The organism is Streptomyces sp. P3 (genome assembly GCF_003032475.1).
GTDB lineage: Bacteria > Actinomycetota > Actinomycetes > Streptomycetales > Streptomycetaceae > Streptomyces.
The window spans coordinates 9,734,700-9,789,172 of record NZ_CP028369.1 but is presented as its reverse complement, the minus strand read 5'-3'; the positions used below and the strand labels follow the sequence as shown (position 1 = coordinate 9,789,172).

57 protein-coding genes and 6 pseudogenes (2 of these 63 cut by a window edge) are annotated in these 54,473 nt (G+C 70.2%); 30 read left to right on the top strand and 33 right to left on the bottom strand.

What is annotated here, in order from left to right:
- Positions 1-312, top strand: the 3' portion of a protein-coding gene (locus tag C6376_RS43380; protein WP_107448653.1) for a hypothetical protein. 117 nt of this gene lie to the left of the window's left edge; only the last 312 of its 429 coding nucleotides appear in the window; its start codon lies off the left edge, out of view; its stop codon occupies positions 310-312.
- Positions 313-508: 196 nt separating this feature from the next.
- Here the strand turns inward: C6376_RS43380 and C6376_RS43375 are convergent, their stop codons facing one another.
- Both C6376_RS43375 and C6376_RS43370 read right to left on the bottom strand, forming a co-directional pair.
- Entirely contained in the window at positions 509-1,486 is a 978-nt protein-coding gene (locus C6376_RS43375; protein WP_107448652.1) for a polysaccharide deacetylase family protein, read from the bottom strand.
- A 65-nt stretch (positions 1,487-1,551) separates the two neighbouring features.
- On the bottom strand, positions 1,552-2,520 hold the full coding sequence (locus C6376_RS43370; protein WP_107448651.1) for a glycoside hydrolase family 11 protein: 969 nt from the start codon (positions 2,518-2,520) through the stop codon (positions 1,552-1,554).
- A 365-nt stretch (positions 2,521-2,885) separates the two neighbouring features.
- Between C6376_RS43370 and pip the strand changes: the two genes are divergently transcribed.
- Complete coding sequence (pip, locus tag C6376_RS43365) at positions 2,886-3,845, top strand: prolyl aminopeptidase (RefSeq protein WP_173985844.1); 960 nt, start codon at positions 2,886-2,888, stop codon at positions 3,843-3,845.
- Between the two features lie 214 nt (positions 3,846-4,059).
- Here pip and C6376_RS43360 read toward each other — a convergent pair whose 3' ends face one another.
- On the bottom strand, positions 4,060-4,428 hold the full coding sequence (locus C6376_RS43360) for a hypothetical protein (RefSeq protein WP_107448650.1): 369 nt from the start codon (positions 4,426-4,428) through the stop codon (positions 4,060-4,062).
- Between the two features lie 42 nt (positions 4,429-4,470).
- Complete coding sequence (locus C6376_RS43355) at positions 4,471-4,965, bottom strand: hypothetical protein (RefSeq protein ID WP_159083469.1); 495 nt, start codon at positions 4,963-4,965, stop codon at positions 4,471-4,473.
- A 232-nt stretch (positions 4,966-5,197) separates the two neighbouring features.
- Between C6376_RS43355 and C6376_RS43350 the strand changes: the two genes are divergently transcribed.
- Complete coding sequence (locus C6376_RS43350) at positions 5,198-6,040, top strand: hypothetical protein (RefSeq protein WP_107448648.1); 843 nt, start codon at positions 5,198-5,200, stop codon at positions 6,038-6,040.
- A gap of 350 nt (positions 6,041-6,390) precedes the next feature.
- Positions 6,391-7,323, top strand: a complete 933-nt coding sequence (locus C6376_RS43345; protein WP_254076462.1) for a GDSL-type esterase/lipase family protein — start codon at positions 6,391-6,393, stop codon at positions 7,321-7,323.
- A gap of 157 nt (positions 7,324-7,480) precedes the next feature.
- On the opposite strand, the gene C6376_RS43340 is transcribed toward C6376_RS43345, so the two are convergent.
- Complete coding sequence (locus tag C6376_RS43340; protein WP_107448646.1) at positions 7,481-8,845, bottom strand: glutamate decarboxylase; 1,365 nt, start codon at positions 8,843-8,845, stop codon at positions 7,481-7,483.
- Between the two features lie 325 nt (positions 8,846-9,170).
- Positions 9,171-9,890, bottom strand: coding sequence for a flavodoxin family protein (locus C6376_RS43335; RefSeq protein ID WP_107448645.1), 720 nt, complete (start codon positions 9,888-9,890; stop codon positions 9,171-9,173).
- Positions 9,891-10,422: 532 nt separating this feature from the next.
- Between C6376_RS43335 and C6376_RS46670 the strand changes: the two genes are divergently transcribed.
- From C6376_RS46670 to C6376_RS43320, 3 genes and pseudogenes are all read left to right on the top strand, one after another.
- Positions 10,423-10,560, top strand: coding sequence for a LysR family transcriptional regulator (locus C6376_RS46670; protein ID WP_107448644.1), 138 nt, complete (start codon positions 10,423-10,425; stop codon positions 10,558-10,560).
- Between the two features lie 391 nt (positions 10,561-10,951).
- Positions 10,952-11,086 (top strand): hypothetical protein, encoded by a 135-nt coding sequence (locus C6376_RS46300; protein ID WP_301554737.1) that lies wholly within the window; start codon positions 10,952-10,954, stop codon positions 11,084-11,086.
- Between the two features lie 36 nt (positions 11,087-11,122).
- A pseudogene (locus tag C6376_RS43320) lies at positions 11,123-12,001 on the top strand (DMT family transporter); the annotation flags it as partial.
- 400 nt (positions 12,002-12,401) lie between these two features.
- On the opposite strand, the gene C6376_RS43315 reads toward C6376_RS43320, so the two are convergent.
- Complete coding sequence (locus tag C6376_RS43315; RefSeq protein ID WP_107448642.1) at positions 12,402-13,388, bottom strand: helix-turn-helix transcriptional regulator; 987 nt, start codon at positions 13,386-13,388, stop codon at positions 12,402-12,404.
- 348 nt (positions 13,389-13,736) lie between these two features.
- Between C6376_RS43315 and C6376_RS43310 the strand changes: the two genes are divergently transcribed.
- Entirely contained in the window at positions 13,737-14,417 is a 681-nt protein-coding gene (locus tag C6376_RS43310) for a ScbR family autoregulator-binding transcription factor (RefSeq protein WP_254076317.1), read from the top strand.
- Positions 14,418-14,548: 131 nt separating this feature from the next.
- On the opposite strand, the gene gdhA is transcribed toward C6376_RS43310, so the two are convergent.
- Positions 14,549-15,895 carry an NADP-specific glutamate dehydrogenase gene (gdhA, locus tag C6376_RS43305; RefSeq protein ID WP_107448641.1) on the bottom strand — a complete coding sequence of 449 codons (1,347 nt, stop codon included), beginning with the start codon at positions 15,893-15,895 and terminating at the stop codon, positions 14,549-14,551.
- Between the two features lie 402 nt (positions 15,896-16,297).
- Between gdhA and C6376_RS43300 the strand changes: the two genes are divergently transcribed.
- The 5 genes from C6376_RS43300 to C6376_RS43280 all read left to right on the top strand — a co-directional run bounded on the left by C6376_RS43300 (position 16,298) and on the right by C6376_RS43280 (position 19,802).
- Positions 16,298-16,687, top strand: a complete 390-nt coding sequence (locus C6376_RS43300; protein ID WP_254076316.1) for a hypothetical protein — start codon at positions 16,298-16,300, stop codon at positions 16,685-16,687.
- Between the two features lie 165 nt (positions 16,688-16,852).
- On the top strand, positions 16,853-17,473 hold the full coding sequence (locus C6376_RS43295) for an RNA polymerase sigma factor (protein WP_107448640.1): 621 nt from the start codon (positions 16,853-16,855) through the stop codon (positions 17,471-17,473).
- Positions 17,466-18,356, top strand: coding sequence for a hypothetical protein (locus C6376_RS43290; protein WP_254076315.1), 891 nt, complete (start codon positions 17,466-17,468; stop codon positions 18,354-18,356). Before C6376_RS43295 ends, C6376_RS43290 begins: the two co-directional genes overlap by 8 nt.
- Positions 18,357-18,456: 100 nt before the next feature.
- Positions 18,457-19,203 carry a hypothetical protein gene (locus C6376_RS43285; RefSeq protein WP_107448639.1) on the top strand — a complete coding sequence of 249 codons (747 nt, stop codon included), beginning with the start codon at positions 18,457-18,459 and terminating at the stop codon, positions 19,201-19,203.
- A 116-nt stretch (positions 19,204-19,319) separates the two neighbouring features.
- A complete protein-coding gene (locus tag C6376_RS43280) occupies positions 19,320-19,802 on the top strand; it encodes a glyoxalase/bleomycin resistance/extradiol dioxygenase family protein (RefSeq protein WP_107448638.1) in 483 nt (160 codons plus the stop codon).
- Between the two features lie 99 nt (positions 19,803-19,901).
- Here C6376_RS43280 and C6376_RS43275 read toward each other — a convergent pair whose 3' ends face one another.
- From C6376_RS43275 to C6376_RS43260, 4 genes are all read right to left on the bottom strand, one after another.
- Complete coding sequence (locus tag C6376_RS43275) at positions 19,902-20,852, bottom strand: RimK family alpha-L-glutamate ligase (RefSeq protein WP_107448637.1); 951 nt, start codon at positions 20,850-20,852, stop codon at positions 19,902-19,904.
- Entirely contained in the window at positions 20,852-21,118 is a 267-nt protein-coding gene (locus C6376_RS43270) for a hypothetical protein (protein WP_107448636.1), read from the bottom strand. The genes C6376_RS43275 and C6376_RS43270 overlap by 1 nt, the downstream gene beginning before the upstream one ends.
- Before the next feature lie 45 nt (positions 21,119-21,163).
- Positions 21,164-22,285: an IS630 family transposase gene (locus tag C6376_RS43265; RefSeq protein ID WP_107441906.1), complete on the bottom strand. Its 1,122-nt coding sequence runs from the start codon at positions 22,283-22,285 to the stop codon at positions 21,164-21,166.
- A 355-nt stretch (positions 22,286-22,640) separates the two neighbouring features.
- On the bottom strand, positions 22,641-23,060 hold the full coding sequence (locus C6376_RS43260) for a hypothetical protein (protein ID WP_107448635.1): 420 nt from the start codon (positions 23,058-23,060) through the stop codon (positions 22,641-22,643).
- Between the two features lie 311 nt (positions 23,061-23,371).
- On the opposite strand from C6376_RS43260, the gene C6376_RS43255 reads away from it, so the two are divergent.
- Positions 23,372-23,542 carry a hypothetical protein gene (locus C6376_RS43255; RefSeq protein WP_057577173.1) on the top strand — a complete coding sequence of 57 codons (171 nt, stop codon included), beginning with the start codon at positions 23,372-23,374 and terminating at the stop codon, positions 23,540-23,542.
- Positions 23,543-23,677: 135 nt separating this feature from the next.
- On the opposite strand, the gene C6376_RS43250 is transcribed toward C6376_RS43255, so the two are convergent.
- Positions 23,678-24,646 carry a YafY family protein gene (locus C6376_RS43250; RefSeq protein WP_107448634.1) on the bottom strand — a complete coding sequence of 323 codons (969 nt, stop codon included), beginning with the start codon at positions 24,644-24,646 and terminating at the stop codon, positions 23,678-23,680.
- A gap of 62 nt (positions 24,647-24,708) precedes the next feature.
- Between C6376_RS43250 and C6376_RS43245 the strand changes: the two genes are divergently transcribed.
- Positions 24,709-25,146: a RidA family protein gene (locus tag C6376_RS43245; RefSeq protein ID WP_107448633.1), complete on the top strand. Its 438-nt coding sequence runs from the start codon at positions 24,709-24,711 to the stop codon at positions 25,144-25,146.
- A 194-nt stretch (positions 25,147-25,340) separates the two neighbouring features.
- Here C6376_RS43245 and C6376_RS43240 read toward each other — a convergent pair whose 3' ends face one another.
- The 5 genes from C6376_RS43240 to C6376_RS43220 all read right to left on the bottom strand — a co-directional run bounded on the left by C6376_RS43240 (position 25,341) and on the right by C6376_RS43220 (position 30,329).
- Positions 25,341-26,132, bottom strand: coding sequence for an ABC transporter permease (locus C6376_RS43240; RefSeq protein WP_107448632.1), 792 nt, complete (start codon positions 26,130-26,132; stop codon positions 25,341-25,343).
- The gene (locus C6376_RS43235; RefSeq protein ID WP_107448631.1) at positions 26,129-27,115 is read right to left on the bottom strand and encodes an ATP-binding cassette domain-containing protein; all 987 of its coding nucleotides are present in this window, start codon (positions 27,113-27,115) and stop codon (positions 26,129-26,131) included. The genes C6376_RS43240 and C6376_RS43235 overlap by 4 nt, the downstream gene beginning before the upstream one ends.
- A gap of 83 nt (positions 27,116-27,198) precedes the next feature.
- Positions 27,199-28,041, bottom strand: a complete 843-nt coding sequence (locus C6376_RS43230; RefSeq protein WP_107448630.1) for a DUF4097 family beta strand repeat-containing protein — start codon at positions 28,039-28,041, stop codon at positions 27,199-27,201.
- Between the two features lie 111 nt (positions 28,042-28,152).
- Positions 28,153-28,671 carry a toxin-antitoxin system HicB family antitoxin gene (locus C6376_RS43225; protein ID WP_107448629.1) on the bottom strand — a complete coding sequence of 173 codons (519 nt, stop codon included), beginning with the start codon at positions 28,669-28,671 and terminating at the stop codon, positions 28,153-28,155.
- Positions 28,672-29,339: 668 nt separating this feature from the next.
- Positions 29,340-30,329, bottom strand: a complete 990-nt coding sequence (locus C6376_RS43220) for an aldo/keto reductase (protein ID WP_107448628.1) — start codon at positions 30,327-30,329, stop codon at positions 29,340-29,342.
- Positions 30,330-30,650: 321 nt separating this feature from the next.
- On the opposite strand from C6376_RS43220, the gene C6376_RS43215 reads away from it, so the two are divergent.
- Together C6376_RS43215 and C6376_RS43210 are read left to right on the top strand one after the other, a co-directional pair.
- Entirely contained in the window at positions 30,651-31,136 is a 486-nt protein-coding gene (locus C6376_RS43215; RefSeq protein ID WP_107448627.1) for a DUF2975 domain-containing protein, read from the top strand.
- Positions 31,136-31,354 (top strand): annotated as a pseudogene (locus C6376_RS43210) (helix-turn-helix domain-containing protein); the annotation flags it as partial. The gene C6376_RS43215 and the pseudogene C6376_RS43210, both read left to right, overlap by 1 nt.
- A gap of 577 nt (positions 31,355-31,931) precedes the next feature.
- Here C6376_RS43210 and C6376_RS43195 read toward each other — a convergent pair.
- The gene (locus C6376_RS43195) at positions 31,932-32,222 is read right to left on the bottom strand and encodes a hypothetical protein (RefSeq protein WP_254076314.1); all 291 of its coding nucleotides are present in this window, start codon (positions 32,220-32,222) and stop codon (positions 31,932-31,934) included.
- A gap of 265 nt (positions 32,223-32,487) precedes the next feature.
- Between C6376_RS43195 and C6376_RS46085 the strand changes: the two are divergent.
- Positions 32,488-32,640: pseudogene (locus C6376_RS46085) on the top strand (LysR family transcriptional regulator); the annotation flags it as partial.
- 72 nt (positions 32,641-32,712) lie between these two features.
- Here C6376_RS46085 and C6376_RS43190 read toward each other — a convergent pair.
- On the bottom strand, positions 32,713-33,279 hold the full coding sequence (locus C6376_RS43190) for a GtrA family protein (RefSeq protein WP_107448623.1): 567 nt from the start codon (positions 33,277-33,279) through the stop codon (positions 32,713-32,715).
- A gap of 622 nt (positions 33,280-33,901) precedes the next feature.
- On the opposite strand from C6376_RS43190, the gene C6376_RS43185 reads away from it, so the two are divergent.
- Entirely contained in the window at positions 33,902-35,224 is a 1,323-nt protein-coding gene (locus tag C6376_RS43185; RefSeq protein WP_107448622.1) for an NlpC/P60 family protein, read from the top strand.
- 119 nt (positions 35,225-35,343) lie between these two features.
- Complete coding sequence (locus C6376_RS43180) at positions 35,344-35,748, top strand: hypothetical protein (protein ID WP_107448621.1); 405 nt, start codon at positions 35,344-35,346, stop codon at positions 35,746-35,748.
- Positions 35,749-35,817: 69 nt separating this feature from the next.
- On the opposite strand, the pseudogene C6376_RS46080 reads toward C6376_RS43180, so the two are convergent.
- Positions 35,818-35,984, bottom strand: a pseudogene (locus C6376_RS46080) (FAD-dependent oxidoreductase); the annotation flags it as partial.
- Between the two features lie 234 nt (positions 35,985-36,218).
- On the opposite strand from C6376_RS46080, the gene C6376_RS43170 reads away from it, so the two are divergent.
- The gene (locus C6376_RS43170) at positions 36,219-36,536 is read left to right on the top strand and encodes a hypothetical protein (protein WP_107448620.1); all 318 of its coding nucleotides are present in this window, start codon (positions 36,219-36,221) and stop codon (positions 36,534-36,536) included.
- Positions 36,537-36,691: 155 nt separating this feature from the next.
- Here the strand turns inward: C6376_RS43170 and C6376_RS43165 are convergent, their stop codons facing one another.
- The 4 genes from C6376_RS43165 to C6376_RS43150 all read right to left on the bottom strand — a co-directional run bounded on the left by C6376_RS43165 (position 36,692) and on the right by C6376_RS43150 (position 39,653).
- Positions 36,692-37,603 (bottom strand): SGNH/GDSL hydrolase family protein, encoded by a 912-nt coding sequence (locus C6376_RS43165; RefSeq protein WP_107448619.1) that lies wholly within the window; start codon positions 37,601-37,603, stop codon positions 36,692-36,694.
- Positions 37,604-37,843: 240 nt separating this feature from the next.
- A complete protein-coding gene (locus C6376_RS43160; protein ID WP_254076313.1) occupies positions 37,844-38,338 on the bottom strand; it encodes a hypothetical protein in 495 nt (164 codons plus the stop codon).
- Positions 38,339-38,640: 302 nt separating this feature from the next.
- The gene (gene infA, locus C6376_RS43155; protein ID WP_107448618.1) at positions 38,641-38,865 is read right to left on the bottom strand and encodes a translation initiation factor IF-1; all 225 of its coding nucleotides are present in this window, start codon (positions 38,863-38,865) and stop codon (positions 38,641-38,643) included.
- Positions 38,862-39,653 (bottom strand): N-acetyltransferase, encoded by a 792-nt coding sequence (locus C6376_RS43150; protein WP_107448617.1) that lies wholly within the window; start codon positions 39,651-39,653, stop codon positions 38,862-38,864. The genes infA and C6376_RS43150 overlap by 4 nt, the downstream gene beginning before the upstream one ends.
- Positions 39,654-39,987: 334 nt before the next feature.
- On the opposite strand from C6376_RS43150, the gene C6376_RS43145 reads away from it, so the two are divergent.
- On the top strand, positions 39,988-41,025 hold the full coding sequence (locus C6376_RS43145) for an Ig-like domain-containing protein (RefSeq protein WP_254076312.1): 1,038 nt from the start codon (positions 39,988-39,990) through the stop codon (positions 41,023-41,025).
- Between the two features lie 9 nt (positions 41,026-41,034).
- Here the strand turns inward: C6376_RS43145 and C6376_RS43140 are convergent, their stop codons facing one another.
- Complete coding sequence (locus C6376_RS43140) at positions 41,035-41,661, bottom strand: bifunctional 2-polyprenyl-6-hydroxyphenol methylase/3-demethylubiquinol 3-O-methyltransferase UbiG (protein WP_107448616.1); 627 nt, start codon at positions 41,659-41,661, stop codon at positions 41,035-41,037.
- 395 nt (positions 41,662-42,056) lie between these two features.
- On the opposite strand from C6376_RS43140, the gene C6376_RS46075 reads away from it, so the two are divergent.
- Complete coding sequence (locus C6376_RS46075) at positions 42,057-42,212, top strand: hypothetical protein (RefSeq protein WP_254076311.1); 156 nt, start codon at positions 42,057-42,059, stop codon at positions 42,210-42,212.
- Positions 42,160-42,660 (top strand): GNAT family N-acetyltransferase, encoded by a 501-nt coding sequence (locus tag C6376_RS43135; protein WP_254076310.1) that lies wholly within the window; start codon positions 42,160-42,162, stop codon positions 42,658-42,660. The genes C6376_RS46075 and C6376_RS43135 overlap by 53 nt, the downstream gene beginning before the upstream one ends.
- Positions 42,661-42,776: 116 nt before the next feature.
- Here C6376_RS43135 and C6376_RS43130 read toward each other — a convergent pair whose 3' ends face one another.
- Positions 42,777-43,226, bottom strand: coding sequence for a DUF6223 family protein (locus C6376_RS43130; RefSeq protein WP_254076309.1), 450 nt, complete (start codon positions 43,224-43,226; stop codon positions 42,777-42,779).
- 229 nt (positions 43,227-43,455) lie between these two features.
- Between C6376_RS43130 and C6376_RS43125 the strand changes: the two genes are divergently transcribed.
- The 3 genes from C6376_RS43125 to C6376_RS43115 all read left to right on the top strand — a co-directional run bounded on the left by C6376_RS43125 (position 43,456) and on the right by C6376_RS43115 (position 46,028).
- On the top strand, positions 43,456-44,583 hold the full coding sequence (locus tag C6376_RS43125; RefSeq protein ID WP_107448615.1) for a sensor histidine kinase: 1,128 nt from the start codon (positions 43,456-43,458) through the stop codon (positions 44,581-44,583).
- On the top strand, positions 44,580-45,242 hold the full coding sequence (locus C6376_RS43120) for a response regulator transcription factor (RefSeq protein ID WP_107448614.1): 663 nt from the start codon (positions 44,580-44,582) through the stop codon (positions 45,240-45,242). Before C6376_RS43125 ends, C6376_RS43120 begins: the two co-directional genes overlap by 4 nt.
- Positions 45,243-45,578: 336 nt before the next feature.
- Positions 45,579-46,028 (top strand): spore-associated protein, encoded by a 450-nt coding sequence (locus tag C6376_RS43115; RefSeq protein WP_107448613.1) that lies wholly within the window; start codon positions 45,579-45,581, stop codon positions 46,026-46,028.
- Between the two features lie 286 nt (positions 46,029-46,314).
- Here the strand turns inward: C6376_RS43115 and C6376_RS43110 are convergent, their stop codons facing one another.
- Complete coding sequence (locus C6376_RS43110; protein WP_107448612.1) at positions 46,315-46,587, bottom strand: DUF3253 domain-containing protein; 273 nt, start codon at positions 46,585-46,587, stop codon at positions 46,315-46,317.
- 324 nt (positions 46,588-46,911) lie between these two features.
- On the opposite strand from C6376_RS43110, the gene C6376_RS43105 reads away from it, so the two are divergent.
- Positions 46,912-47,907, top strand: coding sequence for a hypothetical protein (locus C6376_RS43105; RefSeq protein ID WP_159083467.1), 996 nt, complete (start codon positions 46,912-46,914; stop codon positions 47,905-47,907).
- A 39-nt stretch (positions 47,908-47,946) separates the two neighbouring features.
- Positions 47,947-48,062: pseudogene (locus tag C6376_RS46070) on the top strand (gamma-glutamylcyclotransferase); the annotation flags it as partial.
- 92 nt (positions 48,063-48,154) lie between these two features.
- Here the strand turns inward: C6376_RS46070 and C6376_RS43100 are convergent.
- The 5 genes and pseudogenes from C6376_RS43100 to C6376_RS43090 form a co-directional block, all read right to left on the bottom strand.
- On the bottom strand, positions 48,155-48,778 hold the full coding sequence (locus C6376_RS43100; RefSeq protein ID WP_107448610.1) for a class E sortase: 624 nt from the start codon (positions 48,776-48,778) through the stop codon (positions 48,155-48,157).
- 7 nt (positions 48,779-48,785) lie between these two features.
- Positions 48,786-48,959 (bottom strand): hypothetical protein, encoded by a 174-nt coding sequence (locus C6376_RS44325; RefSeq protein WP_159083466.1) that lies wholly within the window; start codon positions 48,957-48,959, stop codon positions 48,786-48,788.
- A 49-nt stretch (positions 48,960-49,008) separates the two neighbouring features.
- Positions 49,009-50,076: a glycosyltransferase family 2 protein gene (locus C6376_RS43095; protein WP_107448609.1), complete on the bottom strand. Its 1,068-nt coding sequence runs from the start codon at positions 50,074-50,076 to the stop codon at positions 49,009-49,011.
- Positions 50,077-50,298: 222 nt separating this feature from the next.
- A pseudogene (locus C6376_RS46065) lies at positions 50,299-50,602 on the bottom strand (molybdopterin dinucleotide binding domain-containing protein); the annotation flags it as partial.
- 21 nt (positions 50,603-50,623) lie between these two features.
- Complete coding sequence (locus C6376_RS43090) at positions 50,624-53,752, bottom strand: tetratricopeptide repeat protein (RefSeq protein WP_254076308.1); 3,129 nt, start codon at positions 53,750-53,752, stop codon at positions 50,624-50,626.
- A 396-nt stretch (positions 53,753-54,148) separates the two neighbouring features.
- Here C6376_RS43090 and C6376_RS43085 point away from each other — a divergent pair, with 396 nt between their 5' ends.
- Positions 54,149-54,473 carry the 5' portion of a hypothetical protein gene (locus C6376_RS43085; protein ID WP_254076307.1) on the top strand. It continues 308 nt past the right edge of the window, so only the first 325 of its 633 coding nucleotides appear in the window; the start codon lies at positions 54,149-54,151; its stop codon lies off the right edge, out of view.

Here is a 54,473-nt window from a genome sequence, read left to right as displayed (position 1 = left end):
ATCGAGAAGGTGTCACTGCGCACCCCCGGCGTGCAGGTGAAGGTCACTTACTCCTGCGACGTCGGCATGGACCACGAACTCGTCGCCAACGCGAGGACGCTCAACCACAGCTCCCACGACCAGTCCATCGCTGCGGGTACCGTCAAGAAGGACCAGCTGGTCTGCGACTACAAGGACCATGTCGCGCTGGTGACCATGCGCCCGGCCGCAGGCTCGCACTTCGACAAGGGGGACAAGGTCGAGGTCACCGTCTTCTACTTCGACAACGACGGGTTCCGGTACGGCGACGACGAGGCGACCGCTGTCCTCTAGCGACGGGGTTCGCGTAGGCGGGCCGTGCCCGCAACGGTGAACCGCCGAAGGACGACGAACCGATGTCGGGTCATCCACGGGTGGAGACACGGGTGGAGACCCGACATCGACTACGACCTGACGTCGCGCAGACCGACAGACCGGCTTCGGCCCGCCGCGGCGCACCGCCACAAAGCTCCGCTCGCGGCCCGGCAGGTCAGCCTGCGGCGCAGGAGACGCTGGGCCAGGTCCGGTTGCCGTTGTGCTGAATGGTGACGCCGAAGGTGTCACCGCTGCCGTTGGGTCTGGCGGTCAGTATCTGTGCGCTCGGGTAGGTGGCGCTGACGTTCCAGGTGGAGAGAACTCTGGCGGGTGAAGCGATGTTCATGGTGACGATCCAGTTGGCGGCTCCGGTGACGGACACGTTGAGGTTGTACCGGTCACTCCACTGCTGACCGGCGGAGAGAGTTGCCACGCATCTGCCGCCCCCACCGGAGCCGCCACCGTCGGGGGCCACGGCTCGGCCGGTCTGCGGGGAGATCATTCCGGCGCACAGGCCACGAGCGGCCAGCCCCTGTGCGATCCGTGGAACCGCGGCCCGCGTGTTCGCCGGCCAGTCGTGCATCAGGATGACCTGGCCGCTGGTGAGCCGGGCGGCGGCCTGCACGATCGCGTCGGTACTCGCGCCGTTCCAGTCCTGCGAGTCGACGTCCCAGATGATCTCGGTCAGACCGTACCTGGCTTCGACCGCCCTGACCGTCGAGTTGGTCTCGCCGTAGGGTGGCCGGAACAGTTTCGGCGTCCCGCCGCCCGCGTTGGCGACGGCCTGCTGGGTACGGGAGACCTCCGAGTCGACCTGCGCCTGGCCCTGCTGGGTGAGGTGCGGGTGGGTGTAGCTGTGGTTGCCGACCCACATACCGGCGTCGACCTGGGCCCGCACCAGGGACGGGTTGGCCGCGGCGTACTGACCCTCGTTGAACATCGTGGCCCTCAGTCCGCTCTGCCTGAGGGCGTTGAGCAGGGCGGAGGTGTTGCCGGACGGGCCGTCGTCGAAGGTGAGCCCGACATACCCGTTGCAGGTCGCGGCCTGCGCCGGGGCGGTGGACTGGAGGGTGAGAGTGCCTGCGGCGGCCATGGCGACGACGACCAGCCTGACGGCCAGTGCGCGTAACGAGCGGGTTGGTCTGGTGCTCATGAGAAGTGGTCCTCCAACCGGGGGGGCAGGGGTGGGGACGGGCGGGGTTGTCGTGACCAGCCGGTTCAGCCTGTGGCGCAGGACACCGTCGGCCACGTCCAGTTGCCGTTGGGCTGTACGGTCACGCCGAAGGTGTTGCCGCTGCCGTTGGGTTTGGCGGTCAGCACCTGTGCGCTGGGGTGACTGACGCTGGTGTTCCAGGTGGAGAGGACCTTCGCGGGCGAGGGCACGTTCATGGTGACCGTCCAGTTGGTGGATCCGGTGACCGATACGTCGAGGTTGTACCGGTCGCCCCATTGCTGGCCGGCGGACAGCGTCGCGGTGCACCCGCCGCCGCCTCCGCCGCCGCCTCCCGAACCGGTGCCGCCCACCGTGATGTTGGAACTGCCGCTGCTCTGGTAACCCTCGGTGGCGAGGATCATGTAGTAGTTGAAGCTGCCGAGCGGCATCCCGGCCCGCGCCCAGGCGTCGAAGTGGTTGCCGGTGGTGATGGTGCCGCCGGTCCGCTTCGACTGCCGGACGCTCCAGTACTGGTCGAAGGTCCGATTCCCCTCGACGGAGGGGGCGTTGTACCGCGTCGTCCGGTAGATGTCGTACGTGCCGCCGTCGCTGGTCACGGTGCCCTTGTAGGTGCCCGTGGGCCGGTACGTACCCCAGTTGTCGACTATGTAGTACTCCACGAGCGGATTGGCCGTCCATCCGTAGAGGGCCAGGTAGGCGTTGCCGGAGGGATTGAAGGTGCCCGAGTAGGACACACTCCGCCGTCCACCGTTGCTCCACCCCTTGCCGGCGACGAAGTTCCCGGTGTTGCGCCAGGAGGTGCCGTAGTTGCCTCCGGAGCCCAGGTTCATGGATACCGAGCCGGGCGAGTCGGTCCAGAACGAGTAGTAGTAACCGTTGTTGCTGCCGGTCTGGTTGGTGGTGACGACGGTGTCGGCGTGGGCGGTGCCGGGCGACGTCAACGCGGCGACGGCGACCAGGACCGTGGTGCAGACACCGCTCATGAACAGTCTGAGACGTGCGGGTGCGTTCATGTCGCGCTTCCTCCTCGTCCTCGTGAGGTCGACGGGGGCCCACGGGCGCAGCAGACCCTCGGATTGACCGACAGTTTTAGTATGGGCATGCCAACTGTCAATCCTTTCGGCAACGGTTCCGAAACATTCGCTAACGAGACAGTCGCGGCAACAGCAAATATTCCCTGCTCACAACCCTCAGAGAAAGGAGTGAACAGCGAATGGAAAAGTGGATGGAAACCTGGGCGCCCGAGTTTCACGATCTCGCCTGTCAGGAAATTTCGAATGTTTCGAATGGCTTCCGGTCCGTGCGCCGAGACCACCGACTGGTGGATCATGACGGTTTACCCGACTCCACGGATCCGGACTGCCGAGGTGCGCCCCACATGGCCGAGCTGTACCCACCGATCGAGCCCTACGAGCACGGCACTCTCGACGTCGGCGACGGCAACCGACTGTACTGGGAAGCCTGCGGGAACCCCGCGGGCAAGCCCGCCCTCGTCCTGCACGGTGGGCCGGGCTCCGGCGCAGGGGCTTTCTGGCGCAGGCTGTTCGACCCCGCGACCTACCGGATCATCCTCTTCGACCAGCGTGGATGCGGACGGAGCACCCCGGATGCCGCTGATCCTCAGACCTCACTCGCCGCAAACACCACACCACACCTGATCGCCGACATCGAACTGCTGCGGGAGCGCGTCGGCGTCGACAGGTGGCTGATCGTCGGCGGCTCCTGGGGGGTGACCCTCGCACTGGCCTACGCCGAGCAGCAACCCTCACGGGTATCGGAGTTGGTGCTCTTCAGCGTCACCAACACCACCAGACGCGAGGTGGAGTGGACCACCCGGCACATGGGGCGGATCTTCCCCGAAGAATGGGCACGCTTTCGTGGCGCCGTCCCGGAGGGAGAGCGTGACGGCAACCTCGCGGAGGCGTACGCCCGGATGCTCGCCGACTCCGATCCGTCCGTACGGGAGCGGGCAGCCCGGGAGTGGTGCCGCTGGGAGGACGTGCACGTGTCCACGCACCCCGGGTCAAAGCCCGACGCCCGTTACGAAGACCCGCGCTTCCGGCTGCGCTTCGCCCGCCTCGTCACGCACTACTGGCGGCACTCCGGCTTCCTGGAGGACGGCGTGCTGCTGCGCGACGCCGGAAAGCTCGCCGGTATCCCCGGCGTGCTGGTCCACGGGCGCCTGGACATCAGCAGTCCCCCGGACGTCGCGTGGCGGCTTGCCCAGGTGTGGCCGGACGCGGAACTCGTGCTGATCGGCGAGGAAGGACACGGACTGTCCGGAGGAGACTCGACGGAGGCAGTCCTGGCGGCCACAGACCGCTTCCGGCCGGTCTGAGGCCCGTCGTTCGAGACCGCCGAGGCGTGCCGCCCCGTGCTGCGGGTGCCGGAACAGCACCACGATCGGACCGCGTACACCTCGACGGCACCACAGGGCGCGGACCGTGACGGCGTCACCCCTCCCCCGGCCGCCCGGCTCAGGGTTGTCCTGCACCCCCGTGACGGGGCAACCCCGAAGCCGGACAGGCGGCCGAGGAAACCGGGCGTGCGGGTCAGAGCCTGACGGCGGCGGAGCAGTTCCCGATCCCCGTCCGGCAGATCCGGACGGACCACAGCGAGCGGGCTCCCGTGACGTACTGGTCGGCGGAGGAACAGACCATGTCGCCGTACCACCGCCAACCTGTGTCGTCCGTGTCCTTCACCTGAAAACGGGCACAGTGGCCGTCGGTGAGCGGGTCACGGGCATGGAGTGACCAGTCGCCGTTCCCGACATGGGTGGCCGTCCCCACGGCGCCTGTCGTACTCATGTTGTAGGTCAACGCCTGGGCGGGACCCGCCGAGAACCCGACCAGGGCGGCGGCTGCCGACACGGCGACCACGGCCAGCCGTTTCGGCACCGATGCCTGCGTTCTGAATCTCATGTATGTCTCCTTCCGCCTACCACGAGGTGATGGTGCGTCAGATCAGGGGCAGGACGCCGTTCCCTGGTCGATGACGTGGGCGTCGGCGTTGTCCCCGACCTTCACCCACAGCGCTGACGTGCCCCGCCGGTCGTAGGTGCGGGTGAAGTCGGACTGCCCGGTGCGGACGAACTTGACCTTGTAGCACCAGCCGGCGTCCACGCGGAAGGCGTCCCAGTCCTGGTTGTACTGCGTGTGGCCGCCCCGGGCCGTGAGGTTCTGGGACTTCTGCCTCGCCCCGTCGGAGGCACACTTCGGTTCGGTGGCGGTCGAGTCGCCCGTGCTGTCGCCGCCCCGGCACCAGTTGAAGTAGGCGGTGACCCCGTAGGCGCTGTCGTTCACGGTCGTCGAGCACAGGCCGAGCGTGCAGCCCGTGCCCGCCTGGGCGTTCGGCGCCACGCCCACGACGGCGGCGGCGCCCAGCGCGGCGACGACGAGGACCGAGCGGACCCGCCCGGTGCCGAACCGCTTGGCAGGCCCTCGCATGTGCATGTCCACGCACCCTCCTTGTCCGGCGGCACCACCCGAGGCGCGACCGTCCCTGTGTTTCGTGACGTCAACGCTGGAGCACCGACCTTGCGAAAAGCTTGCGGCAGCCGGCCGACCGCCCGGCTCGGGACCGCGTCGGTGTCACCGTGCCCCTTGAGTCGAGGAAGGCGTCGGCCGCCGAGGTTCGTCCCGACGGCGTTTCGCTCGTCCGCGGTCCCTCCCACCGTTCTAGGCTCGGACCGTGCGGCAATCCGAGCAGCGCGCCCAAGGCGCTGGACCGTTCACCACCCGGCTCACCTGGCGCCTTTCCGACGGCGGCACCGCCGTCTGGGAGTCCCGGCTCGCGCGACGGCGCGGGGTGCTCGCCGTTCGCCCCCAGCCGGGCGCGGCCACTCGTCACGTCCGCGCCGACGCCGTCTCCCGCACTCGGCTGCGCCGGCTCAACGCCGTCGCCGCGATCGCGTTCGTCGTCGGGGGCGCCCTCTTCACGGCCGGTGCGGCCGTCGCGCAGTTCGGCGTCGCCGACGCCACCGAGTGCGCCTCGATCTACTTCGCGGGCGGCCTCTTCTTCACCACCGGCGGGTATGCCTCGCTGCTCCAGGCGATCAACGCACCCCGTCACGTTCCCGGCGGTGAGGGACAGTTGGTCACCCGTCCCTGGCGGTGGTGGAGCTATGAGCCGGCGCGGGTGGACTGGCTGAGCACGTTCGTCCTCTTCTCGGGCACGCTCGTCTTCGCCGTCGATCTGCTGGACTCCTTCCTGCAAGGCCTGAGCGCCCAGCAGGTCAACCGGCTGATCTGGGCACCCGACGTGATCGGCTGCGTCCTCTTCCTGCTCTCCGGTCACCTGGCCTTCGTCGAGATCTGCCACGGACGGCTCCGCGTCCGGCCGCACGAACTCGGCTGGTGGATCGTCACCGTCAACCAGCTCGGGTCCGTCCTGTTCATGGTCTCGGCGGTAGCCGCCTACACCCGGCCGGCCACCGGCAGTCTCGTCAACGCCGACATCGCCAACTGGGGCACGCTCACCGGCGCCCTGTGCTTCTCCCTCGCAGGCGTCCTCCAGCTCGGCGAACACCCGTAGAGCCCGACCACCGGCCATCGACGACGAGAGCACCGACGCCGGGAACAAGGGGACACAGGCGCGGTTTCACCTCCCGAACGGCTCCGGGCAGCCTCCTTGCAGTTGGCCCGTCCGGGATATTGACGCGCTCGCGCAACGGTGGCTTGATGAACGGTACGCAGGCGTGGGAGCGCTCCCACTTCTGGCCGCACCGCGCTCTCACTCCCGCCCCACTTCGGGAAGGACATCCCGTGCGCAGCAGCAGACGCCCCTCGCTCCTCGCCACGTTCCTGGCCGCCCTGCTCGTCGTCGCCGCCGGGCTCGGCCTGGCCGGCGCCCCACCCGCCGCCGCCGCCACCCCGGTACGGATCATGCCGCTCGGCGACTCCATCACCGGCTCCCCCGGCTGCTGGCGCTCCCTGCTCTGGAACCAGTTGCAGACCGCCGGTTACACCGACATCGACTTCGTCGGCACCCTGAACGCCCAGAGCTGCGCCCTCGCGCACGACGCCGACAACGAAGGCCACGGCGGATTCCAGGCCACCGCCACCGCCGACCAGAACCTGCTGCCCGGATGGCTGGCGGCAACCCGACCGGACATCGTTGTCATGCATTTCGGCACCAACGACGTCTGGAGCAGCATCGCGCCGGACACCGTCCTCGCCGCGTTCACCAAACTGGTCGGCCAGATGCGGGCCGCCAACCCGTCGATGAAGGTGCTGGTGGCCCAGCTCATCCCGATCGATCCGAGCGACTGCGCCGGGTGCGCCGCCCGTACCGTGGCGTTCAACCAGCGCATTCCGGCCTGGGCCCGGGGCATCAGCACCGCGCAGTCTCCGGTGACCGTCGTCGACCAGTGGACGGGTTTCGACAGCGCCACCGACACCTACGACGGCGTCCACCCCAACGCCTCCGGCGACGCCAAGATGGCGGCCCGCTGGTACCCCGCGTTGTCGGCCCTGCTCGCCCCGGGCGACCCCGGAGACCCCGGAGACCCCGGGAGCGGCGGCTGCTCGGCGGCCTTCCGGGCCGTGTCGGTGTGGCAGGGCGGCTACCAGGGCGAGATCACGGTCACCAACACCTCGTCCACGGCGGTGATCTCCTCCTGGTCGGTGAACCTGACGCTCCCGGCGGGCAGTCGGCTCACCCAGGTCTGGAACGGCGCGCCGACCGGGACGACGGTGCGCAACGCCGGCTGGAACGGCACGGTGACGGCGGGGGCGAGCACCACGTTCGGCTTCCTCGCGAGTACGCCACCGGCGGCGGACACGCCATCGGTGACGGCCACGTGCTCGGCGTCCTGAATCCTGCGCGACGAGACGGCCGGGACGCCCGTGGCCCTCGCCGCGCAGCCCCGGTGAGTCAGCGAGACGGGTGATCGAAGGCGGCGCCGACACACGCTCAGGGCTGAGGGTCCGAGCCCCGGCATGGACGAGTCGGCACCGCTTCGGCCGCGAGTCGTCAGTAGCCGGTGCCGCGCTTGATCTGGCCGCGCTCCGTCCCGTGGGTCGCGCCCTTCTCGTCCAGGGTGCGGCACGCGTCGGCGATGTCCTGGCTCAGGCGATCGACCTGCTCGCGGCTCAGCGTCTCCTTGACCAGAGCGCGCAGGACCTTCACCTGCTCCGCGTCGGGCGGGAGGGTGTACGCCGGCACCATCCATCCGCGCTCGGCCGCGAGTTGCCAGGCGATGTCGGACTCGTCGTAGGAGTTTCGGCCCGTGAGTCGGAAAGCGACCAGCGGCAGTTGCTCCAGGTCGCTGCCGATCACCTCGAAGCGGCCGCTGTCGCGCAGGTTGTCCGCCAGCGCCCGGGCGTTGTCCTGCATCATCTTCATGACGTACGTGTAGCCTTGGCGGCCCAGTCGCACGAAGTTGTAGTACTGCGCGAGCACCATCGAGGCGCCTGTGGAGAAGTTCAGCGTGAACGTCGCGTCGGTCTTGCCCAGGTAGTTCTCGTAGAACACCAGGTCCTCGGCCAGGTCGGACTCCTCGCGGAAGACCAGCCATCCGATGCCCGGGTAGACCAGGCCGTACTTGTGGCCGGAGGCGTTGATCGAACGGACCTGCTCGAGCCGGAAGTCCCATTTCGAGTCGGGGTAGAGGAAGGGCCACACGAATGCCCCGCTGGCGCCGTCGACGTGGATCGGGATGTCGAGGTCGCGCTTGGTGCGCACGTCCCTCAGGAGTGCGTCGATACCGACGACGTCGTCCTTGTGGCCGGTGAACGTGGTGCCGAGGACGGCGACGACGCCGATCGTGTTCTCGTCGATGCGGGGCTCCACGTCCTCCGGACCGATCGTGTACTTGCCCTCGGCGAGCGGCACGATCCGCGGCTCGACGTCGAAGTAGCGGCAGAACTTCTCCCACACGACGTGGACGTCGCCCCCGAAGACCAGGTTGGGCCGGTCGGTCGGCAGACCGGCTGCCTGGCGGCGCTGACGCCACTTCCACTTCAGCGACAGCGCGCCGAGCATGATTGCCTCGGAAGAGCCCTGGGTCCGGCAGCCGGTCGTCCTGCCCGGCGCGTGGAAGAGATCGGCGAGCATGCGCACGCATCGCTGCTCGATGTCCGCGGAGATGGGGTACTCCGCGTGGTCGATGAAGTTGCGGTGCAGGTTCTCGGCGATCAGCCGCTGTGCCTCCGGCTCCATCCACGTGGTGACGAACGTGGCGAGGTTGCGCTGCGGGTCGCCCTCCATGGCGAGATCCACGTCCACGAGCCGCATCGCGTCGGTCGCGGTCATGCCTTCCTCGGGGAAGGTCTCCGAGGGCGAGGGCATCGTCAGGAACCGGTTACCGAAAAGAACCGAATCATCACTCTTGGCCATACGAGGATTCAAACAGCGTGGGGCCCTGTTGCGGGCGAGGGACACACCGAACACCCGCACGCACCGCCCGGGGCCGCGCAGTGTCCCGGCCGCCGCCGATGTCTGGCGCGGGCGTGAAAGGCGACGGTCTTCCGTCCCGACCGGGTGGGGCGCTGCCGCGCCGGCGATGTCCGGCCCGCTGTGCCGTCGGAGGGTTGCTGGGACGGCCCACCTCTTCTGCGCCCATGCCGTCCGTCCGGCCGGCCGGTGCCCGTCCCGGGCGGTCGTGCCCGGCGTCCCTGCTGCTCGACGGCCCGCCGTGAACCCGTGAAGTGCTGAACCGGCTTCAGCGGTGTTCGGGGTTGTCGGCACCCGCGTGACAGTCCGCGTCCCATTGCGAACGTTGGTTGCCCTTTGCGGGGATGCCTCCGGCGCGTTTGAGCAGGGCGGCCATGTGCATGAGGTTCCAGGTCATGAAGGAGGTGTTGCGGTTGGTGAAGTCGTTCTCGGGGCCGCCCGAGCCGGGATCGAGGTACGACGGGCCGGGGCCGGCCGCACCGATCCAGCCCGCGTCCGCCTGGGGCGGGATCGTGTAACCGAGGTGCTGCAGGCTGTAGAGGAGGTTCATCGCACAGTGTTTGACGCCGTCCTCGTTGCCGGTGATCAGACAGCCGCCGACCCGGCCGTAGTAGGCGTACTGGCCTTGGGAGTTGAGCAGCGAGGAACAGGCGTAGAGGCGCTCGACGACCTTCTTGGTCACCGAACTGTTGTCGCCCAGCCAGATGGGGCCTGCCAGGACCAGGATGTCGGCGGCCATCACACGCTCGTAGAGCGCGGGCCACTCGTCGGCGGCGAAGCAGTGCTCGGTCATGTCGGGATACACGCCGGTGGCGATGTCGTGGTCGACGGCCCTGATCTCGTCCGTCGCCACTCCCTGCGCGTCCATGATCGCGCGGCTCCTGTCCACGAGCCCCTGGGTGTGACTGAGCTGGGGGGACGGTTTGAGGGTGCAGTTGACGTAGAGCGCGGTGAGGTCGTCGAACCGGTGGGGAGGCGGTGTGTTCATGACGGGCAGCGTCTCGCGTGTGCGCGGTTTCGTCCCGGTTCGACGCGCCCATGAGGTCTTCGAAGTTGTGACATGTCCGGCGGATTCCCGAATCCGGTCGGCGGCCGGCCTGGCGCGGCCGTGCGCACAGGTGGACCGGGCCCGCGCCGGCCACGCACCGAGTCCAGAACCCTCGTGCGGCCGGTGATGAAGCAGCGAATTCGAACCCCGTGCGAAAGGACGAGGCACACGTTCACCATTTCACCGACAGGGCGGACCTCCATCGCCGGATCGCACACTCGTCCGTCCTGAACGGGTGAACGGAATCGACCGGCGCGACAGCCGGGAGAACCGACCGGCGGAGCACTTTCCGGTGAGACCTCTCCCCGTACCCAGGTCGTCTCCGCAACCCGGGTGCCCCGGTCCGGCACATGGGTGTCGTGGGCACTGTGTGCCAGGTGGAGGCTCTTCCAGGGGAAGGGGGCAGTCGGCAGGCTCGGGATGTCGACCACTGCGGGTCGCCTCCGTCGAGTCCCCTCCGGGAGAGACCAAAATGGACATCCGGCAACTCCGAGCCTTTCACCGCGTGGCCGCACCGGGGAACTCCACCCGGGCCGCGGCCGAACTGAGCCACGCGCAGTCCCCGGTGGCCGCACAGATCCAGAGTCCCGAAGTATCCCTGGGGGGCTAGCTGTTCGAGCGGTTCGGGGGCAAGGTGAAGCTGACCCCGGCGGGGACGCGACTGCTGCCCTCGCGGGACAGATGCCGGCCCCGGCGGACGAGGTACCAGGCGCCGCGTCCCCGGACGCGCAGCCCGAGGGCCTGCTGTCGCCCGGGCCGTGGCCGCTGCCTCGGTGGGCGGCGGCGAGGCGGTCGAGTGGGTTCCGTCCGACCCCGAGGCCCGGTTGACGCGGCTCGTCGAGGGCGCGGCGGAACCGACCGTCTCCAATCCTGCAACTGCCGGTCTCCGCCGAACAGCGCGCCGTCGAAGTGGGCGAGCGGGACAAGGCGCCGGCCCCGGTCGCCGAGACGGCGGGCGTCCATGGGCCGGCCGTCGGCCTCGACCACGACTGGGCGCCCGTGTGCTGACCGCCGTCGGCACCTACGCGGAGGTGCACGACCGCAACCTCGGGCCGGCCACGGCTCTGGACGTGCCGCGAGGGCTCAACGAACTGTTCACGCGAGGTGGTCTGCAGTACGCCGTCCCCCTCCACTGACCCGTACTCCCCTCCCCCTTGGAAAGGAATCTCACCATGAGTACTGACACCCGGCCGGCGAACCCGGAGACGAAGGGAGCTCTCGAGCTGACCCTCGCCATGGTGCTCTCCGGCACCCTCGGCGTCTTCGTCATCGAGTCCGGCGCGTCGCCCTTCAACGTGGTCTTCTTCCGCTGCCTGTTCGGCACGGCCACGCTCGGCCTCTACTGCCTGGCGCGGGGCTTCTTCAAGAACCACGGCTTCACCCCGAAGAAGCTGGGCCTGGCCGCGCTGGGCGGTGTCTTCATCGTCTTCAACTGGGCGTTCCTCTTCGAGTCCTACGAGGACACCTCCATCTCGGTGGCGACCGTCGTCTACCACACCCAGCCGTTCTACGTGATGCTGCTGGGCGCCGTGCTGTTCCGGGACAAGCTCACGGCGGCGAAGTTCGGCTGGCTGGGTGTCGCGTTCGTCGGTCTGGTCCTGGTGGCAGGGGTGTCCGCGGCCGACCTGACCGGCAGCGGGGACAGCGCCTATCTGGCGGGCCTCGGGTACGCGCTGCTGGCCGCGGTGTTCTACGGGATCTCGACGGTCATCACCAAACGGGTCACCGGGGTGCGGCCGCATCTGGTCGCGCTGGTGCAGCTGGTGCTGGGCATCTTCCTGCTGCTGCCGTTCACCCGGCTGGGCGAGATGAAGGGGCTCGGCGGCGACTGGGGCTGGCTGGTGGGCCTCGGAGTGATCCACACCTGCGTGATGTACGTCCTGATGTACTCCGCGTACCAGAAGCTGCCGACCCCGAAGATCGCCGTCCTGGCGTTCGTCTACCCGGCGGTGGCCATGCTCATGGACTGGGCGGTGTACGGGCACGGCGTGAGTCTGCTGCAGGCGCTGGGCATCCCGCTGATCGTGGCGGCGAGCCTGGGCATCAACCTCGGCTGGTCGTTCGCCGGACGCCGGGCGTCCGTCGCGCTCAGGTGGAGGCGCGACCGGACAGGGGCGGACCCGGTGGAGGGGGCCTCCTCCGCCGGCCGATGTGCGACGGCGGGGCAACGGCGAGGCTCTCGCGTCTCGGTATGCACTGCCCCGAGGGCGAGTTCGTCCACACCGGGTTCGTCGACGGGTGACTCGCCCGCGCATCCGACGGACGAGGATCAACAGCAGCTCAGGACGGCGCAGTTCGTCACGCCGTACGACGTGTTCTCGCGGGACAGCAACAAGGAGCTGACTGTCTGCGAAGTCCACCCGATCCTGGACAATTGTCACAGCCTCCGCTGCCTGGACACGTGCAGGGCGACCGCGTCGGCGACCTGTTCGTCTTCGCCAACCAGGAAGGCTAGTCGAGAAGTCCTGTCCGGGCGGCCCTGACTCCTGCCTGGAAGCGGCTTTCCACGCCGAGCTGTGCCATCAGGTCGGCCATCACGCGGCGCAACGTCCGTACGGACACGCCGATTTCGCGGGCGATGGATTCGTCCTTGCGTCCGGTGGACATCAGCCGCAGCACGCCCAACTGCTGGGAGGTGAGCCCGGACTCCTCACCGGCGCCGCTTTCGTCCAGAGGCACCGAAGAAGCCCAGCACATCTCGAAGACCCTGACCAGCAGGGCGGTGACGGCCTCGCCGCGCAGCACCATCATGGCGTTGGCCGCGTCGGTGTGGAGCGCGGGCACCAGGGCCTGCACCCGGTCGACCAGGATGAAGCGGAACGGCACGATGTCGGCGATCCTGACCTGGGCACCCGCGGAGCGCAGTTCCTGCAGATGCTTCATCGAGTGGACGATGCGGGTCATCGGCCGCAGGTGGATGCTGCGCATGGTCACGCCGCGCTCCAGGACCTGCACGTCGCGCCGCAGTCCCTCGGCGAGCACCTCCGGCGGCCGCACGGGCCCCGGGTGCATGCTGAGGATCTCCGAGGTCGCGATGTCGGCGATGTCTCCGAGCACACGTGCGATCCGGTCGGCGCCGGTGATCACTTCGTCGCCGAGCGTGCCGCTGCGGGCGACGTGCAGCGGCAGGAACACCTCGCGCATGGCGTCGATCCGCTCGCGGGTGCGACGGATCCGGTCGGCCAGGCGGACGGTGGCCTCCTCCTCGGCGGTGAGCAGCCGCAGCAGCGCGGCCTCGGGGGCGGTGGCCTTGGCGGTCGGTCCGTCGTCGGCCGACTCGACGAGGAGGCCCAGGTCGATCAGCTGCCCGCGGGCGTGCTCGATCTCGTCGACGGTCGTGTCGAGTTGCTCGCAGGCGCTGCGGACGGACCAGTCGCCGCGAGCCGATGCGTACCGGAAGAGTCTCAGGGCCTGGGGCCCGATGCTCGGTGCGCTCATGTCCGTCTGCTGCCTTCCCACAGGGAACGTATTGAGGCCGGGGACGGTGATGGCGGGTCGTCGTGTCTGCCGCCGATGAACAAAAAACCCTCCCGAAGGTATGTTTCAATCGAAGTCTTCCCGGCCTTCCCCCGGGCCAGGAAGGCAATGGTTCAGCTCACAGGTCGAGCGGAGCCCTGCCGGACACCGGGGCCTCCTCCGCGGGGAAGGGTCTCGTCCACGCGGAAGCCCCTCCGGAAGCGGTCGTACCGCACAGTCGCGACCATGCATGACGGTCGGTCACCGACTGCTCGATGAAAAATATACCTGCGGGAAGGTATATTGCAACGAGGGTTGTTGGACGCGACCGTGAGCGGAGACATCGTGGAACCGAAGAAGCACCGGGCAACCTTCCCGGTACCCGAGCGCAGCCCGGACAACATCGCCCTGCACGGCCGCAGTCCCGAGTTGCACCAGGAGCGGGCCGCGCACACCCGCAAGCAGATCCTGGACGCCGCCGCTCAGCTCTTCGACGAGCGCGGGTACGGCAAGACGTCCGTCAAGGACGTCGCCGACCACGTGGGGATGACCAAGGGCGCGGTCTACTTCCACTACCCCACCAAGGAAGCGCTCACGATCGCGGTCGTCGAGGCGCACTACCGCCGCTGGCCCGCACTTCTGGAAGCAGCCCAGGCCAAGGGGCTCGGCCCGCTGGAAACCGTGGTCGACCTGCTCGACCGGACCGCCCAGGCCTTCCAGGACGACGTCGTCGTGCAGGGCGGGGCGCGGCTGCAGATGGAGCAGCCCCTGCCGGACGGCCTGTTGCCGCAGCCGTACGTCGGCTGGATCAGCCTGCTGACGGAGTTGCTGGTGGAGGCGGCGGAGGCCGGGGAACTGCGCGAGGGCGTCTCGCCCGGCACCGCGGCCCACACGCTGGTCTCCGCGTTCTTCGGCACCCAGCACATCTCCGCGCGGCTCACCCGTCGCGCCGACCTCGTACAGCGCTGGTCCGACTCCCGGGACCTGATTTTCGCGGCCCTGCGGCCGTAGAGGGGCGGCCCCTGCGCTTCCTGGAGAGGACAGAGCAGGGGCTGCGTCGCCGCGCACCGGTGTCCCTGCGACGACACCGGTGCGGCACACCGTCCCCGAACGGTGTGACCACGCTCCGCGATCCGGGCGCGCTATACGACGCCCTGAGCCGTCATCGCCTCCGCCACCCTCAGGAAGCCCGCGATGTTGGCGCCCAGGACGTAGTCGTCGGGGGTGCCTCCGTAGGTCTCGGCGGTGGCCCGGCACTGGGCGTGGACACCCCGCATGACAGCCGCGAGGCGGGTCTCGGTCTGCTCGAAGGTCCACACGTCACGAGAGGCGTTCTGCTGCATCTCCAGCGCGGAGGTGGCCACGCCGCCCGCGTTGGCGGCCTTGCCGGGACCGAAGAGGACGCCCGCCTCGCGGAAGACCTCGATCGCCTCCGGGGTGCAGGGCATGTTGGCTCCTTCGGCGACGGCCAGGACGCCGTTCTTCACCAGCGTCCCGGCTTCCTGTCCGCCCAGTTCGTTCTGGGTGGCACACGGCAGCGCGATGTCGCAGGGCACCTCGAAGACCGAGCCCCGGTCGGAGAAGCGCGCCCCGGGCTTGGCCTCCGCGTAGTCCGACAGGCGTGCCCGCCGCACCTCCTTGACCGTTTTCAGCAGCTCCAGGTCGATGCCGTCCGCGTCGACCAGGAATCCGGACGAGTCCGAGCAGGCCACCACGGACCCGCCCAGGGCGTGCACCTTCTCGATCGCGTAGAGCGCCACGTTCCCCGAGCCGGATACGACGGCCTTGCGACCGTCGAATCCCTGTCCGCGCGTGGCCAGCATCTCCTGCGCGAAGTACACCGCTCCGTAGCCGGTGGCCTCCGTCCGGGCCTGCGAGCCGCCCCAGGAGACCCCCTTGCCGGTCAGGACTCCCGCCTCGAAACGGTTGGTGATCCGCTTGTACTGGCCGAAGAGGTAGCCGATCTCGCGCCCGCCGACCCCGATGTCGCCGGCGGGAACGTCGGTGTGCTCGCCCAGGTGCCGGTACAGCTCGGTCATGAACGCCTGGCAGAAGCGCATGACCTCGTGGTCGCTGCGGCCCTTGGGGTCGAAGTCCGAGCCGCCCTTGCCGCCGCCGATCGCCAGTCCGGTCAGCGCGTTCTTGAAGATCTGCTCGAAGCCCAGGAACTTCACGATGCCGAGGTTCACGCTCGGATGGAAGCGCAGACCGCCCTTGTAGGGGCCGAGCGCACTGCTGAACTCCACCCGGAAGCCGCGGTTCACCTGAACACGCCCCGCGTCGTCCACCCACGGCACCCGGAAGATCAGCTGCCGCTCGGGCTCGCACAGCCGCTCGGCGATCAACGCGTCCACGTACTCCGGATGCGCCTGCAACGCCGGCGCCAGCGTGTGCAGCACCTCTCCAACCGCCTGGTGAAACTCGCTCTCACCGGCGTTTCGCCGGCAGACCTGTGCGTAGACGGCCTCGATGTGAGCACTGGGGTTCATGCGTGCCTGCTCTCCTGTGGTCCGCCGGGCACTCATCCTGTGCAGCGTGCCCGGCCACTGTCCTGACAACGAATACGGACGGCAGGAGTCGCTGTGTCAGTGAACAAGGTCACCGATATCGGAAGACTGCTCCGTTCGGGCACGGCAGCCGGCGGTCACCCGTCCTGACGGACCGGCACACAGCGACCATCGGGACGGCGCCCCCGCTTTCCGCCGCTCGGGGGTGCCGACGGAGGGCGGGAAGGGGCCCGGACGTCAGCCCTCGGTCGACGACGGCGAGTTCGACGTGTGCCGACAGGTCGCCGCACCGGCACGTCCGGCGCACCCCGCACCGGCCAATCCGTTCGACACCGTGCGCGATCGAAGCAACGATGTACGTTATGACGACGAACCGAAAGGTCCATGCCGCGTAGGCGGTCGGCCCGCATCCGGGCCGGTGCTCCCCACCGACGAAGACGACAGGCAACGACGGTCATCGACGGTCTGTCCTCGCGCGCGCTGTCCCAGATCCTCGCCCTCGAACGCAGCCGCGACTGTCTGAAGCCCGGAGACGTCGGCGCGGCCGTGCGCCGGTGGAAGGACTACGTCCACCTCCCCGAGCGCCGGCTGTGGCACGACCACGAGTGGGGCGACCCCCACGGGGACTGCTACGACGATCCCTTCGAAGCCCGCGCTCTCCTCGATGCCGTGATGCGGGCCATGGCACCGCGGCAGGCTCGCGAACTCCGCCAGATCGTCGGTCGGTGCGACGCCGTCTGGAACACACCGTCACCGCCGTACGACCCGGGCTGAGGCCGAGGGGACGAGCCGAACGCCCACCGGCTTTGCGCAGACGCAGACGCGGGGGGACCGACTGCGACGACACCGCGACACCCGCGCTTGCCGACACGGTGCGGTTCGCCCCCGCGGACGGGACACGGGCGGGAACCGATCCGGCGCGGGCGGTGTACCCATGTCGTGAGAACGCGGGAGGGGGGCCGCACCGTCGATGAGGCCGCGGTGATCGCACGCGTACGCGCCGGGAAGCCGGAGGCGTACGCGGAGTTGGTGCGCGCCCACACGGGCATCGCACTGCGGGCGGCCCGGGCTCTCGGCGCCGGGGCGGACGCGGAGGACGTCGTGCAGCAGGCCTTCTTCAAGGCCTACTGCGCACTGGGCCGCTTCCGGGACGGCGCCGCGTTCCGGCCGTGGCTGCTGTCCATCGTGGCCAACGAGACGAGGAACACGGTACGGACGGCAGGGCGCCAACGGTCTCTGGCCGACCGCGAGGCGGCCTTCACCGAGGCCGAGCCGCCGGAATCGCCCGCGGCCGACCCTGCCGTCGCCGCGCTGGCGAACGAACGCCGCGTCGCGCTCCTCGAGGCCCTGGAGAAACTGAGCGAGGATCACCGACTGGTGGTCACCTACCGCTATCTGCTGGAAATGGACGAGCCCGAGACAGCGGCGGCCCTGGGCTGGCCCCGGGGCACGGTGAAGTCCCGCCTGAGCCGGGCGCTGCGCAGACTGGGCCGCCTGCTGCCGGAGTTGGAGCCGGGCACGTCCCTCGGGAACGCGGGAGGAGGTGAGGGCGATGCGTGAGCCGAGCAGGCCGCGCGGGCCGGGCCGGATCGGGAAGCGGAAACGGCGTCTACGCGACGGCATCACGGACGGCGCCGGTCGTGACGTCCGGTTGCCCGAGGAGTTGCGGGCGCTCGGGCGGAGGCTGGACCGGCCGGAGGCCGACGAGGCGTACGAGGGCTCGGCCATGGCCGAGCGGGTCCTGCAACAGCTGGTCGACGAGCGGGCACCGACCCCGATGGTCCTGCCCCGGGGAGTGGGTGAGCGGCTGCGGGCGCTGCACCGGTGGACCGGGCTCCGCCGACGCACGCTGGCGGCGGCACTGTGCGGGCTGCTCACCGTGCTCGTCCTGACCCCTCCGGTGCGGGCCGCGGTGGCGGACTGGTTCGACTTCGGCGGGGTCGAGGTGCGGTACGACCCGTCGGCGACGCCTTCGCCGGGAGCGCGCGTGCCGGGCTGCCCCCACCCGGTCCCTCTCGCCGAGGCGGGCCGGCAGGCAGGGTTCGCTCCGCTCGTGCCGGGTGCGCTGGGCACCCCGGACGCGGTGTCCGTGACGCGTGCGCCGAAAGACCGCTATGTCGTCACCCTCTGCTGGGACGAGCGCGGCCGCACCGTCCGGCTCGACGAGTACGCGGCACGGCTGGCGCCGGAGTACGGCAAGACGGTGGCGAGTGAGCAGGCGGTCGAGTGGGTCGAGCTGACCGGGGGGACACGCAGCGCGTTGTGGTTCCCGCGGCCCCACCTCCTGCGCTTCTGGATGACCTCCGCGGACGGCTCCCGTCTCACCCGCTCCGAGCGCACGGCGGGACCCACCCTGCTGTGGGTCCACGACACGTTCACGCTGCGACTGGAGGGTGTGGCGTCGAAGGCGCGGGCGCGGGAGATCGCCGAGTCATTGGGCTGAACGGGCGCCGTCAGGACGGGAACCCCGGCGGATCGAGCGGTGTACCCGAAGTGGCACGGCGAGTGCGGACGGCCCGCACGGGGACGGATCGGGGTATCGGATGCGGCGACTGCGACAACTGGCCTCCGCGACGGGCGCGTTGACGACGGCTCTGGTCCTGCTCGTCCTGGCGGCTCCCCCCTCGGCCGCGGGTGGACCGGGCAGCGTGCTGCTGGTGTCACCGACCAGCCGGCGAACGGCGTCGTCGTACGGCACGGACCGGACGTACGCCCGCTTGGAAGAACTCCTCCCGCAGGCGGGATCCGAGCTCGACGAGCGTCCGGCGCAGGCACCGGACCGGGGAGCGGAGGACACCTGGATGGAACAGGTACGCGACATGGTCACCGTGTCGTGGACGCTCCCTGACTCGAGGCCGTGGCGGACGGACGATCTGTACACGTCCGTGTCCGGCACCGAGGACATCTGGATCCACACGACGCTGCAACTTCCGCAGGACACCGCCTCTTCGGGCGTCGGGGGCTGGCACAGGGCGAAACGATCGGAGGAGCTGCGGGCGCTGCTTGACGGCCTCGGCGTGTTGCGCGCGGCCTCCGGAGAACCGCAGGGGGCCGCGGCCTCGGCCGACGCACTCGCGGACACCGGGGTCGGTGTCGGCGGGACGGCCGCCGACCCCCGCGCCACGACAGACCCGCCCGGTCTGATCGACCGGGCCCGCTGGGTGGTTCCCGCACTGGCCCTCGGACTGCTCCTCGGCTTCGAAGGCGCCACGCTCCGCCGACGTCGCTCGGCGGCCCGACACGGGCCCGCGCCATCGCGGGAGCCCCGTCAGGAGCTGCTGGATTCCTGACCGGACGCGCCGAGGGGATCAGTCGCGGCCGGCCTTGACCTCAACCGAACTTGAGCTTCTAGGTTCCTTGCAGAGCCGCGGGAACCGACCGGCGGCGCCTTGCAGAGAGGTTCGCCGTGACCGAGCGCACAGCCCGCATCGAGATCCCCGACCGCTACCGCTATGCCGTGATCCCGCACATCATGGTCGACGACGCGGCCGCCGCGATCGATTTCTACCGGCGGGCATTCGGCGCCCGTGAGGACTTCCGGATCGACGCTCCGAGCGGCGGAATCCTGCACGCCGAGATCACCGTCGGACGGTCGGCCCTGATGCTCGGCGACGCCGGCGCGGAGGCGTCGGCCTCCTCCTTCGCCGCGCCGGCGTCGCTCGGCGGGGGCACCTCCGTCATGCTGCATGTCTTCGTACCGGACGTCGACAGCTTGGCGGAGCGTGCCGAGGCCGCCGGCGCTGAGATCCTCCAGCCCCCGACGGACATGTTCCACGGGGACCGCACCGTCATCGTCAAGGACCCCGCAGGGCACATGTGGGTGTTCCTGAGCCACAAGGAGGACGTCTCACAGGAAGAACTGATGCGTCGCCTGTCCGCGGCCGAGTGACCCGCCCGGGGAGGGGCGGCCCGGCTCCGCCGCGACGACATCGACGACATGACGCGTCGGCAGTCGGAGGGCTCCCGGCGTGGGAGCGGGGCGGACGGGTCAACGGCCCGGCCCGTCGCCTTGCGCGCAGGAGAGCAGGAAGTCGAGGAAGTGCTCGTCGAGCGGTTCCCCGAGCAGCGGCTGCAGGAACAGGAACTGCCCCTGCGGGTTGACCTCCAGCCAGACGGGCTCGCCGTCCGGGGTGAGCTTGAGGTCGATGGCTCCCATCCGCAGCCCCAGGCGCCGGAGTACCTCCAGCACCCGGCCGCCCACGTCGGCCGGTACCTCCCACCTGGAGATGGGCACGTTGAGGTCGGGGCGCCAGTCGAGCCGGTCGCTTTCGATGAGGGCCGCGTGCATCCGCTCGCCGAAGCAGTTGAGCCGGACGTGCCTGCGGCCGGGGATGTACTCCTGGTATACGGCCGGGCAGACGCTGAAGGACTCCTCGGGAATGGCCCGCGGATCGTCGATGTACTGGGTGAACATGAGCGGGCCGGTAGCGCCCACCACGGGTTTGACGATCACACGGTCCACGGTGCGGGCGAACTCCGCCACCTCGTCGCGGGATTGGGAGACGAGCGTGCGCGGCACCCGGAACCCGGCCTCCCTCGCCACGGAGAGCTGGTACAGCTTGTCCGCGGCGCGGTCGGTCGCTTCGGGAGTGGAGATCCACTGGCCGTGGAAGGACGCCGCGAGAATGCCGCCGAGGGCGCCGCGGCTGTCGTTGTCGACCAGGCGCTGCTGGTGGTCGGTCGACGCGCGGGCGGACGCCTGCTGGTTCGCCCGCATCCGTCGCCACCACAGCACCGACACCGCGTCGAGGGGGATGGTGCGCCCCTCCGAGGTCAGGACGGTGCTGGGTGCGTCTCCGTGCGACCTCCACGTCAGGCCGGGACGCCCACTGATGCGGTCGCACTCCAGAACGTGGAAGTCGTGGAAACCACGGCGGACGGCGGCGTCCCGGATGACGTGGGTGTGGAAGTCGTCCTCGACGGACACCGTGAGGATCATCAGACGGGACAGTCCACGCAGCAGTCGTCGGAGCAGCCGCACGAGCACGACTCCGACGCCGAACCTCCCATGCGGGTGGCGTCAATGCGCATCCCGGTGGTGGCGCGGACGGCCTCTTCCCAGTCCCGCAGCTCTTCCGGCGTGTTCAGGCGTACGAACGAATCGGGTTGCGCCCTGAGGATGACGGGAGGAGCCAGGTCCGTAGAGATCGCCGACTGGGTCTGCACGTCCTCGGCCACGGGATCACCGAGTTTGAACGATGCCATGGTGAGTCACCTCCATGGAGGATCGGGTGAGGTGTGGGCTCTCTCCTAGTGTCCTGCGCCAGAGATCCGTCGGCAGAAGCGGGCAAGGGAGTCGAGGATCTCTTGGGCTGTCTTGGTCCAGATGAACGGCTTGGGTTCTTTGTTCCAGTCCTTGACCCATGCCCGAATGTCGGCTTCGAGGGCCTGGATGTTCTTGTGTGCGCCGCGGCGGATCATCTGGTGGGCCAGGTAGCCGAACCACCGCTCGACCTGGTTGATCCAGGAGGAGCCGGTCGGGGTGAAGTGCAGCTCGAACCTGGGGTGTTTGGCCAGCCAGGCCTTGATCGCGGGAGTCTTGTGAGTGCCGTAATTGTCCACGATCAAGTGGACCTGCAGGTGCGCGGGCACCTCCTTGTCGATCCGGATCAGGAACTTCTTGAACTCCACGGCCCGATGCCGACGGTGCAGGGCACTGATCACCTCGCCGGTGGCGACATCGAACGCGGCGAACAAGGTGGTCAGGCCGTTGCGGACGTAGTCGTGAGTACGCCGCTCGGGCATGCCCGGCATTATCGGCAGCACCGGCTGCGACCGGTCCAGGGCCTGGATCTGCGACTTCTCGTCCACCGAGAGGACCACCGCACCCTCGGGCGGGTTGAAGTACAGACCCACGACGTCGTAGACCTTCTCCACGAACAACGGATCCGTCGACAGCTTGAACGTGTCCGCCAGATGCGGCTTGAGCTGGAACTTCCGCCAGATCCGGCCGACCGTGGACTTCGACAGGCCGCTGTGCTCCGCCATCGACTTCCGCGACCAGTGGGTGGCGTTCTTCGGGATCTCCTCCAGCGTCGTGACCACGACCGCCTCCACCTGGTCGACGCTGATGGTGGGCGGCCGGCCCGGCCGGGGCTCGTCGACCAGGCCGTCCAGCCGCTCCGCCAAAAACCGCCGCCGCCACTTACGGACGGTGTCGGCGGCCACCCGCAACTCGCGGGCGACCACGACGATTGGCGGTACCTCCGGACCAGCGCACGCCAGCACAATCCGCGCCCGCAAGGCCACGGCCTGGGCCGATGTCGCCCTACGCGTCCACCGCTCCAACTCCGCCCGCTCGTCATCAGACAGCAGCAACGGTTCCAGCTTCGGGCCCCGACGAGGAACTGACGCACCAGCAGCAGAAGTCACACAACTACTAACGATCAACTACTGGCGCAGGACACTAGCACAGCACCGTTGACGTGTCGCCGCACATCGAACAACTTGACGGCTCAACAGGCGGGACGCATGATGCCGCTGCCGGGACCCGCCGGGGACCCGCACGTCCGGCGGCAGCGGGGCAGGCGGCGGCGTCGGCCCGGTCGGCGAGAACGTCCCACGCGCCGATCGGGGTCGCCACCCGCAACGCACACAGGCACGTGGTCTCCGCCACCTCTTCGGCGGGTTCTGCGCTCGCGCTCGCGAACTCGACGGGGGAGGTATCCATTCACGCCCCGCAGTGAACCGTCACATGGTAAGCGGGAGTTGCCCGCCTGACGGGTCGTCAACGGTAGGGTTGCCGGTCGTCCGTGCAGATTGCGGTGCTCCCGGCCGTTCGCCAGGATCGGCTGCGTCGCGTCAGGGTCCAGGCCTCCGGTGCGCGGCGCGCGGCGCTGATCCACGCGGCGAGTTCGGGCAGTGCGTGTTCCCGCAGAATGCCTCGTGCCGCGGCCCGTCCGGTGGACGGCAGTGGCGCGACACGGATGCTGACGCTGCACCACAGAGAGGGGTGGATACCGCTGCCGTAGTTCGAGGAGATCGGTGGGATCCACTCGACCTCCAGAAGGGTTCCGTCGCTGCGAGGCTGGTCGACGAAACGCACATCGGCGACGTCGGCACCCTGCTCGCCGAGAGCGGCGCGGATGTCGGACGTGGTGAGCGGCCACGACAGATCGCGCGGCAGTCTGCGGTTACGGGCTGGCACGAGCCCCAGGATGCCAGGCTCCTCGGTGGAGGCGCGCGTTCATTTTCCTTCCTCCCACGGCCCGCTCCCACAACCGCCCGCTCCCCCAGGGACCGGCCGGAGTCCGTACGCGCCCCGGTGACGCCCTCGCCCGGTACGCGCGCCGACCGCGAAACCCCAACCTGCCTGCCCCGACCCGGCTGCCGCGACCTACCCGACCCATTCGGTGGAGAAAAACGGACCAGTACCCGCAATAGTAGTGAAGAAACCAGGTGAATCCACCGCGTGTTCTTCGATTCACCGGGCACAAGGAGCAGCGGAGGTTGATAACTATGGTTCCCCTGCTTCTCGTTCTTCTGCTGGCCCTGGTTCTCTTCGGCGCGGGATTCGCACTGAAGGCACTGTGGTGGATCGCCGTCATCGTTCTGGCCGTCTGGCTGCTGGGCTTCGTCATGCGCAGCGCGGACACCGGCGGCCGCAAGGGCCGCTGGTATCGCTGGTAACCAGTCAGCAGCCGCTCCGTGGGCCCCGGGAAGACTCCCGGGGCCCACACTCATGGTCCCGTCGCCTCGAGGATCTTCTGCCGGGAGACCTCCTGAAGTCGGCCGGCAGCCCGCACCAGGCGACAACGCACCGGGTCACGACGTGTAACGGCCGGCGATCTCGGAAGCTCGCTCACGCAGGGAGTCGCGCAGCCAGTGCGGGGCCAGAGCCTCGGCGTCCATGGCGAGCTGCCACAGCGCCCATTCGGCGTGCCTGGAGTCCTGGAAGGTCGCCTCCAGCCGCAACCAGCCGTCCGCGTCCGTCACTTCGGTGACGACAGCCAGCGCGGTGCGCACCAGATCCTCCCTCCGCGTCGGGCTCACCCGTACCAGCACGGTGACCTGGTCGCCGCCGGTGCGGAACCGTGTGCTGCGTTCCTGCCAGACGCGGTCCAGATCAACCCGGTCGGACCGTTGCGCCGGTTCGGCGAGTTCCTCCGCGGCCAGGACGCGGGACAGCCGGTAGGTGCGCTCCTTACCGGACCGGGTGGCCAGCAGGTAACCCTGGTCGCGCACGGTGACCAGTCCGATCGGGTCCACCGTGCGCCACTTAGGGTTCTGGCCGACGGCCGCGTAGTGGATGCGCAGCTTGTGTCCGGCGAACACCGCGCGCCGGACCTCGGTGACCACGGTGTCGGGCACCTCCTCGGCGGCCAGCCGGCGCGCGAGGAGGTCGGTCTCCGGATCGATGAGCACGCGCTGAACCGCCCCGGCCGCGACGGCGCGATGACTTTCGGGCAGCGCGTCGACCACCTTGCGCATGGCCGAAGCGAGCGCCGAGCCGAGCCCGAACGCCTGCGCGCCGGGGCGTGACCCGGCGACCAGCAGGGCAAGGGCCTCGTCATGGTTCAGTCCGGTGAGCTCGGTCTGAAAGCCGGGCAACAAGGCGAACCCGCCGTGCCGACCCCGCTCGGCGTAGACCGGAACGCCGGCTGCGGACAGGGCCTCGATGTCGCGCAGCACGGTGCGGGTGGACACCTCCAGCTCGCGGGCCAGCGCGGTCGCGGACAGCCGGCCGTTCTGCCGTAGGAGCAGCACCAGTGAAACCAACCGGTCGGCGCGCATACGAAAACCCTATCGGAATACATGACACTTGATGTCATGTATTCGTTGCGAGGCTTACCCGCATGACACGGATCCATCGCCCCCGAGAGGCGACCAGCACAGCCCCCGCCCTGCTCAATCCGGAAGGTCTGCACGACCCGATCCCGATGGGGTACAGCCACACCGTCACCGTGCCCGCCGAGACCGAACTGGTGCTGATCTCCGGTCAGTACGGGTCGGGTCCGGACGGCGCGGTCGTCTCGGCCGACTTCGCCGAGCAGGTACAGCGGACCTTCCACAACATCGGCGTGGCCCTCGCCGCCCATGGGCTCGACCTCAGCCACGTCGTCCAGCTCAGGACGTACGTGGTGAACCACGACGTCGGCAAGCTGGGGCCGATCGCCGCGGCCGTACGGGCGGGCTGGGGTGCGAACCCGCCCACGCAGACCCTCGTCGGTGTCGCGAGTCTGGCCACGCCCGACGTCCTGTTCGAAGTCGAAGCCCTGGCCGCCCGCCGCTGAACCCACAGGCGTCCGCCGCGACGGTGGACCGTCTCGCAGGACGCGTCGGCGGACCGGGGAGCGGCCGCCGTGTTCTGCCGTGCCACCCCGCGACGCGACGGGGTGACGTGGCCCTGGCGGCGTACTCCGGCGGGGTGTCGGAGTACGCCGCCAGGGTGGGCCGCGCCGCGAGCGACGGCCCGGGCCCTCGGGTGCTACTTCGGATCGCGGTTGAACTGGGCCGTCGACCAGCGGTAGCCGAGCACGGTCAGGCCGACGCACCAGGCGGTCGCGATCCACCCGTTGTTGCCGATCTCGGTTCCGAGCAGCAGGCCGCGCAGGGTTTCGATGGCCGGGGTGAACGGCTGGTACTCGGCGATCGGCCGGAACCAGCCGGGCATCGTGTCCGCCGGGATGAAGGCGCTGGAGATGAGCGGCAGGAGAATCAGCGGCATCGCACTGTTGCTGGCGGCCTCGGGGTTCGGGCTGGCCATGCCCAGCCCGACCGCGATCCAGGTGAGCGCCAGGGCGAACATCGCGATCAGCCCGAACGCCGCCAGCCACTCGAGGACGCTGGCGTCCGTGGACCGGAAGCCGATCGCCACGCCGACGGCTCCGACGAGGACCACGCTGGCGAGGCACTGCAGCACACTGCCGACGACGTGCCCGACGATCACGGAGCCGCGGTAGACGGACATGGTACGGAAGCGGGCGATGAGGCCCTCGGCCATGTCCATCGAGATGTGCACGGCGGTCCCGATCACGGTGCTGCCAATGGTCATCATCAGAATGCCCGGGACGATGTAGGCGATGTACTCGGAGCGGTCGGCACCGCCTCCGCCGATGCCCGCGCTCATCACGTCGCCGAAGATGTAGACGAAGAGCAGCAACATCATGATCGGCGTGAGCAACAGGTTCAGCGTTGCGGACGGGTACCGCCACGCGTGCAGCAGATTGCGGCGCAGCATCGTGTTCGAGTCTCGGACGGCGAGGGAGAGGGCGCTCATCGGACGGTCTCCTTGGGCTGGTCGGGGATGCCGGCGGGGCCGGTGAGGGCGAAGAACACGTCGTCCAGGTCGGGCGTGTGCACGGTCAGCTCGTCCGCCTCGACGCCGGCCGAGTCCAACCGGTCGAGAAGGGAACGCAGTGCGCGCTGGCTGCCGTCGCCGGGGATCCGCAGTGTCAGTGTCTCGTCGTCCCGCGTGACGTCGGACAGTGCGGAGGCGGCGGACCGGTAGGCGGCCGGTTCGACGAAGCGGAGCCGGACGTGACCGCCGGGGATCAGGCGCTTCAACTCGTCGGCGGTGCCTTCGGCGGCGATCCTTCCGTCGTGCAACACCGCGATGCGGTCCGCGAGTTCGTCGGCCTCCTCCAGGTACTGGGTGGTGAGGAAGACGGTGACGCCGCCGGAGACCAGTTCTCGGATGATCTGCCACATCGTGTGGCGGGAGCGCGGGTCGAGGCCGGTGGTCGGTTCGTCGAGGAAGATGATCCGCGGTCCGCCGACCAAGGTCATGGCGATGTCGAGCCGGCGTTTCATGCCGCCCGAGTAGGTGGAGGCTGGCTTCTTCGCCGCCCCGGCCAGGTCGAAGCGCTCGAGCAGTTCGGCGGCGACGCGCCGGCCCTCGCGCTTGGACAGGTGGTGCAGGTCGGCCATGAGGAGCATGTTCTCCTCGCCGGTGATCAGGCCGTCGACTGCGGAGAACTGTCCGGTGACGCCGATCGCCGCGCGGACCCCGTCCGGCGCCCCGGCGACGTCGTGGCCGGCGACCTGGGCGCGCCCACCGTCGGCGGTGATGAGAGTGGAGAGGATCTTGACGACGGTGGTCTTGCCGGCGCCGTTCGGCCCGAGCAGCGCGAACACCGACCCGGCCGGGATGTGCAGGTCGATTCCGTCGAGGACGGTCTTGTCGCCGTAGGACTTGCGCAACCCGACGATGGAGATGGCGGGCGACGGCGTGTGACCGTCACTCCGATTGGATGTGGGCATGACAGATGAAGGCATGTGGCCCTCCCGTACGAAGGCTGAGTGGTCGGAGAGTCGGCGGTGGAGCCGGTAGGGGCCGGGAGGCTTCAGGCCTTGGCGCGGAGGACGTCGATGTTGCCCCAGTTGGTCCGTGCGTGGACCTTGACGGTGTCCGAGGCCCGCTCCGGGGGCTCGGACGCGGCGAGCGCGTTGCGCACCTGCCCGCGGTTCGAGCTGACGTCGAGCCAGGCGGCGGCCCCGTCGCGGATGCCGACCTCGATCGAGCCGTTGGAGGTCTCCAACCGGACGCTGCCGCGGCTGACTTCAGCGACACGCAGGAGTCCGTTGGTGGTGGTGCCGGTGACCGAAGCCTCAGCGCGCCTGATGTCGATGGCACCGCTGGCACCGTTCACCTGTAGCTCGCCGGTCACTGCGCCGACGGTCATGGCGCCGTGCGAGTTCTTCAGGACGGCCGGGCCGTCGACGAGGCCGACGCGTACGTCGCCGGTGCTGCTGGTGATGTCGGCCCTGCCTTCGACCCGGTCGACGATGGTCGAACCGTGCGACGCCTTCAGCAGCAGCGGGCCGGTGGTGTCGAGGCGGACGTCGCCGGCCGAGGTCTTCACGCGCACCTCGCCGAGCCGGCCCTCGCCGATCACCCTGACCCCGGCGCCGGTCACGTCGACGTTCGAGCCTGCGGGCAGTTCCACCGTCACGTCGACGGTGCCGCCGCGTCCGAGCAGATTGGCCTTGGGCGTGGTGACGGTCAGGGTGCCGCTCGCGCAGCCGACCTCGGTCTGATCGGCCGTGCGGACGTCCAGGTCCTTCTTCGGGTCACGGGGCCGCACCTCGACGACCGTGTCGAGGCGGTCGCCCGCGGTGAACTGGATCGAACCGGCGTACACGTAGGCGGTGACCGAAATCGGTTCGGGAGTGTCGTAAGAAGGCATGGCTGTCCCGTCCTCTTGGGTTCTCGGACTGTCCCCGCTGGTGGAACGGGGCGCAGGTGAAGTGGTGCGGGTTGGCGCGGTGCGGCCGAAGTGGTAGGGGCGGGGACGCGGTCAGCGCACCCAGCCCGTGAAGCTCTGCCCGACGGTCTGGGTCTTCTCCGGCGTACGCGACCGGGTGGCGCCGTCGAGCGCGGCCGACACGGTGCGCACCAGCCAAGCGTTGACCGACAGGCCGTCGCGGGCGGCGGCCTCTTCGGCGCGGGCCTTGAGGTGGGTCGGCAGGCGGAGGTTGACGCGGGCCGTGCCCCCCTCGTCGGGGTCGGCCGGTACCGGAGCGCCGAGCGGCTCGGCCGGCATGGCCGACTCCGCGGTGGCGTCGCCGTAGGTGGGCGGTGGCGTCACCACGAAGTCGGGGTCGAGCCCGCGCAGCCGTACGTCGACCGACCCCGGGGCGAGGTCGCGGGTGATCTCGTCCATCGCCGCGGAGAGCACGTGGAGCATCGTCAGCCGGGTCGCGGACTCCAGGGGCGCGGTGAGCCTCTCGGCCAGTTCGCGGGCTTCGTCGCCGCCGGCTTCGGCGGCCACCGCGAGTTCACGGCGGAGGGAGTCGACGTACGGGGTGAGATCCATGACGCCATGATGACACCACTATGGCGCCACACGCAAGGCGCCATGTGACACTTCCATGTGTGACGCTCAACGTGAGCGCTTTGACCTGCGAAGATCTGGGGACGCCACCCATGGGCCACGGTGACGCCATGCACGCCAACGCCTCCCGGAGGCCACGGAGTGGCTCCGAATGGCACAGAGTGGCACCAGATGACGTCAAGCCAGTCCACTGCGACGCGGTAGGGGCAGTCGGCAGCCGTGACAGCGCACCGGGCGCCGCCGACACTCCCCGGCGCGGCACCGCGCGCCCGGCACGACAGGGCGCGCGTCGGCGTCACAGGGCGGGTTACTGGTGCTCATCAGCTCGGCGGTGATCGCCGTGACCATGCCGGCCGCGGTGTGAACGGGCACCTCCGCCGACGGCTACGCGCCCGGGCAAGGCCGGCCGACGGGGTGCCACTCGAGGGAGAGGTGTGGGACCAGGCCCGTCACCGAGGGCGGCCCGTTCGCCAGCGTCCCGCAGCCCCTCCCCTCGGCCAGGGCGAGGTGGCCCCGCTCACCCGGGAGGACCTGCGCGAGGCCGAGCCGGACCGCACCCGCCGCCCCCGCGTCCACACCCGCTGAGCCTGGCGACACCAGACACCACGGGACCGGTCAAGGTCCCGTGGTGCACTTGTCCGGCAGCAGCACTAGCGATTGACGCTTCGCATCCCCGCCTCGTCGTACCGCTGACCCGCGGCCTCGGGCAGCTCCGCGTCGATGCGGGCCAGGTCCTCCTCACTCAGCGCGATGGCCGTCGCGGCGGCGTTCTGTTCCAGGTAGGTGCGGCGCTTGGTGCCCGGAATAGGCACCAGGTCCTCGCCCTGCGCCAGCACCCAGGCGATGGCCAGCTGGGCCGGAGTCACCTCCTTCTCGGCGGCGATCTCCTTGACCTTCTCCGCAAGCCGCAGGTTCGCCTTCAGGTTGGCCTCCTGGAAGCGCGGATTCTCGCGGCGCCAGTCGTTCGCGTCCAGCTCGTCCAGTGAGGCGAACCGCCCGGCGAGGAATCCACGGCCGAGCGGCGAGTACGGAACGAAGCCGATGCCCAACTCGCGGCAGGCGGGCAGCACCTCGGCCTCCACGTCCCGTGACCACAGCGAGTACTCGCTCTGCACCGCGGTGACGGGGTGCACGGCGTGGGCCCGCCGAATGGTCTCCGCGCTCGCCTCACTCAGGCCGATGTGGCGCACCTTGCCCTCGGCGACCAGTTCGGCCAGCGCGCCGACCGTCTCCTCGATGGGGACGTTCGGGTCGACCCGGTGCTGGTAGTAGAGGTCGATGTGGTCGGTGCCCAGTCGCTCCAGGGAACCGTGGACCGAACTGCGGACGTGCTCGGCCGAACCGTCCTGCGGGCCGACCGTGCTGATGTCGCCGGGTACCGCGTTGTCCATCCGGTAGTTGAATTTCGTCGCGATCACGTACTCGTCGCGATGCCCTCGGACCGCCTCGCCGACAAGTGACTCGTTGGTGAGCGGCCCGTACATCTGCGCGGTGTCGAGGAAGTTCACGCCGATTTCCAGGCCGCGCCGGATGGTCGCGATCCCCTCGGCCCGATCGGTGGATCCATAGAAGGCGGACATGCCCATGCACCCCAGGCCGACGGCCGATACCTGGAGGTCCCGCAGACTGCGCTTCCGCATGCCGTATCCCAGCCTTTCCCTGCATACTCGTTCGTCGTTCGTCGTTCGGACGCCACGAGGCCCACGCCCTCATCCATCTAGCGACGGATTCCACCGCTCGGCATCCCGTGAGAGGCCTGGGCCGCATGGGTTTCGTGCGCCGCGGTGTCCGCGACGCTACGCCCTGGAGCGCACTCCAACGCAAGTCGTCGCCCCGGCGTCCCGCCCGGGCCCCGCGACGTCCCACCACGACGCCAAACAACGCGAAACCTTTCCCACAACACTTGCTCAACCTATCGAATCTCGATAGGTTTCCATCGTAAGTCGATGGAAGGACGGGACGTGGGGAAACTGACAGTGCGTGCGCTGCGCGCCGTGCTCGTGGTGGTGCTCACCGGCACCGTGTTCGTCCAGGCGTCAATGGTGTGGGCACTGGCCACCGACCCGGAGGACGGATCCCTCCCGCTGACCCCGCTGCGCGTGCTCACGATTGTGGGCATGGCGTCGGTCCAGGTCGCCCTGGTCTGCGTATGGCGGCTGGTGACGATGGTGCGCCGCGGAACCGTGTTCTCCCACTCCGCCTTCCGGTACGTGGACGGAGTGATCGGCGCGATCGTGGCGGCCGCCCTCGTGTGGTTCGCGGTGACGGCCGTGAATGCGCCCGGCCAGCGTGACGACCCTGGCGTCACCGTCATCATGGGCGGGGTCGGCGTGGCCATCCTCGGGATCGCGCTCATCGTGCTCGTCCTGCGGATGCTGCTCGTCCAGGCCGTCGCGCGCGATGTCGAAGCGGTGCGGATGCAGGCCGAGTTGGACGAGGTGATCTGATGCCGATCGCCGTCGACATCGACGTGATGCTGGCCAGGCGGAAGATGTCCGTGGGCGAGCTGGCGGACCGCATCGGGATCACGCCCGCCAACCTCGCGGTACTCAAGAACGGCCGCGCACGGGCGGTGCGCTTCGCAACGCTCGCCGCGCTCTGCGAAGTGCTCGAGTGCCAGCCGGGCGACCTGCTGCGCTGGGAGACAGAGGACGCCACCGCAGACGGAGGACGCGGACGTTTGGCGCAGACCGATGACGCGTCCGGGGCTGCCGTGACGGATGCTCACGGGGTGTCGACCGGGACGGCGGCATCGACAACACCTACGTCCAGGTGACCGGCTCCAACTGCGCCGCGCTCACCGAGCACCGGACCACCCACACCCGCTGACGCCACCCTCCGGCCGGGCGGAGCGTCGGTCCCCGCCTCGCGGCCGGCCTACCGCAAGGTCGAACGAGGCGGGGGCCGTCGGCCGAATGGCGGCGGGCATTGCGCTCTCCGGCTCCCGGAACGGGCTGGAGCGGCTTGCGACGCGTATCGGACAGAGGACGTCGTCGCCGTGCCGCACCGTCTCGGCCACCCGGCCGTCGGCGCCGACGCGGTTCTGGTCCGGAGCCCTCGGCCGGGACAGGAGGTCGACGCTTTCTGGAGCGAGGCGCTGCGGTGGCCGCAGGTCCGGGACCAGGAAGAAGAGACCAACGTGGGAGAGACCGCCGCTTCGCAGGAGGTCGCGGTCTTTCCGTGCCGGGTCGGAGCAGTCGGCCTGTGCCCTCAGAGGCGAGGGCGGTGACGCGAGTTGCGCCTCAGGAGACGTCGACGGCCTCGGGGATGTCGTCGGCACCGGCCACTTCGTCCCGCGCCATCCCCAGGAAGCGCCGAATCGCTTCCACGGGCATGTCCAGTCCTTCCGACGCGGCGTGCTCGTCCCCGAACACCTGCACCGCCTCGGTGACGGCCACGGCCAGTTCGATCTCAGCCTTGCGGGCCTTGGCCTCGGCCTTGTCCACGGTGTCCACCACCGCGAGCTGGCGGCGTTGCTTCTCCTGCAGCCTCTGCTTGCGGGAAAGGGTCCTGTCGGAGTTCTGCACAGACATGATCAAGATCATAAGCGGTGGACCGCGTTTCCCTGAACTCGCCTGCACACGTGCGCCGTCAGGGGAATTGCTGCACTTCGGGCGGCGGGACCGGTCCTTGCCGCCCACCCTGCCGGTCCTGGAAGCGGTGCCGATGACATCGGCGCGATCGACCCGACCGGGAGGGCCGACCGGCTCCAGCGCCACCCACACCCAGGCGGAGCGCCACCGCCCCAACCTCAGGAGTCGTACGCCTCACGCGTCACCGGTCACGCCATCGCGCCGCCCCGGGATGCTGACGGCCGCGCTGCGGCCCGACGTCACATCGGTGACACTCGTCGATCCCCCGACCCGCGGTGTCTGCACGCTCGCACCGCGTCAGGATCCCCACCCCTCTTCGGCGTCCTTGTCCGACCGGCTCACCACGGCCTTCGCCTCCGTCCGTCCGGGGCCGGGCGCCGGACGACCGAAACGGACGCCACGTGTGGACGCATGCTCGGCGGCTGAACGGTCAGGCTGCTCGGCAGAGCGTCGCCAGGTCGGTCGGGGCCGCGCCGTGGTTCGCTGCCGGGCGCACGGGACGGGCCCCGCCGACGGCATCGGCGTCGACGTCGGCGCCCCGCCAGCCGTCGCTCGCGGCGGCCGCGACCTCCGAACGGTTGCGGGCGAAGACCACGAGGCGGAGCACCGCGAACCGCGCGACACCGGCAAGACCCGTGGCGGACAGGTACACGACCTGTTCGAGCACCGCACCGGGTGTCTCCACCAGCTGCCGCAGAACGACCATCGCCACACAGGTCATCGCGTAGGCGGCCGCCGCGGACCCGGCCGACTGCGCATGCTGCCGCCCTGTAGCGTGTCCGCCCACGCCGAAGGTGAAGCGGGCGTGCAACTCGGTGGCCAGGAGCGTGGAGACCGCGGTGGTCAGGGCGTTGGCCAGGGCCCAGGGCGTCCAGGAGGCGAGCGCCGCCACTGCGAAGCTCGAGGCGACCCCCACTCCCCCGCCGCAGAGCACGAAGCGGGTGAAAGAGGCGAAGGCGCCGGACGCCGTCCGCTGCCCGCTCTGCACTGTTTCCACGCTCCCCGACCCCGTCGTCCGATCACCGTTGCGTAACGCGCGCTTCCCGGCCCTCAAAGCCCCTGCCCCCTCTTTCCTCATACCGGAAACGCTACGTTGCATTCATCATTCCGGCAACTGATTTATCGCAAGGGAGAGCAATATGTGCAGGTGAACGTGATGAAAATGTTGCAATGATGCCGAACTAACGCAACCCCACCTACCGTTCGTTGCAACGAGAACAGGTGAACGCTACAGCGGGGAGTTCGGCAGCGGCAGGGAGGCAGGGCCGTCGTCGGCCCCACCCAAGCCGAACCCACTCGCGTTTCGCCACAGGCGCGCTTGCGCGGAGCGATCACCCCCGGATCGAATCTGTCGCCAGGGAGGGACGGCGCGTGCCCCTCAACCGACTGGTGCCGGCCGATGGCACTGCTCACAGGGGGTTTCCCGAGCGTTTCCCGTTGCCCGTTCGGCCGGGCAACGGCTCTGCGTCGACAGGACGGTCGCGCCGCCGACAAGCTGCTGTGGGGCACCCCTCACGGCACCGACAGACCGCCGTGACCGCTCCACCCATGCCGCCAAGCGCACGACCGGCCGACCGGTCGTGCGACGCCGACCACGGCCGTAGAAAACGGGGAACGACATGAGAAGACAGAGGCAGAGACAACGCGACCGCCACCGCGACGGAACACCGCACGGCCGCTTTCGACTGCTGCGGCTGCTGCTCGCCGCCGCCGTCGCCGTGGCCTGCCTGGCCCTGCCGACCGCGGCGACGGCGACCGCGGCACCTTCCGCACCGGCCGCACCGGCCGCACCGGCCGCCGACACCTGTGCGCCGCTGAAGGCGGGAGCGAGCATCGCCGCCGAGGACGCCGTCAAAGTCGCCTGCCGCTACGTCGGTTGGATGTACGCCTGGGGCGGCGGCCACGCCGGGGGCCTGCCCGGCCCCAGCCAGGGCATGCTGGACGAGACCGACCCGGACTCCGTCAACGATCCGACCTACTGGAGCTTCGACTGCATCGGCCTCGTGCGCTGGGCCTGGTACAAAGCCACCCGTCAGGACATCATCAGCGAGCGCACCACACAGTCCACCTGGCAGAACCCGGGCTACGCGCACACCAGGTTCACCAAGGCGCAGGGTGAGGCTCCGCTGCTGCCCGGTGACATCATGTACTTCGGCGAGGACCTCTCGCACGTCGCCCTGTACCTCGGCAACGGCAAGAGGCTCGAATCGCCCCAGTCGGGCGAGACCGTCAGAGTCTCCGACATCCCCTGGGCCGGCTACCGGGGTTCGCTGCGGCCCGAGGTCTCGGGCGTCTTCCCGGTGTGGGAGTACGACGGTCTCGGCAAGCAGGTGAAGACCTGGGGCCAGCCGAACCTGCGGAACGACTCCACGACCGGCGGCGACATCAACTGGACCGTCGACAACGGCATTTCCGTCGCCGTGCGGGCGCTGTGCCAGCGCGTCGGGGAACGGGCCACCGTGGACGGCATGGTCAACAACGTCTGGACCTATCTGCCGGACTACCGCAGCTGGATCAGCAATCTCTTCATCCAGGGCCCGGCGGTCACACCCGGTGTGCCGTCGTGCGGGGAGTACTCGAGGATCGGCGGCACCTTGGAAGGGGCTTCCTCCAACACCTCCTGCGGTGACGGCACCCCGCCCGAATCCGCCGGTGCGTGGACGGCCAAGTCCGCCACCGTGTTCGGCCGCACCGTCGAGCTGCGCTACAACGGCACGACCGCCTGTGCCTGGGGCCGTATCGTCGGCGGCACGATCGGTGACGAGATCTGGGTCGACCGCAGCAACGACGGCGGGAAGACCTGGGACCCGATGCTCGGCTACACGACCGTCACCTCGGGCGGCGACGCGTACACCACCCAGTGGAACGACAACGGCGTCGTGATGCGTGCCTGTGGGACCAACGGCAAGGGCGGCTCCATCGTCTGCACGGGCTGGTACTGAACTCCGTCGCCTCGTGACGGGACGGCCCACCACTGCGTCGACACCATCGCGGGCGGGATCGACGGCTTGCCCGACTACCGCCGGTCACGCCTGCCCATCACCGAGAACAGAGGAGAACCATGTTCGGCACACACGTCAGGGCAGCCTTGATCTCCGTCGGCCTGGCCACGGTGCTGGCCGGAACGCTGGCCGCCCCGTCCGCGCAGGCGGCTCCGTCGTCGGCGGCGGCCGAGTGCGGCGTCCGGGCCCATGACGGGCGGCTGTGGTGCGGGAACCGCGGTGACGCACCGACCCGGCTCGACCCGTTCCACGAAAGCCCCTTCAACGGCTTGCTGAAGTCGACGTTCAGCTACTTCACCTGCTGGTCGACGGGCGGACTGCACGGCGGCGGGAACACGACCTGGTACCGCACGGTGCCCGACTGGATCAGCGAGGGCAGCGAGGGTTACGTGCCGGCCGACTGGGTGTTCACACCCAGTTGGTTCGACGCCGACCCGAGCAGGTACGGGCTGCGGCACTGCTGAGAGCACGCCTGCTGACCCGCACCACCGGCCAGGGATGTCTCGGTCGGATGCGGAACGGCTGCGCCGGGCGTCGAAAAGTTCGAAAGGGGCCGTCGTGCCGGTCATGGCGAGGTCGGCGATGACCTCCCCGACCCCCCCGGACGAATTTGAAGCCGTGGCCCGAGAAGCCGCAGGCGACGGTGACATGGGGACGGGCCGGTGGTGGACAGGACGAATTGTTCGTCCGGGGTCAGTGAGCAGGTGCAGGCGGCTCCCTCCGCGGCCGGCCGGTCCCACAGCTCACGGGCGCGCAGCAGCACCGGCACGTATGCCGCACCCTCGGCGTACCTCTGCCGGTGGGCGCGGACAGATCATGGATACCCCGCCGGTGGCCGCGGGCAGGGGCCGAGAGCAGGGCAGCGACGGCTGTCCGTAGATCGTGTCCGCGGTGCCACGGGGTAGGCGGGTGGAAAAGCAAGGAAGGGAAGACCATGACGACCTACGTCATCACCGTGCCCGGTACCTTCACCACCACCGTCGGGGACGACGCACGGACGCGCCTGGGCCGGGCCCTGCGCCCCTCCGATCCGCACCACACGCGGATGGGAGAGGCGCAGGACCTCGACCCTCTCAGCGTGAACGAGGACGACACGTTCACCATCCGGCTGGCGGTCGAGGCGGACAGCGCCACGCACGCCGAGGAGGACGCTCGCCGGCTCGCGGACGCGGCCCTGCACGACGCGGGGCTCGACGGGACGAGTGCGCCGCTGGGACCGGCGGTCGTGACGGGCATCGACTCCGAGGTGTAGCCATTCAGGCGAGGCGAGGCGGGGCGGGGCGACCGGGAACGCGCCGGTGCTTTTTCCGTACGGAACTCCCGAGGACGACACAGCCGGCAGGTCCCGGAGGGCGGGCGTGGGCGCGTCCTCCGGGACCTGCCGGCCGTCCTGCACCGCTCTCCCGGTCAGTGGCCGCCGTGCCGGTGCGACAGGCGCTCGAGCACCGCCCCCGCCATGGCCTCCTCGCCCTTGGCGTTGGGGTGTGCGGGTGCGGCGGGCGAGGCGGGCTGCAGCGGTTCGATCCACCGCTGGGCCGTCGGCTTGCACATGTCGTGGCCGACGGTCGGACCGTAGGTGTCCACGTACTCCGCGCCGCCCCAGCGGGCCACCAGACGCAGCATCAGGTTGAGGCGCTTGCCGGTGTCCCGCAGGTAGGCGAAGTCGCGCGTCGCGAACGGCACCGACGGTGCGCAGCCGCTGCCGTCGTCGGGCAACAGGTCCGGGTAGCCGACGACGAGGACACGGGCATGCGGCGCCCTTTCGTGCACGGCCCGCAACACCCGGGCGACCTTCGGACCGGTCCTGGCGATCGCCAGGGTGAGTTCGTCGACGCCCGAGGCGCCGTAGTGGCGCTGGCACGGGTTGCCTGTGGGGTCCTGCGGGGCCAACTGGGCGCACGTGCCGATGATGGAGCCGAAGCCGATGTCGTTGCCGCCGATCTGGACCGACACGATGTCGCTGTTGCGGCCCACCGCGTCGAGCTGAGGGCTCTTGGTTCCCTGCGGCTTCCACATGTTCTCGGTCGTGGCCCCGCTACAGCTGACGTCCTCAAGGACGGCCGCCCGCAGCCGACCCGCCACGACGGAGGGGTAGTTGTGATCGGAACGGGCGCAGTAGGCGTCCACCTGGCGGGGAACGAGAGGGCCGGAGGTGTAGGAGTCGCCGAGCGCGACATACCTCGTCGCGTATCCCCCGCCGTGCGCCGCGGCAGGTGCCGCGGAGGCGGCCAGCAGGACACAACTGCCCAGCGCCGCAAGCAAGGTGACGCCCTTTCTGCCACGACGGGCCGTTCTCCCCGTACGCACGTCGTGCTGCATCGAGCCTCCCCCTGGTCACCCACGTCCACCGGCGACGCCGTCCGGACGGCCGTCGTTCCGTTCGACCAGGCTTGTATACCGCCGAGTAGGCCATGGAGGCCAGAAGCAGGAGCGAACCTTTAGCCACCGGGCGGCCGGAGACGAACGGCACCCCGGTGCTCGGCGGGGTACGGACGGGGATCCGCGGCTTCCGATCGCACGAACCCCGACGAGCCGTCGGTCGGCGGTCAGACAGGGTCTTCACTCGCGATCGCGCAGGAAGACGGGGATCTCCTCACGCGTCGGGTGGTCGGGCAGAGGCGAGGGCGTGCCCTCGAGGAACGCGGTGATGACGGCGGCAGCCCGGTCGTTGTTGTCGTCCAGGCCGTTCCACATGCGGTGTCCGACTCCACGCATGAACGGGGTGCGCCGAATGGCGGGATCCTCGCGAAGGACGGCGGTGGCCCATTGGCGGATCTGGGAGGAGCATTCGGCGATCATCAGCATCGCGGGGACCTGGGGCCGCCTCAGTCCCGGGGCGACGGACGGTGAGTCCTTGATCGTTTCTTGCACACGGAGGCTCGCGGCGGGACTGAAGAAGAAGTTCTGCGGGGTGTCCTCCTGGGGGATGCGCTGCGCGTCGCGGGCGCAGTAGGCGGATACGGTGTCGCCGCCGAGGTCCGCCGCGGTGAACGCGTTGTCGCCTTCGGCCTGCCCGATCAGCCCGGTCCCGGGGCTGAGGAGTCCGAGTCGCATGAGACCGAAGGCGACGGCGTACCGCGGGATGCGCGTCGACCGCGGTCCCGGCGCGGACGGCGCGAGGCCACGCGCGGTTGGCCGGCCCCTGTGCCCGCTGACGCGCGCGGTGGGACCGTCCATCGGCCCGGGCTCGGCAATGACCGCCCGGTGCAGGCGTGCGGCGACGCGAGGTTCGGCCAGGGCTCGAGTGAGGACGACCGCGCCCTACCTTCGTGGCCGGCCGCCCCTGGTCGGGGCCCCGGTCACGAAAACGCCGCGACCGGGGCCCCGATGTCAGCTCCCGCAGAAGCCGCCGCGCCCTAGTTCCGGTACCGGAACACGATCCGTCCGCGTGTCAGGTCGTAGGGCGGGAGCTCCACCAGCACCCTGTCCTCGAGCAGGATCTTGATGTAGTTCTTGCGGATCTTCCCGCTGATGTGCGCGAGCACCTGGTGGCCGTTGTCCAGCTCCACGGTGAACATGGCGCTGCGAAGGCACTCGACGATCCTGCCCTCGACTTCGATGACGTTCTTGTTCTTGGTCATCGCACCAACTCCAGGTTGCTGCTCATCGGTTGCCCGCCGAGGCCCTCGAACAGCGCCGAGGCTGCCCGGTTGGACTCGTGGACCTCGGTCCAGGCCGCAGCGAAACCGGCGCGGGCTTGCGTTCCCAGCGCGTGGGCGAGCAGCGCCCGCGCGATGCCGCGGCGTTGCTCGGCGGCCCGGACCGCGACCAGCCCGATACGTGGCCGGATCGCCGTCACCACCCGGATCAGACCCAGGTAGCGGTCCCGCGCCGCGGCCACCGCGTACTTCGACGGGTCGCCGACGGTGTCGCCCTCGATACGCGGAACGACCTCCGCGGGCATGGACTGCCACCCGACGGACGCCTCGACTTCGTCGCGGATCGTCCGGTCCACCTCCCGCAGCAGCCGCTCGTCCGCCTGTCCGGCGGGCACGATCGTCACACCCGGAGGCGGCAGGACCGCCTCGAGCCCGGTGACCCGCGGGTCGGTCGGCACGACGTACTCCCACTCGCGGCGGCGGACGGTGAACCCGGCGCGCCGCCAGCCGGCCGTCAGCTCGACGTCGGCCTCGTCGACCACCGTGTACAGCGGCGCCGGCAGCTCCGCCACCATCGCCTCGGCGAGCCGGTCGAAGACGGCGCCGTGCCAGGCGTCGATGCTGACGAACAAGCGTCCGTCGGGCCTGTGCCCGGCATGCCCGCGGCCGACCACCAGGTCGTCATCCAGGGCATGCCATTGCCGTTCCGCGACGCGTGTGATCGTCACAGCGTTCTCGCCCAGGCCGGACGTGAAAGGCTTTGTGTTCATCGGAGTCTCCCTCCAGGAGTGCCTCGATCTCAGGCGCTCCTGGCGACACCGGACGTCAGCCGCCGGACCGTGACGGGTTGAGGGAGCACCCATGGGTAACTGTGTTCACGGGTCTCACCTCCATACGACGATTTCACGGTCCACGGCGAAAGTAGCAGCGGGACGCCGCCTCGCTCAAACCCATTTCCGGCCGACCGCGGTCCTCCTCGCGGATCGGGCCGCGCCGAGTCTTGGGACACGTTTTACGCGACACGTGCAACTGGGGACGGCGCCACGGCTGTCTCACCATGCGTCGGGCCTGTCAGGGCCGAGGACCGAGAGAGCGGGGCACGTCGTGGGACGGCGCAAGGGCGGCATAGGGATCGCACTGGTCACGGGTGTGATGCTGGTGGGCGCGAGTGCCTGCGGCGGGGGCGGCGGTGACAGGGCGGACGGAGGAGACGCGAAGGCGCCGGGAGGCCCGAGCGCCAGTTCGTCGCCCTCGCCGAAGAAGCCCGCGGGCCCGCCGATGCTGCTGGAGACGATCACCCCGCAGACGGGCACCACAGTCGGCGTCGCCATGCCCATCTCGGTCGTCTTCACCGATCCGGTGGCGGCCAAGGCACGGGTCGCGGTCGAGAAGCACATGAAGGTCAGCACCTCGCAACCGGTGGTGGGCGCCTGGCACTGGTTCGGCGACAGGCGCGCCGACTGGCGCCCGAAGACGTACTGGCCCTCCGGCACGACGGTGCACATCGACGCCGACATGAACGGCGTCGGCAACGGCAACGGGCGCTTCGGCGTGCGCAGCTACACGCACACCTTCAAGATCGGTGACGACGTGCGCGCGGACGTCTCGGTGACCGGCCACACCATGAAGGTGACCCGGAACGGCAGCACGCTGCGCAACCTGTCGATCAACGCGGGCAGTGACCGGTATCCGACGTGGAACGGCACGATGGCCGTCATCGACAAGCAGGAGAAGGTCCACATGACCTCCTGCAGCGTCGGTATCAGCTGTGACAAGGGGAGCCCGAACTACTACGACCTGACGCTGCCCTGGGACGTCCATCTGACCCAGTCCGGCACCTACGTGCACTACTCGACCGGCGACCCGAATCCGGGCAGTGGAAGCGCCCGGGGCTCGCACGGCTGCGTCCACCTGTCCCTCTCGGACGCCAAGTGGTTCTACGACCAGGTCAAGCAGGGCGATCCGGTCACCATCACCGGCTCTCCGCGCGCCAAGGCCTCGGCCGACAACGGTTACGCCGACTTCAACCTCGGATGGGACCAGTGGCTCGCCGGCAGCGCCTCCGGCCAGGGGACGACCGTGGTGCGTGCCGCCGCGTCCGCCCCTGCCGCGTCTTCCGGTCCGGGCGCGAACGACGCCTGAACTCGGGTTTCAGTCGACGGGGCGGGCGTGCACGCTGACGGCGTAGCCGCCGCCCGGACGGTAGGGGTCGCCGGCCCAGGTGGCGAAGCGCTGGCGCAGGGTCAGTCCGGCCTGTGTGCACCAGTCGTCGAACTCCTCCAGCGTCACCGTCGGTTCCGGCAGCGGCAGGTGCTCCGCGTCCAGCCCCATGCCGGTGATAAGCAGTCCGCCGGGACGCAGTACGGCGGCAAGCTGCCGCACGACAGCCGGTTCGGTACCCGGGGCCAGCAAGGGGACGACGTTTCCGGCCGCGAGCGCCAGATCGAAGCCGGGTTCCAGACCGAGGCGGTCCAGGTGTGCCAGGTCACCGTGGAGCCATTCCTGCGCGGGGGCGTCACGGCGGGCGACGGCGAGCATCGAACGGTCGACGTCCACGGCCGTGCAGCGGTGCCCCAGCTCCGCCAGCCGGATGGCGATACGCCCGGTGCCGCAGCCCGCGTCGAGTACTCGGGCGGCAGGCTGCAGCAACGCGTCGCAGAAGGCGGCCTCGCCGTGGATGTCCTGCCCTGATGCGGCCAACCGCGCAAACCGCCGGGCATACTCCTCCCCCGCTTCCCCGCCTGTCAGCTTCGCCCAACGGTCGTCATTGCTGCTCATGGTCTGCGTACCTTCCGGTGGAGCCGAACAGATCGGTGCGGAGAGTTCCGGAGTTCCCGGCAATAGTTGTCGATCATGTGGATTCACGGCTTGAGCGGTCGTCGGCCTTTCGCGGGGAATCCGCGGTCGCGGTCATGGATCATGCCGGACGACCGTGGTCATCGGGACGAACTCGCCGCCGGTGTCGCTGACGGTCGCCTCCTTCCTCTCCGGTTGTGCCACGAGGGCGACACGCGTGGCCGTGGTCGATGTGCCGCTCGTCGCCCTTTCCGGGAGTCTCAGATCAGACGACGGTCGAGCCGAAGGCGGACTTCCCGCCAGACCCACCGGGCCCGCACATGGACCGACTGCCGGGCAAGGCCGAAGACCGACTGACGCACTTCTACGATCTGCACATGATGAGTGACCTGAACCCCGCGGACGGACGACTGCAGACCGTCCGACTGTCGTTGTGGCGTCCGGTCGAATCCGACATCGACGCGATCTTCGCGATCCACCGTGACCCCGAAACGTGCCTGCACAACCCCTCGGACGCGCTCCCGGTCCGATGAGGCCAGGGAACTGTTTCGCCGCTGGGACGACCAGTGGCGGCGGTGCGGATACGGGTACTGGGTCGTCCGACGCCACGGCTTGGCCCCGCAGCTGGGATTCTGCGGCATCAAGCCCATGGAACTGCACGGCATGCAAGTCCTGAACCTCTTCTACCGCTTCGCCGTCTCGTCCTGGGGCCAGGGCTTCGCGAGCGAGGCCGCAGCGACGGTCACGACCTGGGCATCCCGCCACGTTCCCGAACTCCCGGTGATCGCCCGCGTCCGGCCGGCCAACATCGCCTCGCAACACGTGGCACTGCGCGCCGGTCTGACCCGAGCAGAGCAGCTCGACGACACCGGACACGACGGCCTCGACTGGATCTACGCAGCAGGGCTGCCGAAAGAAGCAGCCGCTGACAGGGGGTCAGACCTCACCGAACGTCGCGTCCATGGCCGTTCGACGTTCTGAGATGAGCCGGGGACCGGCGCGTACGGTCCCCGCCGACGATGGGGTGCCGCTGTGAACCGCAGATGCTCGAGGCGACGCCGGGAGGACCGGGCGCGGCAGCAGCGAGCGCGCACTTCCTAGAGGGAGAGACGATCGACCGGCGTCCCTTCGCCCTCCCCCTGTCCTCGGTGGCCTTCGGGGCTGCGGTGCCGGCCGTCGGTGTCGCAGCCCACGGGGTCCGACGCGCGGCGGCAGCGGGTCAGAGCCTTGCGGCCGAGGAGTACGGCGCCCAATCCCAGCGGGGTGGCCACGACGGCGCCGAGGAGTCCGTTGCCGGTGCCGGGGCCGCCGGTGACGGTGGCAAGGTGCAGCACCGCGAGAACCGTCCCGACCGTTCCCACCGCGATGGCCGCCGTCCCGACGGTGCGCGCGTTGCCGGTGCTGATCCGGCGGCCGGCACGGGCCAAGGCCAGCCAGCCGAAGGCCAGCCCCAATGCCCCCACTCCGAGGGCCAGGTTGGCCCCTGTCCGCCCGTCGCCGATGATCCCGCCCTCGGCGGCCGCCATCAGTGCTGCTGAAGCGCTCATGCCGCTTTCCTCCTGCTCCGTCGTTGACTGCGAGGTCCGATGTGCCCAGAGCATGCACGCCGGGGCTCCGGCCGGTCGTCCGGCGGACGCAGGCACTTCCCGCTGCCGCATCCGCGGGATCCGGATACCGCGGATGCGGCAGGCGGGGTGCGGATACCGCGCATGCGGTAGACGACCACTCGTCCACGAGCCGGACTTGCCCGCCACCTCGTCCGGTTACGGTGTGCCCATGGACAAAGGTCGGTTCGCTGTCCCGGCCGCGGTCACCGACTGGGCGACCGCCCTGGGCGTGGCGGCACTGCTGCTGGGCACCGGGCTGTCCGGGCCACACCCGTCCGGAGGACGCGAGCTGCTCGGCTCCGCTCTGCTGGCGGCCGGCGGGCTGGCGCTGGCCGCGCGCCGCCGGGTACCGCTCGTGGTCCTGGCCGTCACCGGGCTGTGCGCGGTGGGCTACCTGGGGACCGGGTTCGAGGCCCTCGCCGTCTCTTACCTGGTCGCCGTCTACGGCGCGGTACGCGCCGGTCACCGTGCCGTCACGCTGGCTGTCTCCGTGGGCCTGGTGGCCCTGCTCCACCTCACGGCCCTGGTCCTTCATGACGGGACCCCTCGCGAGGTCGTGGCGCAGGCGCGAAACACCCTTGAACTCGCCTGGCTGATCGCTGCCTTCGCCGCCGGGGAGGCGGTGCGGCAGGCCGAACGGCGGGCGGACGAGGCCGAGCGCACCCGCGAGGAGACCGCGCGCCGCCGGGCGGACGAGGAACGGCTGCGCATCGCGCGGGAGCTGCACGACTCGCTCACCCACCAGATCTCGGTCGTCAAGGTGCAGTCCGAGGTCGCCGTCCATGTGGCCCGGCGCCGCGGCGAGCAGGTGCCGGAGGCCCTGCTCGCCATCCAGGAGGCGGGCCGGGAGGCGAGCCGGGAGCTGCGTGCGACCCTCGAGGCGCTGCGCGACGACGACACCACCCCGCCGCACGGTCTCGACCACATCCCCACCCTGGTGAAGGGGTTCCGGACGACCGGTCTCGAGACGACGCTGACGATGGAAGGACATCCTTACGCCGTGCCCGCGGCAGTGAGCCGTACCGCTTACCGAATCGTTCAGGAGTCGCTCACCAACATCGCCCGGCACGCCGCGGCAACCACTGCCTCAGTGACCATCGACTACCGACCTGACGCCCTCGCCGTCCGCGTCGACGACAACGGAAAGGCCTCCTTGAATCCCACACCGACGCCCGGGCTCGGGCTGCTCGGTATGCGCGAACGCGTCACGGCCCTGGGCGGCCGCCTGCGCACCGAGCCGCGCAGCGCGGGCGGCTTCACCGTCCAGGCCGAACTCCCCACGAACGGAGCCTCGTGATCCGGGTCCTGCTGGTCGACGACCAGCCGCTCATCCGCAGCGGATTCCGCGCGCTGCTCGACCTCGAGGACGACATCGAGGTCGTGGCCGAGGCCGCCGACGGCCAGGAGGCCCTCGCGCTGGTCAGGGAGCGGCTGCCCGACGTCGCTCTCATCGACATCCAGATGCCCGTCATGGACGGCATCGAAGCGACCCGGCTCATCGCCGCGGACCCGACCCTGGCAGGCGTACACGTCGTCATGCTGACCAACTACGGCATGGACGAGTACGTCTTCGACGCGTTGCGCGCCGGCGCCGCCGGCTTCCTGGTCAAGGACATCCTGCCGGAGGACTTCCTGCACGCCGTACGTGTCGCCGCCCGCGGCGACGCCCTGCTCGCGCCCGCCATCACCCGCAAGCTCATCGACCGATACGTCACCCAGCCGCCGCCGGCCCGCATGGGCGGCAGGCTGGAAGCTCTGACCAGCCGCGAACGCGAGTCGGTCGCCCTGGCCGCCCACGGTCTGTCCAACGACGAGATCGCCGACCGCCTGGTCATCAGCCCGGCGACCGCCAAGACCCACATCAACCGGGCCATGGTCAAGCTCCACGTCCGCGACCGCGCCCAACTGGTGGTCCTCGCCTACGAATCCGGCCTGGTTACTCCGCACTGCTCCTGACCCCCCGCACGCCGTGGACCGTGCCACTACGCTGACCCGACTCACCGGCCGGGACCTCGTCGGGCTGCGGCTGCGCACACCCAGCCGAAAGTCACTGTTCAACCACGTCTGCCAGGACCTCCGACACGCGTTCTTCCTCCGCCACTCCGTGCCCGGCGTCCCGGCGCGCGATCGAAGGCCGACAACGCGGGAAGGGGCCCCTGGTTGCGTCCCAATTCGGCCTGCCGCGCCACACGTTATGGCCGAAAAACCCCGCCAACCCGGCACAACCATCCAGATGGCCCGCGGGTCACATAAGGCAGGAGTAACCAAGTCGTAAGATCACAAGGGGGAAATATGCGCTTCACTCACTCCATGCTGGGCGCCACGGCGCTGGCGGCGCTGTCGCTGGGGGCCACGACCGCTCTGGCGGCACCCGCGTCCGCCGCACCCAACACCACTCCGCAGAAGGTGTGCGGCAGCGCCTACAAGACCGTGAACTCCGCGCCCGTCGGCTCGCTGGGCACCGTCTACCTGACGTACAACGCGGCCAACGGCAAGAACTGCGTCACGACCATCCGCAGCAACCCCGGTACCGCCGTGGACATGTCCGCGTGGATCTACGTCCCCGCCACCGACCACAGCGACGGTGACTACGGGACCTACACGTCCTACGCGGGGCCGACGTACATCTACGGCAAGGGCCAGTGCGTCGACTGGGGCGGCTACATCAAGAACGTGTACGTCCAGGTGTCCGGCTCCAACTGCGGCTCCCTGCGGGAGCACCGGGTCACCTACACCCGCTGACACCCGCTCTTCCTGTCCGGCCGCCGCATCCGGCGTGCCGTCGGCTCCGTCCTGCGGGGAACGCCCGTCGACGGCCGACGGGACGACGACGTGCCGAGGGCCGCACAGGAGGTGGTGTCGGCTCGGCCCGCCCTGGCGGAACCGGCTCGGTTCCGCCAGGGCGGCGCGCATGGTCCGCACGCCGGACCCTCCGAGGCGAGCGCACCCGTAGGACGGTTCCGTGTCGAGCTCGCGCTGGACGCGGACCGGCCCGCGGGGCGCGCCCGGATCCGGGGCCGGTGTCCACTCAGCTGGCGCGCCGGATCCGGATGGGGCCTCGGGCCTCCGTCGGCTCGACGGGACGGCCGGCCTGCGTGATCTCCACCTCGCCGGCCGCGACCAGCCGCCGGGCGGCACGACGGGCCGGTTCCATGAGAGCTCGCCAGCCGTCGTCGCCCCCTTCGTACACCGCCCGCGCGGCGTCGGAGGGGCAGATGGTGGCCGTCGGGCCGCGTCGCTCCAGCAGTTCGAGGATCGCCCGCTCCAAACGCCGCCCGGTCCGCTGCTCGATGTCCGTCATATGACTATTGTCCGACCTTCGGCTCGTGGCGGGACAGCGGCGGTCCTGCGCGGCGGACGGCCGGAAGGCGACGCAGCGGGCGGCCGTCACGGCGAGCAGGAACGGCAGGACCGGCGGGAACAGTTCCCGACGGCGACAACGCACGTCCTGATCCATCAGAACGCCCTTCCCGGGAGCTCCAGCGGCTGCTGCGGCAGGCGGGTGCCTGCGCGACCCGACCTGCACGCAATGCGCCAGGTCTGTCCGCGGAAGCCGAGGCGCGGGCAGGGGGACCGCACGGGTTCGGGGGTCTTGGGCCGCCGACGAATGGGGAAGACTGCGGGCATGGGGGATGTGCTCAGCAGTGGCCCGGACCGACCGCCCTGGAGACCGTCGCGCCGGCTGACCGCCGTGGCCGTGGCCGTGGTGTCGTCCGCGGCGATCGTCCTGGGGATCGTGACCGTAGTGGACGAGCCCGACGGTCGACGCCCGTCGGCACCCGGGAGCCCGTCGGCGGCGGCGCCCTCGGGCAGTACGTTTCCCCACGGCCCGAACGCGCCTGTCGGAGCGGGGCAGACGCCGGGCCTGGTGATCGCCGGAGTACCGCTGCCGCGGGGCGCGACGCTGATCAAGCGTGACCGCTCGGCAGGCGCGGGACCGTTGACCGTGGTCGTGCGGCGCTCGGACGCAAGCGGCTCTCTGGGACGGCACGGCGCGGTGGTCACCTTCCCCGTGACGGCGCCGTCAGGGGGACGAGCGGTCCGGGTCGGCGGCGTGTCGGGGAGGGCCCTGGCGCGGGAGGTCGTCTGGCCGGTCGCGGGCTCGTACGCCCGGGTCCGAGGTGATCTGCCGCGGTCCGAGTTGATCGCCGTCGCGGCCGCCACCCGCGTCGAATCCGGCCGCCCCCACGTCGACGCACCACGCGGGCTGTCCGTAGCGGCCACCGGCACCCTGTGGCCGGCCCAGGTGAACGAGGCCCGCTACCGCTCCCACGCGACTGGGGAGACCGACGAGCTCTCCGGCGGCCTGACTTTCACCGGCGTGGCCCGATGCGGTGGCTTCGAAGACGCGTTGTACGCCGGGGGCGCCCGGCCGGCCGGGACCGTGCAGGGCAGACCCGCGGTCGTCACGTCGGCGTTCGGCGGCAACGGAGCACTGGCCTGGGAGCCGGCACCGGGCGTCGTCGCGTACGTCGGCTACAGCGGCGCGCAACTCGACCGGGGAGCCGTCGACGCCCTGCGCCGACTGGCCGCGCGGACCCGTCTGGTGAGTCCCGCGCAGTGGCGGAGCACCGGTCCTTCGACGAGCGACCAGACCAACGATCTCGGCCGGCCCGACTGAGACCGGCCCACCCTTCGCCCCTCCGCGCTCGTGCGGACGAGGGAGGTGACACGCCTCGGTGACGGCGGGGCCCTGTGGGCATGGGTGTTCGTGGCCGCGCCTGCGGTCGCCACCCGGCTGCGGCCCGCGGCAGGCTCATCGAGAGCGGTCACTGGCGGGGACCGGGGGGGGGTGAACGCGGAGATCCCACCGGCACGCGCCGATGGGATCGGGAAGGGGCGGGGGCGGAGGTCGGGTGGGGGCTCGATCACCGTTCGGCCAGTTCGCCCCAGACGACGAACCGGTGGACGTAGGTGCCGTCGGGGCCGCGGTCCGTACACGTGGTGAGGGTGATCCGGGCCTTGTCGGGCTCGGCCGCCGGCCTGTCCGGCACCGGAAGGACGACACCGACGTCGGTGGGCTTCACGACCTTGGTCCGGGTGACCCGGTAGGTGGCGGACTTCCCCTGCCGTTCGACCGTGACGGCGTCGCCCTTCCTCAGTTCGGGGAGCCGGTTGAACGGCTGTCCCCAGCCGGTGCGGTGACCGGCGAGCGCGAAGTTGCCGGTCTCCCCGGGCATCGCGGTCCCCGGGAAGTGACCGGGACCCTTTCGTAGTGAGGCTTGGGACACGCCCTGGACCACGACAGGTGCGTATTGCGGACCGAACCGTGGAATCCGGAGCACCGCGAGTGCCTGCCCCTCATGAGCGGCGGGCTTCTTCTCCGGAGCCGCTTTCGGATGAGCAGCGGACTTCTGGAACTCTTCCCGGAGGGCCTGCTGGGCGTGCATGTACGCATGGTCCGACCGCCAGTCCTGGAAGACCTTGAAGCCCCCCAGGGTCATACCGGCGAGTATCAGGCCGATGCCCAGCAGACGCAGTGCGTTTCTCATGGGACTGTCACGAGTCCTCGTGGGTCCTGCGCGGCACCAGTCGCAGAGCGGCGCATCCCGCGGAGACCAGAACGAACACGACGATCCAGAACCAGAGGCTGCCGGGTCCGCCGGTGACGGGCAGCACTCCTGCCGCGCCGGTGCCGGCCGCCGTGGTGCCTGCGCCTGAGTAGTTCGCCATTTCCTTCTCCCTTTCCTGCTTGCTCGTCACTTCACCAACAGCGTTCGCTTCACCAACAGCGCTCCCTCTGCAGAGCCGCGTCCGCGAGCGCACGGATGTGCACGCCCTGGAGGAACAGGTCGTAGAACCACTCCGGTATGACCAGCATCGACGCGAGTGCCGCCCGCCAGCCCCGGGATTTCACGGTGACGGCCCGCTCGATGGCGTAGAAGGCCGTGAAGGCGATCCAGAACGGGGTGATCCGCAGACCCGCTCCGACAACGAGGAACCAGATGACGGAACCCACGTAGACGGTCGACACGGTCGCCCCGAGGAAGGCGATGACCTGTCTGGCCCACCCCTCCATGGTGTGGCGCGTCAGACCGTAGCCGAACAGGTTTTCGAGTGCACCCCGCTTCCAGCGGAGCCGCTGCTTGGCCAGGGCCCTCCACGTCTCCATGACCTCGGTGGTCATGGTCGCGCGCGCCGGGGCCACGATGCGCCAGCCGCGATGCTTGAGGGCGAGGGTGAGTTCGTTGTCCTCGGTCAGCGCCTTCGTGTCGTAGACGCCGTCGGCCGCCGGCAGCCTTCCGCTGTCCCGGGCGGCGAGCACGTCCTTCAGGGCCTTCACCCGGAAGAGGCAGGCGGTGCCCGTCAGGCAGAGCACCTTGCCGCTCTTGCGTGCCGTGTCCCGTGCGTAGCGGGCGAACTCGTTGCGCTGGAACGCGCCGCACAGACGCCCTCCCGAGCGGCCGCGGAAGTTCCCGCCCACGGCGCCGTAGCCCTGGCTCATCCTCTTGCGTGTCACCTCGAGGAAGTGTGGATCCAGATAGGTGTCGGCGTCCTGGATGAGGACCGCGTCGTCGTCGGCGAGGGTCGGCAGGAGCCTGTCCAGCGCCCCGTTGAGGTTGCCCGCCTTCTTGAAGCGATTGCCGCTCGAATGCCAGACCTCGGCACCCGCCTCGCGCGAAATCCGTTCCAGCTCCCCGGTCCTTCGCGCGTCTTTGTGCGGGTCCAGGGTCACGATGACGCGATCCGCCGGGTGCGTCTGCCTCCGCAGCGCGTCAAGGACATGACCGAGGGAGTCGGTCTCCTTGTATGCGGGGATCAGCGCGATCACATGGGGGAGATTGATCATGACTCGGTCCCTTGCCCGTCGACCCGTCCTAGCTGGCTCTCTGCTGTAAATTTACGATGTATACATACATACGCCACTTAGCTCGTAAGGTCAAAACATGCGCTGAGCGCACGGCGAAGTGCCGACCGGACGCAACGGGTGCTCGGGCCGGCCGGGCAGGTCAGGACGCAGGTGCGGGAGGTGCACGAGGCGCGGGGAGCGGCTGCGCGGCGCGGCCGCGGCTCACTCCTTTACGGACGCCACCCGGACCGCGCACGCCTTGAAAACGCCGGCGTGCGGAAGGTCGGGTCGGGGCTGGGTCGGTCAGCGAATCGGCGCGTCCCTCGCCCGGGGCCGGCGGAAGGGCATGACGACGATGTCCGGGCGGACGGGGGTGGTGCTGCGGACCCGGGTCACCGCGCGGCCGCGGCGCGCGACGACCGCCGGCCGCGTCCCCTCCGTCGCGCCCAGCCGCTCCGCGAACCTGCGGGTGCGGCTCCACGAACGGGCCCGGCGCCGCGGCGTCCGGTTCGTCGACCAGACGGGTCGGTCGCCGGACCGGGACGGGCTAGTCGGCCGTCACGGACAGCAGCATCTTGCGTGTCTCCTCCGCGCGTGGAGATCCCAGGGCGGTGTACAGGGACAGGGCTTGGCGAAGGTGGTCGACGGCCCGCGCCCGCTCCCCCCGGCCCTGCCGGACGAGGGCCGCGCCGATGTGCGCGCGGGCCTGCTCCTCCTGTTCGCCGATTCCGCGGGCCACTTCCAGCGCCGACGCGTGGGCGTCGAGGGCCTCGGTGTGCCGCCCGGCGCCGTGCAGGGCTTCGCCGAGGCCGTTGAGGGCACCCGCCTCGCCATAGGGTTCCCCGGTCCGCCGGAAGAGGACGAGGGCCTGCCGCTGGTGCTCGGCGGCCTCCTCGTGTTCACCCTGGCGGCACAGTGCGTCACCGAGGTTGGACAGAGCGTGCGCTTCTCCTCCGGTGTGCCCGAGCCGCCGGAAGAGAGCGAGCGCCCGTTCGAAGCGGCCGGCAGCGGCGGCGTGGTCGCCCAGACGCGCCAGCACGATCCCGAGGTTGCCGAGGGCGCTGGCCTCCCCGAACGCGTGACCCGTCCGCCGGTACAGCACCAACGCCTGCTGATACCGCTCGATCGACGCCTGGTAGTCCTCGAGCAACTCCTGCACGATGCCCAGGTTGTTCAGCGCGTCGGCCTCGCCATGGACGTCACCGACCGCGCGAAACAGCTCGACCGACTGCTCGTGGTGGTCGGCCGCGTCCCGGTACCGGCCCTGCAACTCGTGCAGTACGCCCACGTTGGTGAGATGGCGTGCCTCCCCGGCCCGGTATCCCACCCGACGGCACAAGTCCAGCGCGTCCGCGTGGTGGCGGTGGGCACTCTCGTGGTCGCCGAGCCGCCGGTGGACCGCGCCGACGCACACCAGGACGTCGACCTCGCCGACGACGTCTCCCACCGCGCGGGCCGCTCGCAGGGCGTGCGTGTGCACGGTCATCGCGTCGGCGAGGTGCCCCGAACGCTCGTAGTGGCGGTGGAGCGTGGTGGCGAGCCGGACGGTGTGCCGGGACGGCCCGGGCTCCTCGGTCCGGGAGCACAGGGCCACCAGGGTGGGCTGGGCGGCACGCAGCCAGGCCCGGCACTCGTCGGCCGTGCGCAGCGGCGGCAGAGCGCCGGCGGGCGCCTCGACGACGGGCCGCAGATGCCGTTCGGCGGGATACAGCACGTCCATGGCCGCCGCCGACGCCGCCAGGCAGTGGTCCAGGAGACGGGTGAGGGCGGCGTCGCGCTCCGCCGTCCCGTCGTGCCGGCTCGTGAGGTCCGCGGCGTAGGCACGCAGCAGGTCGTGCATGCCGTGGCAGCCGGGACCGCTGCGGTGCACTAGGTGCGCGCGGGACAGGACGTCCAGGGACCGCCGCGTACGCTCCACGGTCTCGCCGGCCAGGGCGGCGGCCGAGTAGGCGTCCACGTCGGGCCCCGGGTGCAGGCCGAGCAACCTGAACAGGCGCGCGTCCGGCTCGGGAAGACGGTCGTAGGACCACGAGAACACGGCTCGTACGGCCGCCCGGGGATCTCCGTCGCCGGAATCCAGCACGTCCAGACGCCGGCGGTGATCCCGTAGTTCCTCCACCAGGTCGGCCAGCGGTTCCCGGGGGCGGGACAGCACCAGTTCGGCCGCCACGCGCAGGGCCAGGGGCAGTGATCCGCACAGCTCCGCGAGGGCGGTGGCGGCGGCGCGGTCGGCGTCGACGCGCGATCCGAGCAGGGCGCGCAGCAGGGTGTGCGCCTCGTCCGGGGAGAGGACGTCGAGGATCACGCGGTGCGCCCCGTGGACCGAGACCAGGGACGACAGCGAGTCCCGGCTCGTGACGACCACTTTGCACGTCGGGCTCCCGGGCAGCAACGGACGCACCTGTGCGGCGGAGGCCGCGTTGTCGAGGAGGATGAGCAGACGCCGTCCGTCGACCGCCGTGCGGTAGCGCGCCGCCCGGTCGTCGAGCCTCGGCGGTATGTCCTGGCCTGGCACGCCCAGGGCGGTCAGGAACCCGGCGAGGGCCTGAGCCGCGGAGAGCGGCTCGTCGGGATCGTAGCCTCGGAGATCGACGTAGAGCTGTCCGTCGGGAAAGGCCTGACGGAACCGGTGCGCCCAGCGCACGACCAGCGCGGTCTTGCCGACGCCCGCGGTGCCGGACACGGCGGAGACGACCACGGCCGCCCCCGACTCCCCCGCGGCCGGACCGGCTGGACCGTCCTTGCCGATCAGGCACCGTGTGAGTTCGGCCAGTTGCTCCTCTCGCCCGCAGAAGTGACTTATACCCATGGGCAGTTGTGCGGGTATCGGCACGAGGGCCGCGCCGGGGGCGGGGTGCGGCGTGCTGACGGCGGCAGGGGCGGATCCGCTACCCGACGACTCCACCCGTCCGGCGTCGCGCAGCGTCTCCTCGTACGCCGCCTGCAGTTCGGGGCCCGGATCCACGCCGAGCTCCGTGCGGAGCTGCCGGTGGATCACGGTGTACGCGTGCACCGCCTCGGCGGCTCTTCCCGCGGCGGCAAGGCTTCGGACCACCGCCACGGCGAGCGGCTCGCAGAGCGGGTGCTCCGCCAGCAACGGCTGCAGGACAGCGGGGACTTCCTCGGGCTTGCCCTGCCGCAGCAGGGTTCGGGCCCAGGCGAGCGCCGCCTCCACGCGCTCCTGGGTCCAGGCGGCCCGCGTGCGCTCGGCCCACGCGCCGGGCAGTCCGGCCATCGGCACGCCGCGCCACAGCCGCATCGCCTCCCCCAGGACGTGCGCCCGGTGCGTGTCGGACAGGTGCGGCTCGCGCCCCTGCGCGACGAGCGAGCGGAAGCGGAGCAGGTCGACGGTGTGCTCGTCCGCTTCCAGGACATAGCCACCGGAGGTCCGGCGGATGCGAAGCGGCGCAAGGGGCGGCTCCGCGTCGACGCCGCCTGCCGTGGACTGCGCGCTGTCCAGGAGCCGCCGCAGTCGGCTGATGTGCGAGTAGAGGACCGAACGGGCACCGTCGGGTGCCGCGGTGTCCCAGACCCGGTCCACCAACGTGTGCACCGACACGGGCCGGCCGGCGTCGGCGGCCAGCGCCGCGAGGACCGCCCGACGCCGCGGCTGCCCGACGTCGACCACACTCCCCGCGATGCGCAGTTCAAGGGGTCCGAGCAGGTGCAGGTTCATGGTGCCTCACGCGGTACGGGTGGTGGAACGGCCCACCGCGGCGGGGACCTCTTTCGCCGAGGGGGAGCCGGGACTCCACGCAGCCCTCCGTCATTCGCTCCGGGGCCGTCACAGGAAGGCCGTCACAGGGTTTTCGCAAGGTTCACCGTAGATCCTCGTCTCACGTGCCGTCAGGCGTATCGCGGCAGGCGTCGCCCCCGCCGGGCACGTCGGCGCCGCCCCGTACGCCGCGCCACGAATTCTGGCCGGAAACGCAACCATCGGCGGCCGAAACTCGTCCACTGTCTCGAGCCGGTCGGGCTCACGGAGATCTCGAACGAAGAAGACGGGGGACGCAGCATGCATCTGACGCCGAGGAAGAGCCGCCGCAGACCGGGCTCTGTCCGAGCAGTCGTGATGGGCGTGTGCGCCGTGGCGGCGCTGGGCCTGACGGGCTGCTCCGGTGGCGGCGGCACCGCGAATGCCGGCGGTGACGCGACACCGAGTGCGACAACGGCCGGCGGCCCGGCGGACAAGGCGACGGCGAGCCCGGGCGCCTCGGCCGAGAAGCCCGCCGCGACGGCCTCCTCGGGCGCGGGCGGCGGCGTCAAGTCCCCTGCCGTCGTCCCCGCCGTCCCCAAGCCCCCGGTCTCCCCCGTGCCGGCCTCACCGGCCGTCGCGGGCGACGGCACCGACGACGGCTGCGACCACAAGATGCCCATTTCCCCCGACGAGATCGCGG

Bases quoted from the DNA above. Each gene is read 5' to 3' on its own strand.
- C6376_RS43375 (WP_107448652.1), bottom strand. From the start codon at position 1,486: ATGAGCACCAGACCAACCCGCTCGTTACGCGCACTGGCCGTCAGGCTG.
- C6376_RS43370 (WP_107448651.1), bottom strand. From the start codon at position 2,520: ATGAACGCACCCGCACGTCTCAGACTGTTCATGAGCGGTGTCTGCACC.
- pip (WP_173985844.1), top strand. From the start codon at position 2,886: ATGGCCGAGCTGTACCCACCGATCGAGCCCTACGAGCACGGCACTCTC.
- C6376_RS43360 (WP_107448650.1), bottom strand. From the start codon at position 4,428: ATGAGATTCAGAACGCAGGCATCGGTGCCGAAACGGCTGGCCGTGGTC.
- C6376_RS43345 (WP_254076462.1), top strand. From the start codon at position 6,391: ATGCCGCTCGGCGACTCCATCACCGGCTCCCCCGGCTGCTGGCGCTCC.
- C6376_RS43340 (WP_107448646.1), bottom strand. From the start codon at position 8,845: ATGGCCAAGAGTGATGATTCGGTTCTTTTCGGTAACCGGTTCCTGACG.
- C6376_RS43335 (WP_107448645.1), bottom strand. From the start codon at position 9,890: ATGAACACACCGCCTCCCCACCGGTTCGACGACCTCACCGCGCTCTAC.
- C6376_RS46670 (WP_107448644.1), top strand. From the start codon at position 10,423: ATGGACATCCGGCAACTCCGAGCCTTTCACCGCGTGGCCGCACCGGGG.
- C6376_RS43315 (WP_107448642.1), bottom strand. From the start codon at position 13,388: ATGAGCGCACCGAGCATCGGGCCCCAGGCCCTGAGACTCTTCCGGTAC.
- gdhA (WP_107448641.1), bottom strand. From the start codon at position 15,895: ATGAACCCCAGTGCTCACATCGAGGCCGTCTACGCACAGGTCTGCCGG.
- C6376_RS43300 (WP_254076316.1), top strand. From the start codon at position 16,298: ATGCCGCGTAGGCGGTCGGCCCGCATCCGGGCCGGTGCTCCCCACCGA.
- C6376_RS43290 (WP_254076315.1), top strand. From the start codon at position 17,466: ATGCGTGAGCCGAGCAGGCCGCGCGGGCCGGGCCGGATCGGGAAGCGG.
- C6376_RS43285 (WP_107448639.1), top strand. From the start codon at position 18,457: ATGCGGCGACTGCGACAACTGGCCTCCGCGACGGGCGCGTTGACGACG.
- C6376_RS43275 (WP_107448637.1), bottom strand. From the start codon at position 20,852: ATGATCCTCACGGTGTCCGTCGAGGACGACTTCCACACCCACGTCATC.
- C6376_RS43270 (WP_107448636.1), bottom strand. From the start codon at position 21,118: ATGGCATCGTTCAAACTCGGTGATCCCGTGGCCGAGGACGTGCAGACC.
- C6376_RS43255 (WP_057577173.1), top strand. From the start codon at position 23,372: ATGGTTCCCCTGCTTCTCGTTCTTCTGCTGGCCCTGGTTCTCTTCGGC.
- C6376_RS43250 (WP_107448634.1), bottom strand. From the start codon at position 24,646: ATGCGCGCCGACCGGTTGGTTTCACTGGTGCTGCTCCTACGGCAGAAC.
- C6376_RS43245 (WP_107448633.1), top strand. From the start codon at position 24,709: ATGACACGGATCCATCGCCCCCGAGAGGCGACCAGCACAGCCCCCGCC.
- C6376_RS43240 (WP_107448632.1), bottom strand. From the start codon at position 26,132: ATGAGCGCCCTCTCCCTCGCCGTCCGAGACTCGAACACGATGCTGCGC.
- C6376_RS43235 (WP_107448631.1), bottom strand. From the start codon at position 27,115: ATGCCCACATCCAATCGGAGTGACGGTCACACGCCGTCGCCCGCCATC.
- C6376_RS43230 (WP_107448630.1), bottom strand. From the start codon at position 28,041: ATGCCTTCTTACGACACTCCCGAACCGATTTCGGTCACCGCCTACGTG.
- C6376_RS43225 (WP_107448629.1), bottom strand. From the start codon at position 28,671: ATGGATCTCACCCCGTACGTCGACTCCCTCCGCCGTGAACTCGCGGTG.
- C6376_RS43220 (WP_107448628.1), bottom strand. From the start codon at position 30,329: ATGCGGAAGCGCAGTCTGCGGGACCTCCAGGTATCGGCCGTCGGCCTG.
- C6376_RS43195 (WP_254076314.1), bottom strand. From the start codon at position 32,222: ATGTCTGTGCAGAACTCCGACAGGACCCTTTCCCGCAAGCAGAGGCTG.
- C6376_RS43185 (WP_107448622.1), top strand. From the start codon at position 33,902: ATGAGAAGACAGAGGCAGAGACAACGCGACCGCCACCGCGACGGAACA.
- C6376_RS43180 (WP_107448621.1), top strand. From the start codon at position 35,344: ATGTTCGGCACACACGTCAGGGCAGCCTTGATCTCCGTCGGCCTGGCC.
- C6376_RS43170 (WP_107448620.1), top strand. From the start codon at position 36,219: ATGACGACCTACGTCATCACCGTGCCCGGTACCTTCACCACCACCGTC.
- C6376_RS43165 (WP_107448619.1), bottom strand. From the start codon at position 37,603: ATGCAGCACGACGTGCGTACGGGGAGAACGGCCCGTCGTGGCAGAAAG.
- C6376_RS43160 (WP_254076313.1), bottom strand. From the start codon at position 38,338: ATGCGACTCGGACTCCTCAGCCCCGGGACCGGGCTGATCGGGCAGGCC.
- infA (WP_107448618.1), bottom strand. From the start codon at position 38,865: ATGACCAAGAACAAGAACGTCATCGAAGTCGAGGGCAGGATCGTCGAG.
- C6376_RS43150 (WP_107448617.1), bottom strand. From the start codon at position 39,653: ATGAACACAAAGCCTTTCACGTCCGGCCTGGGCGAGAACGCTGTGACG.
- C6376_RS43140 (WP_107448616.1), bottom strand. From the start codon at position 41,661: ATGAGCAGCAATGACGACCGTTGGGCGAAGCTGACAGGCGGGGAAGCG.
- C6376_RS46075 (WP_254076311.1), top strand. From the start codon at position 42,057: ATGATGAGTGACCTGAACCCCGCGGACGGACGACTGCAGACCGTCCGA.
- C6376_RS43130 (WP_254076309.1), bottom strand. From the start codon at position 43,226: ATGAGCGCTTCAGCAGCACTGATGGCGGCCGCCGAGGGCGGGATCATC.
- C6376_RS43125 (WP_107448615.1), top strand. From the start codon at position 43,456: ATGGACAAAGGTCGGTTCGCTGTCCCGGCCGCGGTCACCGACTGGGCG.
- C6376_RS43115 (WP_107448613.1), top strand. From the start codon at position 45,579: ATGCGCTTCACTCACTCCATGCTGGGCGCCACGGCGCTGGCGGCGCTG.
- C6376_RS43110 (WP_107448612.1), bottom strand. From the start codon at position 46,587: ATGACGGACATCGAGCAGCGGACCGGGCGGCGTTTGGAGCGGGCGATC.
- C6376_RS43105 (WP_159083467.1), top strand. From the start codon at position 46,912: ATGGGGGATGTGCTCAGCAGTGGCCCGGACCGACCGCCCTGGAGACCG.
- C6376_RS43100 (WP_107448610.1), bottom strand. From the start codon at position 48,778: ATGAGAAACGCACTGCGTCTGCTGGGCATCGGCCTGATACTCGCCGGT.
- C6376_RS44325 (WP_159083466.1), bottom strand. From the start codon at position 48,959: ATGGCGAACTACTCAGGCGCAGGCACCACGGCGGCCGGCACCGGCGCG.
- C6376_RS43095 (WP_107448609.1), bottom strand. From the start codon at position 50,076: ATGATCAATCTCCCCCATGTGATCGCGCTGATCCCCGCATACAAGGAG.
- C6376_RS43090 (WP_254076308.1), bottom strand. From the start codon at position 53,752: ATGAACCTGCACCTGCTCGGACCCCTTGAACTGCGCATCGCGGGGAGT.